Origin of the sequence: Allohoeflea poritis, from assembly GCF_027889715.1 — a bacterium.
Taxonomy (GTDB): domain Bacteria; phylum Pseudomonadota; class Alphaproteobacteria; order Rhizobiales; family Rhizobiaceae; genus Hoeflea_A; species Hoeflea_A poritis.
Window position 1 is genome coordinate 1 of the sequence record NZ_JAPJZH010000016.1, and the last position, 57,671, is coordinate 57,671.

A 57,671-nucleotide genomic window follows, 5' to 3' on the forward strand; every position below is an offset into this window, starting at 1 on the left:
CATACGCGTTCCGCCGTAGGCGCCCAGGGCGTTGCGGTTGAGCGAGTCGAACAGGACGAACAGGACTTTCATGGGAACCTCGAGACTATTTGAGACTGCCGGAGAGCAAACCGCGAATGATGTATTTCTGGCCGACCAGAACGAAGATGAGCGCCGGGATGATCGACAAAACCGAGCCAGCGGCCATTTCCCCGAAGCGGATATCGTACTCTTGCGCGTAGCTTGAAATCGTCACCGGTACCGTTTGGGTGTTACTGGAGGTCAGGTTGGCAGCGACAATGAAATCGTTCCAGATGAAGATGAAGACCAAGACGCCAGCAGCAATCATTGCCGGGCGCATAAGTGGCAGAACGATCTGGCGAAACAGGTCGGCGTCTCGGCAGCCGTCGAGGCGTCCGGACTCAAGCAGCTCTTCCGGTATTTCGTGGATGAAACTGTACATCAGCCAAAGCGCCAATGGCAGGTGCAATACCGTTTCGGCCAGGATCAGGCCCGCCAATGTGTCGAACAAGCCCATGGACAATAGCTGGACGAACCAGATCCCGATGAACGTGATCGGCGGCAGGATGTGAAAGATCATCGCCCAGGTGAACAAGAAGAACTGCACCCAGCGACCGACCCGCAACCGGAACAATGTGAAGACGGCCATCGAGGAGATGGCAAGGACGAACCCTGTTGAAATCACCGAAACGACAATCGAATTTTTCAGGCTCGGGAGGAATTTCGAGGATTTGCCGAAAAGCAACTCCTCGAAATTGGTCCAAACCGGTGTGAAGATCACCTGACCCATTAGAATTGAAATCTGGGTCTTGAACGCGATCGACACGATCCAAGCGAAAGGTAATAGTACCAACGTGCCGTAAACGATCACGAGCACAATGCCGGCGGTGGACGCGTTGTTGGATCGTGCCATCGTTATGTCCCCGACCGCCCGATCATGTATCTCTGGAACCAGAGCGTGGCCAGCGCCAGACCGGCGACAACGCTTAGCGTAAAGAGCGACATCACCGAGCCCAACCCCACGTCGTCCTGACCGAAATAGGCCCGCTGGATCGAAAGGCTGACCACTTCGGTCGCGGTCCCGGGGCCGCCGGAGGTCAGCAGGTAGATTTCGTCAAAGACCTTGAACGACAGGATCATGCGCAGGATCAAAGTCGCGATGATGACCGGCATCATCAGTGGCAGTGTGATGTGGCGCAGGATTTGCCAGCGGTTTTGTGTATCCAGTTCCGCCGCTTCGTAGACCTCTTCCGGCAACCCCTCGCGCCCGGTCAGCAGCAACAGGAACACAAAAGGCGTCCAATGCCAGACATCGACAATGATGACTGCCCAAAGAGCTGTGTCAGGGCTGGAGATCCAGTTTTGTTTCGGCAGGCCGACCGAGGACAGGAAAAGGTTTATCGCCCCGAAATCAGCATTGTAGAGAAGGTTCCAGACCGCACCGATTACAATAGGCGGTGTCACGACGGGCAGGAGCATGACAAAGATCGCCACAACCCTGACCCAGCCTTTCATCCCCGCGACCGCCAGCGCAAGCGAAAGACCGATAATGAACTGGATGACCACGGCAAAGAACGCGAAGTAAATCGTGTTCCAAAGCCCCGGCCAATAGAACAGATCGGCGATAAACTTGCGGATGTTGCCCAGGCCTCCGAATGTTGTGACCGCCTGTCCGTCCGACCATTCCAGCTCGTGGAAGACCATCCAGAGAATCTGCAGCACCGGTAACATGGTGAAGACCACCAAAAGCGTCGCCAGCGGGCCAAGGGACACAATTTTCCAACTTCTATCGCCGATCATGTCATGCACTCTTTGGATGGGCGGTCCGATCAAGCCGCCCATGCTAGGACCATTGCGCGTTACTGCAAGGGTGGAAGGGCCCCGGTGTTGTATCCTTCGCGTACCATAACCGCGTGGATTTCCTCAGCCGCCTTGTTGAGGGCTTCGGCTGCCGTCATCTCACCCACGACGGCAAGGTTCAGGTGCAGGTCGATGATCGAGTTGATCTCGTTCCGCTCCGGAACGGCAGCATAGAACAGCGCGTTCCTGGCGTTCTGCGACGTGGCGTCGAGGAAACGATACTTTTCGGCATCGTCGAAATCAGACGCGCTGAGGCCTGTCGAGACGGGGACCGAGCCGTTTTCGACCATGGCGCGCTGACCGTCAGGGGTGTTCAGCCATTTCATGAAGGCCAAAGCAGCCTGTTTCTTTTCGTCCGGAATGTTCTTCGGTATTCCGCCGATGAAATGGCCGGTTGATGAGTAATGGTCGCCGCCCTCGACGGATGGGATCTCAGCCACGCCCACCTTTCCGGCGACAATGGATTTGGCAGGGTCCTCCAGACCTGCCCAGGCCGCGTTCACCATGATCGTGTGCGCCGAGCGGCCCGTTGCCATGAACTGGATCATTTCGGCCTGACCGGTTGTGCCTGGGTCGTCGGGGCCGACGTCATTGGCGAAGCTCAGGAAGGTTTCAAAGGCGCTGAGCGCCTCGGGGCTGTTGAACGTCACGGTATAGTCGCCCGCGGCCTCGTCGGCAAAGATCTTGCCGCCATGACTGTAGATGTACGGCATCGCGTTCCAGCCGATGTTCTGACGCGATCCACGCACGGTGAAGCCGACCCGTTCGGGCGGATTGTGAAGGGTCTTGGCATTGGCCATCAGCTCGTCCCAGGTCGTCGGCACTTCAAGGCCGGCTTCCTCGTAGAGGTCCGCACGGTAATAGAGCAGTTGGATCACGCCCGCCATCGGCAGGGCCATCAGTTTGCCCGATCCGATGGACCGGGTCTCTTCATCCCAATAGACAGACCCGCCAAAGTCGGAGATGTCGCCCCTCAGCTTATAGTCAGGGTCGATGTCGGACACGGCCTCGAGAAAGCCGCCAGCATACATTTCAATAATGCCCAGCGCGTTGATCGTCAGCAGGTCATAGACGCCTTCTTCGGCACGGACCGAGTTCCGCGATTTCTCGAGGAGCACGGGGAACGGCACAGCCTCGATATTGATCGTGTTGCCCGTTGCTTCTTCATAAGCTTCAACGGTGGCCTCAAATCCGGGGAACCAGGGGGACTGGTTGATGATTAGTTGAATATCCGCCTCTGCGAATGCCGCAGTCGGCATTCCCAACAGCAGCACAGCCGCCGCCGTGGATTTCAGAAAGTTGCGCATAATGTCCTCCTCCAAGGGTGTTAGTTCAGCCGTTTTCCGGTCTTTTCGCTGAACAGGTGAAACTGGCCCGCACGGGGCGTAACGGTGACGGCGGTGTCAATCGCAAGCGTGGTGTCCTGCGCACGATCGACAAGGGCGGCAACACGGCCCAAACTGCCGTCACAGTGAATGATTGCCTGGTGTCCGAGTGTCTCGGTCGCCACGACGGTTTCAGAGCCATCGCCGCCTGCTACAACATCCAGATGCTCCGGACGGATGCCGCAGACGACCGCTTCACCAGGAGCACCGGCAAGCGGCCCCAACTCGACCTGATCCCCACCGGGCAAGACGAGCCGGGCATCCCCGCCCTCATATTGCAAAGTGCCGGAAATCAGGTTCATCTGCGGTGCGCCGATAAACTCGGCGACGAAGAGATTATCGGGCCGGTCATAAAGATCGGTGGGTTTGCCGACCTGCTGAATGACACCCTCATTGAGCAGTACGATGCGGTCCGCCATTGTCATGGCTTCCACCTGGTCATGGGTCACGAAAATGGAGGTCGCGCCCAGCCTGCGGTGAAGCTGTTCGATTTCGACCCGCATTCGCGCGCGCAGTTTTGCGTCAAGGTTGGACAGGGGTTCGTCGAACAGAAAGACCTTCGGATCCCGGACAATGGCGCGGCCCATGGCAACCCTCTGGCGTTGGCCGCCAGACAAGGCGCGGGGCTTTCGATGAAGAAGCTCGCCAAGCCCCAGAATGTCCGCCGCTTCGTTGACGCGCCGATCGATCTCCTGCGTATCCGTGCCGCGCATCTTGAGCGCAAAGCCCATGTTCTCGGCCACGTTCATGTGCGGGTAAAGCGCGTAGTTCTGAAACACCATCGCAACGTCGCGATCGCGCGCAGGCACGTCGTTGACAACCGTGCCGTCAACGGCGATATCACCTCCGGATACCTCTTCAAGACCCGCGATCATCCGCAACAGCGTGGACTTGCCACAGCCTGAAGGCCCCAGCAGAACGACGAATTCGCCTCTCTCAATCGAAAGCGACAGGCCGGAGATGACTTCGACCTCACCGTAACGCTTCACCACTTCCCGAATTTCTACCGAACTCACCCGTTCCTCCACAGCGGGCAGCCCGCGAAATTGTTGTTTAGACATAAACGCGTTGGGCAGCTAGAAATCAAATTCATAAAATTCAGAATGGTATGAATATGACGACTGCCCCTGCTCTTCTTTCGCGCAAGCTCCATGTGTTCGCCGCCGTCTACGATACGTGCAGCACCACGGCCGCGGCCGCGTTGATCGGACTCACTCAATCGGCGGTGTCTAAAAGCATCTCGCAACTGGAAGCCGACCTGGGTGTCAAACTGTTCGAACGCACGTTGCAGGGGCTGCGGCCGATGCCGACGGCGGACGCCCTTCGGCGGCGTTGCCGGTGGATTGAACGGGAGCTTGACCTTGCCGCGTCCGAATTGCATAGCGCTGCATCGCTTGAGAACGTCGTCTTGCACATCGGGTCGGGACCAGTGTGGAACGTGAGGCTTCTGCCGGCATTTCTTCCTGGGTATTGCGCCGATAACCCGCAAGTTCGGCTCGACATCGTAACGGGATCAGGTGACTACCTTGTGCCTCGAATGATCGATGGTACGTTGGATGTCTATTTCGGTGTCCTCTCTGACGAGCTCGACCGGCCCGGATTGCATTGTGAGCGACTGCTCAGCATGGAACTGCAGGTATACGCCCGTTTCGGCCATCCGATGCTGCAGGAACCGCAACCGCCCCTGGATAGCCTCGTCAATTACCCATGGATCGGATTCTCCAGCGACAACAAGCTACAGAAAAACGTCAGCGAATGGGGGCGGAAGCTTGGTATCCCGACCCAGCTGTTTTCGCTTAGACTGATGTCTTTGGCGGCGATGATGTCGGTCGCAAAAGAGAGCGACCACCTGATTTTTGCCGTGGACGCGCTCGAGCACGAGCTCACTCGAAATGGGCTTGCCAGGGTTCCCATTCCTTTCGGGCCAGGCCAAGTTATCAGTGGGATAGCCGTCCGTTCGAGTATCGCCGAATTGCCGCCAATTGAAGATCTAATGGAACGGGCCAGAAAAGTTCGCCAAACAAAAGACGGCATTCCTTCATAGCGACCAGTCAGGTGCCTTCCGCCCCACTTTGCTGCCTCGATAAAATGCTCAACCTAGCAATCGCCCGACATATCACCTGACCTGCTCCCCGCCAGGCCAAGGGCAGGTAATGAGACACCACCCAACGCTCTTGCGCCCATCAGACCGATGCCGTGCGATCGACCGCCTTCGCGGTACGCAAGATTTATGTGCGGTCTCCGGTAACGGCAAGTAACGTTATCTGGAGGCAGCAACCATGCGGAAGCTCGGCAATATGCGCATGACGCGCCGGACGCGCGGTTTCATCCGGATACATTGCGATCCAGTGCGGATTGACAAACCGGCGGTCCGCCTTGTCGTTAAAATACAGGTCCATCCTCACCACATCCTGCGGTGTGCAGCCGGCCGCATCGAGCACCGTTTCGACATAGCCGAATGCCAGCGCGACCTGGACAGCCTTGTCCTGCGGGTAAGCGCCCGTTTCGACGTCGAGCCCGGAAATGGCGGAGCTTGCGAGCAAACCGCCCTTTAATGCGGCCGCCGGAATGGGATTCTTGTGACGCGGAACGCCGGGCGGATCGATGGAGCGAACCATCACGCACCTCCCTTCTGATGCTTGATCGGGTTGCGCAACAGTCCAAGCGGCTCGATGGCGATGCCGATGGTGCCCTGCTCCTCGCCGATCAGAACGCTTTTGTGCCCGCGCGGGAAACGGCCGGCGCCCTTTCCCGTCGTGCCGAAGGAAATGAGATCGCCCGGCTCCAGGGTGAAGTAACGGCTGGCCTCGGCAATGCAGGCCTCGACGCTGAAACGGTAATTGCCGGTGTGGTCGCGCGTGAAGACCTCCTCGTCGAGGGTTCCCACCACCGTCAGGTCATTCGGATCGGCAACCTCGTCCCGCGTCGTGATCCAGGGCCCCATGGGGCCGAACGTGTCCGTGCCCTTCGACCGGGTGTGATAGACATAATAGGCATCGGTATCGTCTGGACCGGAGCGGTTGCGCCAGCCGTAGAATTCCGGGCGCGCCATGTCCGGGTCATAGGTTACGGCGATGCTGTCTTTCTGGAACTTCAGCCCGTGCGACGTGACATCATTGTGAATGAGGTAGCCGAACACATAATCAAGCGCTTCGGCCTCGCCGATACGCTTGGCGCGCCTGCCGATCACGGCACAGACCTCTGGTTCCGGAATGACCGCTCCCCATTGCGGATCGACCACAATCGGCTTGCCGTGTCCCTGCAGCGCTGACGGCGGCTTGAGGAAAAAATTCGGCACACCGGGGTCACGGTGGGCCTTCTTCATCAGCTCCCGGTTGTTGAAGGCGACACCGAGGATCTTCGACGGGTTGGGCAGCGGCGGCGCCCAGTCGAGGTCAGCCGTTTCAAAGCCGCGAACGGCATCGACCGCTGCGGTTAGGGCAGCAAGGAGTAGCCCATCGGTTCCGCTTCGGGTGACCAGGTCCAGCATGCCGGCCGGACACGCAACACCCGCGGCCGAAGCGACGTCGGCAAGCCTTCGCGCCTTGCCATCCTTGCCTTGCAGGATGGTTACGCTGGCGCCGTGTTCATAAATGGTTCCGAACTTCATCGCCGCTCACCAGCTTTCAAGGAATGCTTCAAGCGTAACGGGCGTCGCGTCCATCAGAGGCTTTTCGACCGGAACGCCTTCGAACGCGCTAGCCTCGAAAAACCACTTCTTTGGCGCCGGGAAGCCCCAAAGCTGCGACCGGCGGGTATCGCTCAGATCCCACCGCTTCGGCGTGTGATCAACATCGATCACATTGTAGTGGCTGGTGAAGATCTCGACACGGTGACCGTCCGGATCGCGGAAATAGATGAAGAAGGCATTGCCGATCCCGTGGCGGCCGGGCGCGCGATCCATCGTGTCTGCCAGCCCGAGAGACGCCATGACGTCAGCGGCATGGATCACATTGCCGACCTCCGGCGTATGAAAGGCGAAATGGTGCAGGCGCGGACCGGCCCCATTGCCGAAAACCACGTCCTGCGTGTTGTTCTTGCGTTTCAGCCACACGCCCCACATCTCGTCTGTTCCGTCCCTGGCGGTGTATTCGGAAAGACGGAAGCCGAGGTCGGAATACCAGGCATAGGCGCCTGCCACGTCATGGCAGGCGATCTGTACATGGTCCATGAAGGCCAGCTTTCCGCCCGCATGCATGTGGAACCGCTGCATTCGCGATTCCGCCTGCTCCATGGTCGCGCAGAACTCGATCGGCACGCCGACGCCATCGGAAAGCTGCAGTGTCGGGCCCTGATAGGGCCGTTCCACGAACTCTGCCGTCTTACCGCGCGACTGGAAATAGTCCCGCGCACGTTTGAGATCGTCATTCGTGTAGGCGCGGTAGCCGATGCGACGGCACAGGCCAGGGCCTTCCGCATCCGTCTTCTCGAAAAGCAAGGAGTGGTGGCCGGTCTCCTCAAGCGCGCGCAGGCACAGGCGATCGGCGTCATGGGCGGTCACTTCGAGGCCGAGGCCCGTCTCGTAGAAATGCCGGGTCCTGTCGAGATCGCGGCTTGTCAGAACGACATGGCTGACCCGTGTCGTGTTGAATGGAGGGCTCGGATTTGGCGTCAATACGGACATCATGTGCTCCGGAACAACTGCGTTGCCGGAAATCCTAGCCGGGAATGCCGGATCGATTGACGCGCACGGTCTGTTATTTCAATCTATGAAATTAACGTATATGCGGAATCATCATGGCTTCATTCGAGAACATCAGGGCCGTCGAGCGCACCATGCTGGTTCTGCGTGAGCTCAACCGGCGCTCGATCAGCACAGTGAAGCTCTTGCACCACGAAACCGGACTGCCCTCCCCGACGCTTGTTAGGATCCTCGAAACGCTCGAGAGCTTGGGTTACGTCAAAAATGTCGGCCGGCGCGTCGGCTATACATTGACCGAAAAGATCGTCGAACTGAGCGGCGGCTTCCACGGTTTTCCGGTGATCTACAAGCGTGCCGAAAAGATCCTTTCGGACCTCACAGACCGCGTTTTATGGCCGGCGGCGCTGGCGACCCTCGATGGCGACGCCATGGTGGTTCGGCTGAGCACGATCCCACGAAGTCCGCTGTCGCACACCCATTCGACGCTGCAAAAACGACTGGAACTGCTGTCGCGGGCGCACGGACGCGCCTATCTGGCGTTTTGCCCGAAGGAGGAACGGGACCGATTGATGAAGCTGCTTGTCAAAAACGGCTACAGCCGCATGGATGCATCCGCTCTTGAGGAGCGGATGCGACCGATCCTGAACAATGTACGGCAGCGCGGCTTTGCCGTGCGCGACCATGAGATCGACCCCCAGACGGCGACCGTCGCCATGCCCGTCATGGTCGGGAAAAGGGTCGTCTCGACGGTCGGCCTGACATTCTTTCGCAGCGTCAGGTCAAGCCGCGACGAACTGGTGAAACAACTCGCCATCGCCACCCGGCAGATTGCGGCACTGGACAGTTCCGGCCACAAAGGGTCTGTGGGCGGCTGACCTGCGTCCGAAGCGGCGCGATGTTGCGCCGCCACCAAACCCGTTCACCCTTCCCGAGGCGTGACCTGGACAGTCATCTCGATCTCGATGGGCGCATCGATCGTGAGCTGATCCTGGTAAAGCGCCGCACGTGCGTGGGTGCCCTTTTCTTCGCCCAGAAGCTCCACCCAGAAATCCGAAGCGCCGTTGAGGATCTGCGGTGCGTCCTTGAAGCCCGGCTTGGCGTTGATGTAACCGATCATCTTGACAACCCGCACCAGCCGGTCGAGATCGCCGATGACGTGCTTGATCATCGAAAGGTGATTGATGGCCGTCAGGCGTGCGGACTGATAGGCATCCTCGACGGAAATTTCGCCGGCCTGTCCAGGATACGGATTGTAATCCTCGCCGTCTTCACCGACCTTGGTGCCGACGGTACCGGAGATATAGGCGATATCCCCGACCTCGACGCCGCACAGATAGTTCGCCACCGGCTTGGGTGGACGCGGAAGTTCAATTCCCATTTCGGCGAGACGTGCTTCGATCTTGGACATGCAGCCATTCCTTCTTTTTATCGAATGTTGAACGTGATGGTCTTGGCCTCGGTGACGGCGCGCAGCGTATGTTTGCCGCCCAGCCGGCCGATGCCGCTGGCTTTCCCCGGCGCTCCGCCGAACGGCAGGTGCAGTTCCCAGTAACAGCTCGGATTGTTGATATTGACGAGACCGGCTTCGATCTCCTCGCCGAACCGGAAAGCGCGCGACAGGTCGCGGGTAAAGACACCGGCGGCGAGTCCGTGCCCGGCCGAATTGGCAACGCGGATCAGGTCGTCGTCGTCCTCGCAGACAATAATCGGCGCGACCGGCCCGAAGGTTTCGGCGTTGTTCAACAATGCGTCGGCCGGCACATTGTCGATAACGGTCGGCTCGAAGAAAAGATCCGATCCGAGCTCGGGCAAGCCCTCTCCGCCGGCAACCAGCGTGCCGCCGCGGCGGACACCATCGGCCACGTGTTCGGCAATCTTCTCGACAACGGAAGGATTGTTCAGCGGCCCCATCGTCGTTGTTTCCTCAAGCGGATTGCCGACCTTGATCGCCTTGGCGCAGGCGGCGAGTTTTTCCGCCAGCGCCTCATGGATGTTGCGCGTTGTCAGGATGCGGCCCGTTGCGGCACAGACCTGGCCCGCATTGAAGAAACATCCGAAGGCCGCCGCCTCGGCGGCTCCGTCGAGATCGGCATCGTCCAGAACGATCACCGGTCCGTTGCCGCCCAGCTCCAGGAGCATCGGTTTTCCCGCGCCGCGCCGGGCGATGATTTCACCGGTGCGCGGACTGCCGGTAAAGCCGATTCCGTCGGTTCCCGGATTTGCGACGATCTCGTCACCGACCACATCGCCCGGCCCGTGGACGAGATTGACCGCGCCTTCCGGCAGCCCGGCGGCGGCGATGCACTCCATCAGCACCGAGGCACAAGCCGATGTGGTTGGCGCCGGCACCCATACGACTCCATTGCCCGCGGCAAGGCAGGGCGCCAGATACTCGACCGGAATGTTGACCGGGAAGTTCCAGGGCGTGACGACCGCGTAGACGCCACGCGCCTTGCGGAAACTGATGGCGCGAACCCCGGGGGTCTCCACCGGAATATACTCCCCTTCCATCCATTTGATCAGTTCGCCCGCTTCGCGAAACCCTGTGATGGCGGCGTCGACTTCCCCGAATGCTTCCGTCACCAGCGGCTTGCCCTGCTCGCGGGCCAGAATATCGGCGAGATCCGAGCGGCGGCGTGTCATCTCGTCTGCGACCGCGTTGCACAGGGCCGCGCGCTCCCAGGCGGTGGTGCCGGCAAGTGCCCGATGCCCCTTGCGGGCCGCTTCGATGGCCGCCTGGGCATCGACCCGGTCGCTTTTCGCCACCTGACCCAGCGTCGAATTGTCGGCCGGATTGAAAGTCTCGAACGTCTCCTGCGAGCGCGCGTCGCACCAGGCGCCGTCGATGAAGTTGCGGTAGGTCTCAATTCCCATGGTCTGTTGCCTCGGATCGGGTCTGTTGCGGATGGTCGGTGTCGTGCGGCGCTTGCGGGACACCGCGGGAAATCAGGTGACGGCAGCTCAGCGCCTGCGAAAAGGTGACTTCCTCTCCGGTCACGTCGACCATGGGAAAGCGCCCGCCATCCCGCACAAGCACCGCGATGTTCGCAACATCTCCAACGGCGATGCGGCCGAGCTCCGGACGCCCGATAATTTGTGCCGGCCTGGACGTCGTCGCCGCCAGGGCGGCGCCGAATTCGACCCCAAGCGCCAGCAGCTTGTTCATGGTCGTCAGGGCATCGTAGGCGGGACCGTCGACCGACATGCAATGGATGTCGGAACTGACAAGGTCGGGCACGAAACCGGCCTCGACCATCGTGCGACAGGTCGCGAAGCTGAAACCGCCCATGCCGTGACCGATGTCGAACAAGACGCCACGCTCCTTGGCTTTCCAGGCCGCGTCGCGAACACGTCCATCGTCAACGGGCGCGTTGGGTTCCGGACGGCAGCAATGCGTGACGATATCGCCGGGACGCAGACTGTTCAGAATGTCGACAATATGCGGCGGATCCAGGTCGACGTGACACATGAGAGGCAGACCCGCCTGTTCGGCCGCTTCCAGCCCCAGCCTGAGGGCTTCGGTGCCGTTATCGCCGGCCGCCAGCCGGCCCGCCCGCACTTTTACTCCTACGATGATGTCGGCAAACTCCCGAACCGCCTTGACACATGCCTCGACGTTGAGAAGCTTCGGATTCTCGCCCTCGCCCACCATGAGCCTGGACGAAAAACCATAGATGCCCGGGTACGAGATGTTCAGATATGCCAGGATATTGTAGGGGCTCGGGTGCTGAATGAACTCCTTGAACCCCAGGATGTTGGCGGCGCCAGCCGAGCCCGCATCGACAAAGGTCGCCGTTCCCGATCTGTGCGCCGCGATTTCAGGCCGCACACCGAGTGATGTCGCGCCCCAATAGACATGGGCGTGAATGTCCGTCAGCGCCGGAACCACGACACACCCGGAAGCATCGATCACTTCGTCGGCGGCAGGCATGTCACCGGTCGAGATTTGCGCGACGACGCCGTCCCTTATCAGGACATCGCCTCGCGATCCCTTGCCGTTTCCGTCAGCGAAAATCTCGCCGCCTGAAATCAATATGTTCCTGGCCATCTCCGGTATGTGCTCCCAGCTGCTGCGAATTGGGGTGATCCTAATTTATCGCGGCGCTGTTATCGAGGCCTTCCCTTCGTTAAAATCCGACTAGTCAGTCAATTACTAGTTACTGACTAGTCAGTCAATATTGACATCGAAATAACTTTGACCTAGGAATCGCCTCGTCTTGTGACGGCTGGCGGGCCGTCGAAACCAACAGGAGACGACACCAATGCCTAAAAGAAACATAAGAGGATTATGGGCCGGCATTCTTGTGGCTGCGGGAGCAGCCACGCTCGCTGCCTCCGTACCGCAGGCCGCACTCGCCAAGGATACTGTCCGGGTTCGTTTTGCCGAGTACAGCACGAAGACCGGGCCGTTTTTCAAGGACCTGGCCGCACAGTTCAACGCAAGCCAGGATGAAATCGAAGTGGTGGTGGAACATCTGCCCTGGCCGGAAATGCAGCAGCAGCTGATCACCGATATCTCGGCCGGCACGGCGCCGGATATCTCGCATATGGCGACCCGGTGGATGGCCGGCTTCGCTGTTGACGGGGCGCTGGCTCCGATCGACGATCTGATGTCCGAAGGCTTCGCGGAAACCTTCGTGCCCACTTTCCTGGATCTGCAGAAGATCGACGGACAGACCTGGGGCCTGCCGATCGCCGCGTCGGCCCGCGGCATGTTCTACAACAAGAAACTGCTGGAACAGGCCGGTGTCGACGTTCCCACGACATGGGAAGAGACGCTTGAGGCCGCAAAGAAGATTTCGGCGCTGAACGATGAAGTCTACGGCATCGGCGTTCAGGGTTCGGGCCTCGATACCGAGGGCTACTGGTTCTACTCCCTGTGGACCCATGGCGGCGACATCACGGACGAGAACGGACGAAGCGGATTTGCCTCGCCGGCCGCCGTCGCAGCGACGCAGAACTATATCGACCTGATCGAGGCCGGCGTGACCCAGCCGGGTGTCCTTGGTTCGAACAGGGAGGACCTTCAGAACCTCTTTACAGCCGGCAAGCTCGGTATCGTGCTTTCCGGTCCCTGGCTGAACGCGCAGCTGGCCGAAGAAGCGCCGGACCTTGAATACGGCATTGCCGAAATTCCGGTCGCCACGGACCGCGCAACCTATGGCGTGACCGACACGATCTCGATCCTGGCCGATTCCGAGGTCAAGGATTCTGCGATGAAGGTGCTGGAGTTCTTCTTCAACGACGAAAACCGGTTGGCCTTCGGCAAGAATGAGGGTTTCGTTCCGGTGCTGAAATCCATGGCGAACGAGCCATACTTCACCGAAGACCCGAACATGGCCGTCTTCCTCGACATGTCGCCGGTCGCTAAATTCGCACCGCTCGTCCCGCAATGGGAAGAGATGGCCGAGAGCCTGAAATCGGCGCTTGCCAAATCCTATTCGGGTGATGAAGATCCGGCCGCGGCACTGACATCCGCTGCGGACAAGATGAACGCCCTGCTGGACGAATAGTCCTCCGCACCACCTTCGCCCGGCAACTTGACGAGCTCAAATTGCCGGGCGGTTTTTGCAGGCGATCGAGCCTGTGTCTAAAGTTGACCGCTTCACCACCGGTCCAACGGGTCCGAAAACCAGACGACACAAATGGAAATGACCCAGACGACACCAGCGCAAGCTTCCAGACCGCAATCCGGTGCCCGCATCGGGCGTAACCTGACAAATCTGGTCTTCATCCTGCCGAGCGTCCTGCTGTCGCTGACAATCATCGGCTACCCGATCTTCGAGGTCATGCGCATGGCCGTCAGCGACGTCAATCGCTTCGGAAAGATCCGCGGCTTCGAAGGGCTTGGCAATTTCCTCAAAGTCTTCCAGGACCCCATTTTCATCCAGTCCAGCTACCAGACACTGATCTGGACCGTCGCTGTCGTCGGCGGCACCGTTCTGATCGCCATTCCCGTCGCCATTATCCTGAACGAGGATTTTCACGGACGCTCCATCGCGCGCACGATCGTACTCCTGCCCTGGGCTGTTTCCCTTGCCATGACGGCGCTTGTCTGGCGGTTTGTCGTCAATGGCGATTTCGGAACGCTCAACCTCGCACTGACGCAGCTTGGCCTGCCGTTCAACAACCACCCGTGGCTCGCCACGGCGGCCAGCGCCTTCACCATTGAGATTCTCGTGGGAATTCTGGTGTCGATCCCCTTTACCGTCACCATCTTCCTCGGCGGGCTGACATCGATCCCCGTGACGTTATACGAAGCGGCCGCGATGGACGGCGCGACACGGTGGCAAAGCCTCACCCGCATCACCTTGCCGATGTTGCGGCCCTTCCTCCAGATCGCGATCGTCCTCAACGTGATCTATGTCTTCAATTCTTTTCCCATCATCTGGATCATGACCAATGGCGGCCCCGCGAACGGTACAGACATTCTGATCACCTATGTCTACAAACAGGCCTTCGCCTTCGGAAAGCTGGATGTCGCAGCAGCCGCGTCGGTGCTGATGTTCCTTGTCCTTCTCGGGTTTTCGGTGCTTTACCTGTTCATGACCCGCCAGCGCGGGGCGGCTGGCCAATGACACGCAAAGCAAAACGTTCCGCCTTGTGCTGGCTCGGCCTGTCGCCGCTTCTGATCGTGGTTCTGTTCCCCTACGCGACCATGCTGTCGACGGCGCTCAAGCGCAAGGACGAGATCTTCCAGTTCGAGACGACATGGCTGCCGGACAGCCTTTATTTCGGAAACTTTATCGAACTTTTCGCAAACCGCGGCTTCGGCCGTGCACTGTTGAACTCGCTCTATATCAGCTTTGGCGCGACGCTGGTCTCGCTGGCGGTGGCGCTGCCCGCGGCCTATGCGCTCTCGCGCCTGCGAGTACCCGGGAAAGGCACGTTCAGGACCTATCTTCTGGTAACGCAGCTGATCTCCCCGATCGTGCTGATCGTCGGCCTGTTCCGTCTCTTCGCTTATCTGGGAATGATCAACGATCTCAACGCGCTGGTCTTCGCCCACAGCGCCTTCTACATGGCTTTCGCCGTCTGGATGCTGCAGAGCTATTTCGACACCATCCCGAAGGACCTGGAAGAAGCTGCCTGGATGGACGGCGCCAGCCGCCTGAAATCCTTCCGCCGGGTGTTCCTGCCGCTGTGCCTGCCCGGCATTGCCGTGACATCGCTGTTCACCTTCGTCAACAGCTGGAACGAATATGCCATGTCGCTGACGATCCTTCGGGAAGGGTCCCTGCAGACAGCACCGGTGAAAATCGCGTTCCTCACGGGAACCCTCTATGAGACGGAATGGAACATCATCATGGCGGCGACCCTGGTCGCCACCGTGCCGGTGGCGATCGTCTTCGCATCGATCCAGAGCTATTTGATCCGCGGTCTCTCGCTTGGAGGAGTAAAGTAAATGTCGTCCATAGCGATCAGGAATCTCACCAAGTCATACGGCAGCGTCCAAGTATTGCACGGGATCGATCTCGATATCGCGGATGAGGAATTCGTGGTGCTTGTCGGGCCCTCGGGCTGCGGAAAATCGACACTGCTGCGGATGATCGCAGGCCTTGAGGATATCACCGCCGGCGATCTGCACATCGACGGAACCCGCATGAACGACGTCAGCCCGCAAAAGCGCGACCTTGCGATGGTCTTTCAGTCCTACGCGCTCTACCCGCACATGACCGTCGCGGAAAACATGGCCTTCTCCCTGTCGCTGCGCGGCAAGCAGAAATCGGCAATAGAGCGGGAGGTCGGGGACGCCGCCAGAATTCTTCATCTGGAGGACTATCTCGACCGTTTGCCCAAAAGCCTGTCCGGCGGACAGCGGCAGCGCGTCGCCATGGGCCGCGCCATCGTCAGACATCCGAAGGCCTTCCTGTTCGACGAACCCCTGTCCAATCTGGACGCGAAGTTGCGAACCCATATGCGCGCCGAGATCAAGCAACTGCACCAGTCGCTGGGCGCGACCTCGGTCTATGTGACCCATGACCAGATCGAGGCCATGACGCTTGCCGACCGCATCGTCGTCATGAATGCGGGCCGCGTCGAACAGGTCGGGACGCCTCTGGAACTGTTCGACCGGCCCCGGACGCGATTCGTTGCAGGCTTCATCGGGGCGCCGGCGATGAATTTCTTCGAAGGCAAAGTCGAACTGAATGAGCAGGGAAAACCACATACGCATATCGGCCCCTCCCCGGTCGCACTCCCGGAGGGTATGGAGAGCCAGGCGGGCGCCATCGTCACCGTGGGGCTGCGGCCCCAGCACATTCCGGTTTCGGCGGCATCAACTGACGGCAACGCCAGGGTCGAGCTGGTCGAACAGACCGGATGCGAGACCAACCTGCTGTTGAAACTGGCCGGGATCGACTTTACCGTCCAGACCCGGGACCGGCTCGAGGTCAATGCGGGTGATGCGGTCAACCTTGAGTTCGATAGCCGGAACATGCACGTTTTCGACAGCAATAGCGGCCAGAGACTGAACTAGAAGCGAGCACGATATGCCAAAACCCGCGGCGCGTCCTGTCACGAGAGACCCGGAAAAAAAATCGAAGATCATACTGAAGGCCGCCCGGAAGGAATTCGCGTCCGCCGGATTCGACGGCGCGCGGGTCGACAGGATCGCGGCCAAGTCGAAACATTCCAAGGGATTGATTTATCATCATTTTCAATCCAAGGACGAACTCTTCCGCTCGGTTCTTGTGCAAATGTACCAGGAGCTCAGCGAGGAGAACAAGGAGCTCTTTCTCGAGGAGTTCGAGCCGCAGGCGGGCGTGATCCGGCTTATCGAGCACACATTCGACTACTTCGCCAACAATCCGGATTTCATCATCCTGATCAATGCGGAAAACCTGATGAAGGCGCAGCACCTGCGGAAATCCGAGGATGTCCGCAAATCCTTCGAGCCTCTCAGAGCCAGCCTCGACGCGCTGCTGAAAAAAGGAGCGCAGCAAGGCATATTCCGGCCCAATGTGGATTCCACCGAACTCTATATCTCGATTGTCGCGCTGGGCTATTTCTACCTGTCCAACATGCACACGCTGAGCGTGGTTTTCGACAAGGCGCTCGGCGACGAGAAGGCGATCGCGGCGCGCAAGCAGCACATAAAGGAACTCGTACTGGGCTTTTTGCGCAACAAGGAACCGGACACTTGACCGGTTCCGTCCTGGCCGGTTTTCCGGCGACGACGATCCGCTGGCGCGACCAGCTCGACACGCCGGCGGTGGTCGTCGACCTCGACATCGTCGAACGCAATCTGCGGCGCGGCGCCGAATTCGCGGCATCGGCCAGTGTCGATTTCCGCCCGCATATCAAGACGCACAAGATTCCCGCCCTGGCCCGGGCACAGCTTGAACTCGGCGCTTGCGGCATCACCGCCCAGAAGGTGTCGGAAGCCGAAATCATGGCGGATGCCGGTCTCGACGACATACTGATTTCCTTCAACATTCTGGGCCGCACGAAGCTGCAGCGGCTGCGCGCCCTGGCCGAGCGCGTGCGGCTGAGAACGGTCGCCGACAACGCTACCGTCATCGACGGCCTGAGCTCCGCATTCTCGGGCACCCCCGACCGGTTGGGCGTGCTGGTCGAACTCGACGGCGCCTTGAAGCGCTGCGGCGTACCCACGGTCGAACATGCCATGGACCATGCGCGCAAGGTGGACCGCGCCGCCGGCCTCCGGTTTGACGGTTTCATGATCTATCCGGCGCCGGATCATTGGCAGGACGCGCTGACCTTTCTTGCCGCCTGCAAGGATGCCGCGCTGCAGGCCGGGCTTGACCCACGCGTGCTGTCGACCGGCGGCTCGCCCGACATGGTCAAATTCGCACCTGACGCAAACGTGACCGAATACCGCGCGGGAAGCTACATCTACAACGACCGCGCGCTGGTTTCGATGGGCGGCGCTTCGGTGTCCGATTGCGCGCTGACGGTCCATGCGACCGTCGTCAGCACGCCGACGCCGACACGCGCCATCATCGATGCCGGCAGCAAATCACTGTCTTCGGACCTGTTCGGCCTGTCGGGCTTTGGAATGGTCAGGAACCGGTCGGACGCCGACATCTTCGCGTTGAGCGAAGAGCACGGGCACATTGAATTTGCCGATGGCGCACCGGCCGTCGGCGATCATATCGCGATCATCCCCAACCATGCCTGCGTCGTTTCAAACCTGACAGATCATGTGCAGTTCGTGCGAGGCGATTACTGGGTCGGCGAGCAGCGTGTGGAGGCGCGTGGCACGGTTCAGTAGTCCCAGCCGGTTTTCATCCTCAAGCTGTTTCAGTCGCTTCATCTCCAACGGCATCAGACCGACGTACTGTTGCTTTGCATTTAATTGGGTTCTTCTTCAAAGTGTGTGATTGAGCGGCATCATTCTCGCCCGCATCAATTCTGGCCCGGCGCGTCCGTACATGGCCCGTTTTAGCGTTTTGAGGCGGTTGATCTGCCCTTCGGCTTGTCCGTTGCTCCAGGGAAGTTCGATGGCATTCTTCACGGCCTCGAGATCCCGGTGCAAAATCCGGGCAAACCGTACGACTTCGACAAGCTGTGTTTCGATTGCATCGTCGATCCATTCTTCCACAAAACGCGCATTACTGCTGCGCAAGATGCCGTTGAAACGCATGGCTAAACTCCGCATCGTGGCAAAGGCTGCGGAGCCTTGTTTAAGCGCTTCGACCTTTCTCGCCTGGCTTTCTGTCAACTTGCCCCGCGGTTTGATGCACAAAGCCGCTGCGATAACGGACGAGATCATGCGGCCGGTATCAGGATCGCGGACAGGCTCTGACACTCGGACTTTGAGGGCCGCCTCATTGGATTGAGAGTTCTGAGCGCTACGCCATTCCTTCAACAGCCGTTCCAGATTGGAGCGACTGCCTGTGTAGCCACGGTTCTTGACATCATGAAAGAGATGACGCCCGTTGCGGTTTCCGTTCCTCCAACAGTCCGTAAGAAATTCTTCAAAATATAGAGGAGAGGTGGTTTTCAACGCGGCTCGTTTTCGGTCCCAAGGTGCACTTGAGGTAAGCCAATTCGTCACGCTGCGACGACCATACCCTGTCCTTCTCGCGATTTCGCTGTATGAGAGGCCCCGTTGGCGCATAGAGTGTAGCGTATCGAATATTTCCTGACGCGATTGTCTGTGTGCTAGACGGGCACGTTGGAAACAAGCTCTGGTGCTGGCGATAGAGTCTTCCGATAAGACCGGTCTCACGTTGGCGTGCCCATAAAGGCTCATTTGCGCCTTGATCGCCGCCCGAAGGTTTTGGACCAGATGGAAACGATCAGCTACCTGTTTAGCCTGTGGTGCACCCTCTCTAGCAACCTGAGAATAAAGACCGCAGCAATCTCTGCTGGCGACTTCGATGAAAGGCCGTTCTTGCAGCCACGCTTTCACGCCTTTGACACTGCGATCATCCAGAACATCGACGACAGATCGTTTCTCGAGATCGACCATGATCGTTCCGTAATGCGAGCACCTTCGCCAGTTCCAATCATCAATTCCGAGGACGCGAACGTCGTTGTTTTGCACAGAGTTCGGCGCGTTCTGTTTCAATTAGCGCAGGATCGTATTGTCACTGACAGGCATCCCCAGCCGATGCAACAGGCTTTCGGCCGGACGACCACCCATGCCATGGCCCACGAGACCTACGATTTCAGCCATCCTCGACGTTCGGTGCGCATATGGTGGCGCAATCGCTGGAAGCTGATCCGAGAAAGTGCGCCGCCTGCATTTGCGGTTCCTGCACTGCCAACGCAAAATCGTCAGCGTCACCTTCACCGGGCACCCCTGGATTGGCAAATATGCAAATCGACGGTTGCGCTGACCGTGACGATGACGACTTCGGCAGCCGCAATCCGGGCAGATACCAACCGGTTTTGCTTCGACCGAAACAATCCAGTTTTCTTCATCTTGGAAGGTCATGCCCTGAACTTTGACCCTTGGGCCGGGCGACCATTTTGATTTTGTTCGCATGACTTCAAGTCATACGACGGAAGCGTCCCACAATCACACACTTTGAAGAAGAACCACAAGAATTGTACACGTGACCGTTTAAGTGATTGAAAAATATGAATGGACTTTCCAGTCCATCACCGGACCTCCGAACGAAATCTGGTCGGTCGGCAATTAGCCCAAATTTGATTTCAGTTGGTACCCATATGGTACCCAATCCCGAATAGAGCATGTGAGCAAGAAACAAAAAAACCGCTATCCTATCGGGATAGCGGGTTAATTTTGGTTGCGGGGACACGCAACCATCGACAGCAGCAGGGACTTTTCCATACAGCAGCGTGACGATCCAAGTTAATCCAATAGAACATCCAAGTCACTGGCTTAATGTGTATCTATCGTTACTGGCAACCACATGCTGAATTGACTATGATGGATAGTTGTCATTCAATATTCAAACATTTATGGAATTTAAATAGATTTATAAATTTGTAATCATTTTCTAAAAATTTCCCTCACCTCATTATATTGTGCCTTTGATTGATTTTGAGAAATTCTTACTCCGAAATCGAATTTATCAAACAACAATTAATTATACCGGAGAACAAGCTGTGGCCGGTTCATTTGTACGGCCGAGTCTAACGATAAAACTAAGCGTTGATCGCTTCGATTTTGACATTGGATATCTTGAGGGGCCCAGCTATTTTGATGAGCCAGTCTTCAGGGTTCTCATCCATGAGTTGACCCACTTTTGGCAGACAGTTTCTATGAATTTTCTCGTAAAAGCTGCCCTATCTGAGTGGCGGCAGCTCATTGATTATGAAACTTCTGGAAACACGCAGTCTCAAAATAGATTTGAGGACAAACTTGAGCAGCGCGACAAAACCTCTGGTCTGAAACCCAATGATCTGTTGGAAGCTCACGCCCTTTATTGGGACGTCAGTATCCTCGGTGTTTTCAACGTAAAGAATTGGCGAAACATCAATCGCAGTATGGTTGATGTTGGAGACAGAAAAATTCAACGGTCACCATCAAGTCCTATCACCAGTCAGTCGGGGGGCTCATTTGATGAAGTCATGTTATCGGATTCATTCTATTCCGATCCCTACAGAATGCTGCACAACAGGACGGACAGCTTTTTTGCAGCTCTGACGTTCCCAATTGTGGTTTATTTTGCGTTTCAAACAGACGATCCAGTCATCGCTTATACGGAAGCTGTCAAAACAATCCGCCCTCTTGTAGATGGCATTTATGGCTCGCCAGATCTTGAAAAACGGCAAGAAGTTTATTTCCTTGCGATCCAATCTCACGTCATGCGGGCGGCTGAAACGAAAGGGTTGAGCTTTACAGAACCGAGAGCAGTTTTGACCGATTTGTTGAACGAAACAAATCAAAGCCAAATCAATCCTTTACTTCTCCATTACGCCGCAAAAATGCACACCTTGGAAGAGCAGGCCAAGCAGTATGGAGCCGATTTGAACCGCTATTTTGCACTCTGCGGGAATGTACAATACCGGAAGGAACTTATGGGCGGAGGCCCAATGCCTCCATTGGTTCAGTTTGCGGATGGAGAATGGCCACTACAGGCAATGATAAATCAGTTCATGCGAACAGGAGCATATGATGAAACGGAAAATGACGAACTGGCAACTATCGCGAAGGATATTGGTCGCCGGTGGAGCAGCTACCGTATCGCTGCCTTTGTGGCTAATTAACTCAAAACTGGTTTTTGCACAATCCCACGATAAACAAGTCAGTGTCGCTCTAATTGTCGGGCAAAATGAAGTCGATGGATTGCGGAAGATTGATCCAGGAGTTGAGCTTGGCCCGGCCAATAAATATGAAAATCCGGATGGTGACAGTCCTGATCCCGGATTTGCGCCGTTGGTAATTATGGTGGCGGCTGTAACAATCGGGTACCTGGCCAAGACGGCATTTGAGTTGTGGGAAAACTACAAATACTGCGGATTAATTGTTGATCTGCGAAAAGACCCGGTTCAAGTGATTGAAAATACCAACCTCGCACGCGGCACTTTGCTGGTTGTAAATGCTGATGGTTCAACCAAGCTACATACGCCTGAAAATGAAAGCGCATTGCAGCAAATACTGACTCAAGTTCTCGCGAAATGAGCGGATTAACCGACTGATTTTGGTGAAAAACCGTTGCGTGTTGCTTGAGGAGAATTTTGTAGATTGCCACTTCCAGAGCCGCAACCTGCTAGGGCTTTTTCTTCTTGCCAAGTTTCTGGGCTGGTCTCGACATCCTCGAGTAGAATATCCGGAACCGGCAGCATACACGGATGTTTTTCTTGCAATGTTTGATCCGCAGAGCCTTCGGGATTTGCCGGAGCTCCAGACAACCAACCTATGAATTGTGACTTCGCCACACTGTCCTTTACTAATTTTGAAGCCCTATCGCCCGATTTGCGCGGCCGTGAACTCGGCATTCGGTTGGAAGCTTTTGCCACCCATGAAGACAGCTTCGATCAACAGTTCGGCGGATCGAAGTCGCCCTTGAAGGTCTTTTGTCATTAACATTACGCCACCTTCAGATCGGCAGCGCGCGCATTTTCGAGGGTCCCATCGAACATCGTAAGTGGTGGATAGGCGGCGGGGTCGGTCTGAATGTCAATCAGCGTCGGTCCATTCGAGGCCAGTGCGGATTGAATGGTACCTTCCAAATCTTCTGGGTTCTTGACGATTGCGCTTGGACAGGCGCAGGCGGCGGCGACGGCCGCGTGATCGACGGTGCCAAAATAACACGCACCGGTATGGCGGCCAAATTTAACATGCTCGGCGTCTTTCTGATAGCCCAGTGTCCCGTTGTTCAGCACAAGTATCGTGACGGCGATGTCCTCTCGCACAAGGGTTTCAAGCTCCGACCAGACATGGCCGAAACCACCATCCCCGACGAGACAGACAACCGGTTGATCCGGAGCGGCGAGCTTGGCCCCCATTGCCAGCGGCAGCCCCCATCCGAGCCCCGCCAAGCCGCGCGGTGTCAGAAATCTCATGCCCGGCCTTTGAGCCGTCAGATAGCTGTTTACCCACACTGAAGAGTAGCTGGCATCCGCGCAGACAATCGCATTGTCAGGAAGCAGGCGATCAAGCTCGGCCATGATCCGTTCCGGCCGGATCGGTATGGCGTTGGATGTGATCAAGGGCTGCGAGGTCGACGCTCGGCTCACCCTTGCGACCGCAATCATGCGCTCGAGGGCCACCCTTTGCTCCGAGCGCTTCGCCAAGTCGAAATTATTTAGCGTTTCGATTAGGGCGCCGAGCGTGCACTTTGCATCGCCTTGAAGCCTGAGGGCATGGTAGTTTCGGCCGATCTCCTGACCATCTATGTCGAGATGAATGAAGGGCGTGGTTTTGGGAAAAACCTGCCAGCTGTCGGTTCCGTTCTGGTTGGTGCGGTTGCCAATGAGAAAGACGACATCCGCTTTGTCGACAATGGCGCGTGTGTGCTTGCCAATCGATCCCTTCCCCATGACATTGCCAATAAGTCCAAGGCTCAATGGGTGTGTTTCATTAATAGCTCCCTTGCCCATCATCGTCGTTGCCACCGGCAGATGCGCCAGTTCCTGTAGTAGCGCCAACTCCTGGCACGCTTGAGCCCCGTGGACGCCGCCGCCGGCAACAACAAGTGGCAGCTCCGCTTCGGCCAAAAGCTTAGCCGCTTCTTCGATCCTCAATGTGTCGGCACAAGGGCGATCAAGCGGATACCTTCCGAGCAAACTGCAGCTCTCAATGTCGGTCGCATCGATCTTTTCCAGAAGCAAATCGGCCGGAAGCATAAGCGCGACCGGCCCCGGCCTGCCGCTTGTCGCCGCGGTGAAGGCCTGGCGCATATAGTCATCGATGCGGCCTGCGCAGCGAACTGTTCGTGCCCATTTGGTACAAGATGCAAAAAGCGATTGATGGTCGAACTCCTGGAAGGCGTTTTTGTCTGTCTGATCGCGCGGCACTTCCTGAACGAGCGCAATAACCGGAATACTCGCTTTCAAGGCTTCGGCCAGGGGAGGCACCAGCAATGTTGCGGCGGGCCCGTTCTGCGCGCAGACAACGCCAACCTTGCCCGAGATGCGCGCGAAGCCGTCTGCCATCGTGCCGGCGGCGTTTTCGGTTCGATAAGTGATCTGTCTGATTCCGGCGTCTTCTGCAGCCAGAACCACCATGCTCGGCAGGCTTTGGCTGAACATCTCTGTTACACCGTAGGCGCTCAAAAGATGCGCGATCCGCTCGGCGACGATAATCGATTTTAGTTGAGTCATGATTGGTACGTCTTTCGTTGGTGGCCGACACGCTGAAACATTGCCATTGGCCCTCACCATTTCATTGCTTGTTGTTCGATGTCGTCATGCCCATTGGCAGAAAAATTACCCGGGTCTACGGGAGCTGAAAAATCCCGCCGCACGATGCTTGACCGCCGCTGTTACCGAAAAAGTCCCTCCGAAACGATTGCGTCTTCCAACTTCGCGGTCAATGCATCGATGTGGCTTTCATTCATTGGCGTGGACAATGCGATCAGCCCGGTGTTGGAGATGAGTATGCCGCGCTCCAACAGGGCAAAGTGAAGGTCCTGCATGAACTGCTTTTCAGCCGGCGACTGGAAGTATTGAGCATAGGTGGAGGGCGGACGGGCTTTGGGATGAAGCCTGATAAGAGAACCCAGGCCCGTTGCACTGAGCGTGCATCCGAGATCGCGGGAGAGCCTTTCAACAGATCTTCGCGCGTAATCGCCAAGCACCTCCAGCCGCTCGAAAGCCGGTCGATCGAGTGCAATAAGCGACGCGTGTCCAGCCACCATTGAGACAGGGTTTGCCGCAAAAGTTCCACCTTGAGGCACAACGGAGCCGCGAGAGCTATCAAAGACCCACACGATCTCTTCTCGCCCGCCGATCGCACCAATAGGCATTCCACCTCCGATCACCTTGCCGAGCGTTGTCAAGTCCGCTCTCAACCCAAATCGTTGCGCGGCCCCGTGATAACCCAGGCGAAAATTGAGGACTTCGTCAGAGATAATGAGCGTATCATTCTTCTGCGCGTACTCATTCAGTAGTTCGACATATTCTGACTTAAGCGGAATCAAGCCGGGACGGCTCGGCATTGTGTCGACCACAATTGCGGCCAATGAGCATTCCTGCTCGGACAGAATGGATCGGGTCCGCTCAAGATCGTTGAACGGCAGAACGACGACCTCCGACGTCACGGAGGGCGGCATCCCGATATAGTTGGCACGGGCTGGCGGGTTAAGATTGTTCCCATCGGGTGTGGTCGTTTCGGAAACCTCTGCCCAGTCGTATGCGCCGTGATAGGCGCCCTCGAACTTTGCTATCTTGTGGCGACCGGTGAACGCCCGGGCCGCCTTTATGGCAAACATGACGGCTTCGGTCCCGGTGTTCACAAATCTGATCTGATCGATAGAAGGAACCCGGCTAACAATCAGTTCCGCCAGATCAATCTCCGATGAAGTCGGATTGGCGAAACAGGATCCCAAATTGAGCTGTGCGATTGCCGCTTCTGTCACCGGGCCAAAACAATGGCCATGAATGAGTGTTGTGAAGTTGTTTGCAAAATCGATGTAGGAATGACCGTCTTCGTCAAAAACTCGCGCACCATCTCCCCTGTTCAGGTAAATCGGGTGATCACGGAACATAATTGTCGTACGCGTCGTTCCGCCGGGAAAGACGCGTTTGGCCCTTTCAAACAGTTTCCTTGACGATCTCGACACTTCAGTTGCAACGACCAACGCACTAACCCTCTTTTGACGTATGAAATATGATACATCAAAATTATAGAAATAAAAGCACCAATCGGGGCCTTCATCAAGCGATGAGTTCGGACAGCCGTGCGTATCCGGCTTCAATGTCGGATGTGATCCAGTTGGAAGCCTCGAATGGCTTCTCTGCTTCAAGCGCTGCCAGCAGGGCGTTGTGATTGCTGATACCTGCCCTGCTAATCGAGAATTCCGGATAAAGAAGGTTGAGAGACGGCCCTATGCGCATCCAACACGACTCGATCATTTGAACCGCGTACATGAAGCCGCTGCAACGGTAGATCAAAAAGTGAAACTCCTCGTTTTGTCTCAACACTTCTCGAAAGTTTCCCCGGTTCATTGATTTCTCGAGACGGTTTTGGATCCTGTGCAGTTGCGAGACCTGAGGTTTTGATAACCTTTGCGCACCGAGATCTGTAACCAGAGGCTCCAAGCGTTTACGTATGGCGGTGACCTCCTCCAGCGCATGGCGATTCAGAACCGGCACCACGACGGTTTTTGGTCCCTCATATTCGAGAGCTCCTTCAATAATCAGTCTGCCGACCGCTTCCCGGGCCGGAGTGAAGCTTACCTGCGCAGCGTCGGCGATCGCGCGGATCGTGACCTTTTCGCCGGGTTTGTAGACACCGGTCATCAAAGCGCGTCGTAGCTCCAGATAAACTCGAGCACTGAGGCTGTTTTCGCGCTTTACCGGTCTAATTGTGGACATCTCTGAGTTTCTTGTCGTTGCTTTCAACAGCCATGATCACCGCGTGGAACGGTAAACTATGATTTTTGATACATCAACACACTTGCGACCGGCCCGCGCTCAAAAACCAATCCCACGCAAGTGCCTCTCTTGACAATTTTCGATGTATAATATTTGATACATCAAAATTGAATGGGAGGATAAATGACATGATCTGGATTGGCAAACATCAGCTTGTCGGCATAAGCGCTGCCGCGTTTTCCTTGGCGCTGGGAACGGCCTTTGCGCCAACCGATGTGCGCGCCGAGGACGACGTTCTGGTGATGGCGGCTACGGGCGGCAGCTATCAAAATCTTATGAAGGAACACATTTTTGATCCCTTCACGGAAGAAACGGGAATCAAGGTGGTGTTCGTATCGGGCTCAATTGGCGAGCGTTGGGCCAAGATCGAGGCAATGACCAATGCCGGCAATTTTGAATGGGACCTGATGGAATCCGGCGCGGGTGACATCTTCAATCCCGCACGCACCAAGTTCCTGGAAAATCTAGGCGAAAACTGTGCGAAGGTACCCAAGGCCTACACGGATGGATTGCCCACGACCTGCGCCGAATACGGCGTGCTCGTTGGCGTCGGCTCAACGCAGCTGACTGTCAACACCGATGCCTTCGGAGCTTCATATCCTACGACATGGAAGGATTTCTGGGATGTCGAGACATATCCCGGGCCCCGCGCGCTTCAGAACTTCGGATCGCCCTGGAGGGTCCTGGTCGGCGCTCTGACAGCGGATGGCGTGAGCAAAGAAGATCTCTTTCCGTTGGATCTCGATCGTGCTTTTGCAAAGCTCGATGAAATCAAACCCCAGATACAACTGTGGTGGAACTCCGGAGACCAAATTCAGCGTGCTTTCCGCGAGGAAGAAGTCACGTTCGGCATGATCTGGGGAACGAGACTAGCTTTCCTGAAGCAGGAGGGAGTGCCGCTGAAACCTCTGTGGGATGGTGCAACGCTCAATGAGGCGCACTGGGTTGTCTTCAAGGACGGGCCGCACAAGGACGTCGCGCTCAAGTTCTTAAACTGGCTCTATGACAACCCACAAGCGCAGTACAACTTCACCGTCGCAGGCTCAATCTCGCCGGCAACCAAGTCGGCAGTCGAATTTTTCAAACCGGAAGAACAGGTGGACCAGCCCGGCCATCCGGACAATGTAGGCGGAATCCTCCCGGTCGACTACAAGTACCTTGCAGATAACCACGAGGCGATCCTAGAGCGCTGGAATACCTGGTTGGCTAACTGACGGGTATTGTCGTCACAACTGATGGGCCCGAAGGATGATCTCCTTCGGGCCTTTTTCGTGGTGTGTCCGCACCATTCGACTGGTTGTGTTAGCCTAATGGCAACCCGGAGGGTATGGGCTCTGCAGTCTCGATTCCCTACGGGCCGCGATGCAGGGAGACGACGGCTCAACCCAAACAAAGAGCACCGATATGAGATGGAAGCACAGGCCCGAGGGTTCAAACTGGGGCGAATTCGGCGCCGATGACCAGCTTGGGAGACTGAACCTTATCGACGATGCTTGCAGGCTGCGGGCTGCAAGGGAGATCAGGTCCGGAAAGAGTTTCTGCCTGAGCCTGCCTTTGGACGTTCCCGAAACAGGTTTCTCCGAGTTGAGAAAAAGACCTGTGCAACATTTTGCGCAACGGGCAAACGGCCAGGTTAACGTGAATTATCCGCTGCGAAACGAAGACCCCAGATACACGGACATCGTCTCGGACGACCAGTTCACGATCTCGACGCAATACTCCACTCAATGGGACGCGCTTGCCCATGTCGGCAGCGCTTTTGATGTCGAAGGGGACGGGATCCCGAGGCCGGTTTATTACAACGGGTATCGCGCGGGCACCGACGTGGTGAGCCCGCGTGACGATTCCGGACTAGCTGGCGCACATGCACTGTCGGTTGATGTCATGGCTCAACACACAATGCAGGGAAGAGGGATCATGATTGACCTGGCCGGACGCGTGGGAAATCGCGAATTGCTTGTCGGCTTTGCGCAGGTAGCAGCCATTGTCGACGAGGAAAAAATTACGGTAGGATCCGGCGACATCCTCTGTTTCCATACCGGGTTTGGCGACGCGCTCGCCAGAAGCACGCATGACAAATCGGTGGATGTGGACCCAAGGCGGTATCCAAGCCTTGACGGCAGAGATGCTCGACTTTGCGATTGGATCGACAAATCCGGCGTTGCTGCGATCGCAGCCGACAACGTTGCCGTGGAAGCCTATCCCAATATAGGTCCGGCGCAGTCCAAACCCTGCGCGGGGTTGCCGCTCCACGAGCATTGTCTTTTCAAGCTCGGCATCCCCTTGGGAGAGCTGTGGTATCTGACCGAGCTGAGAAACTGGCTGAAGGAAAATTCACGCAACAGATTCTTTCTGACATGCCCCCCGCTGCGCCTGCCGCGCGCGTTCGGGTCGCCGGTCACGCCTGTCGCGACGGTTTGAACCTACGCGGTGCTTTTGCGCCAATATCGAATGTCTCGCGCGCCGATCTCGTCGTTCTCGGGATACACATCCGTTCTCTTGCGGAAGGGTAGCGTGCCGGCGACGTAGTTCGAGACGCCGGGCGTGTCGGCGACGATGCACGGTCCGACATCGGCGAACGACAGTTTGAAGTGATAGCCCGATTTCGTTACGACCAGATCGAAGTCGTTGAGCCGGACCCCTTGGCTCTCGAAAGCCGCCGGATCTTGCGTGAAACCCGGCTTCGATGTCGCCAAGACCGTCAGGTTGTTAGACTGCAACACAGCGGTCGGCCCCAGGCTGGATGGCTCGTTCGCCATGAACGGTCCTTTGTTTATGAACTCACCGTCCCCGAGTCTGTTTACCGCCCACGCCGCCTCCAACGATTGCGTCCCCCGTGACAGCCCCCCACCGATCGCTCTTTCGAGAATGGCACCCTCCCCGGCGACCCGCGCGGCATCGACGGTGTCGGGGTCGGTCATCGGTATGACGGCGCGCACATCGCGAGCCTGCTCAACCATCACCCGCGCGATGTAGGTGCCGTCGCCGGGGGCGCCCGCCAGAACGCGATCGCCTTGATCGCCGACGATGACGGGCTCGTTGGCCGATGACTGTCGTATTCTTCGCAGGATCTCCGGCAGAGCCACGAAGTTCGGCGAGAAGTCGTGCCTTGATTCCCAGATGAGGCCGGAAAGTTGCTCAAGCGCGTGGGACACCGCGCGTTTTTGTTCTGGCGCATGCATGATGGTCACGCATTGGCCGGTATGCGCGGCGTCCACCAGGGAGGTCGTGTTGAAGATCGAGATGTCGTGGATCCGCGCGTTTTCGCTTTCCAACTTACGAGCCCGAGCGTGAATTTTCCTGAGGGGGTCCGATGCGGTCTCAAGGCCGGCGCCCACAAGCAGCGGAACCCAAGCCGCGGATGAAACGATCGCGGCTCGCGAGGTCAGCATATCGTGCAGCAAACCGCTCGCCTTGGCGCCGGCCAAGTCATAATCGGTATGCGGGTTTTCCTTGCAAGCAATCAGGATGTCCGCTTTTTCGAGCATCCTGGGCGTAACGTGGCCGTGCAGGTCCAGGTCGGCGGCAATGGGAATGTCTGCTCCAACCGTCGCACGAATCGCCGACAAAAGATCACCCTCCATGTCGTCAAGTGACGTCGACATCATCGCACCATGCAGATCAAGGTAGACGGCGTCCGGTTCGCAAACGCCTATTTCCATGAGAAAGCGGCGCTTCAGTTCCTGGTATGCATTATCCGTGATCGGGCCGCCCGGCGCTGCAACGGCGGAAAACCCATGCACCAATTCATGGCCTCGGCTCCACAGAAGTTGTGCCGCAGCGGCCAATCCCGTGTTGGAACTTGCAAGCTTCGCCGCCAGATCATCGCCGGCGACAATGGTGAAATTGTCCAATTCCGTGGCAAGAGTGCTGAAGCTGTTTGCTTCATGAAACATCCCGCCCAGATAAACGCGTGCCATTGATTTAGCCGCGCTGCCGGTTTTGCAAAAAATGTACGGCCGTCATCAGAAGCAGAGAAGCGCCGACAATCACCGTCGACACCGCTGCGATGATCGGCGTCAGGTTGAAATCAATGTCTTCGAACATCTTTCGGGTGATGGTCTTGCCCTCCAGTCCGGAAATGAAGAAAGCGACAGTCGCTTCATCGAACGATGTCAGGAAGGCGAACACCGCGCCAGCAGCGACGCCTGGTACGATTCCAGGAAGCATCACATGATAGAATGTCTGAATGCTGTTTGCGCCGCAGCTTTGCGCGGCAAGTTCCAGCATCGGGTCAAATCTCTGGAGCGCGGCCGAGACGGTCAGCACCACGAACGGAACCGCCAGAAGCGTGTGCGCGATCAGAAAACCATAGAAGTTTCCCGTCAGACGCAAAGGCGCGAAGAAAAGATAGAGTGCAACGGCAATTACAATATGCGGAATGATCATCGGGCTGAGCGTTAGCGCATAGATCAGCGACTTGCCGGGCAGTCGGCCTCGAACCAGGGCGATCGACGCCATTGTTCCGATCGCGGTCGCTGCCAGGGTGGTCGCGCACGCAACTTTGAGACTGAACCAGGTCGCGCCCATCCACTCTTCGTCGCCGAAATAGGCCACAAACCAGTCCAGCGTGAACCCTTTGGGTGGAAATTCCAAATAGTTGGACGTCCCGACCGACATCGGAAAAACAATCAATGTGGGAAGGACCATTAGAAACAGAGCCAACGCAATGAAGCTCGCGAAAAGGATCTTTGCTGCAATACTAGTACGCACAACCTTGGTCCCGCTTAGTCGTGTTCCCTCGCGCCTTGTGCCAATCAGATGCCACTGCTGAATCCTCTATTCTTTGCCAACAGAGTGCGGAACATCACCGCCAAAACCACCGTCGTGATCAAGAGTATTGTTGCCAGCGCCCCAGCAAACGGCCAATTCAATACTTGCGTGGTTTGCTGCCCGATGAGTGTCGCCATCATGAGAGAATTCGGACCGCCCACCAAAGCCGGGGTGATATAGAATCCCAAAGCCAGAATGAATGTGATCAGGCAGCCAGCGAACACCCCGGGCAAGCTGAGTGGGAAAACGACTTTCCAGAACACCTTGATGGGCGTAGCGCCCAAATTGTACGCGGCCATCGGCAAGTCGGCCGGTATGGTCTTGAGGGCACCGTAGACTGGCAGGATGAGGAACGGCAGCAGGACATGTGTCATGGCGAGTATGACCGCAAACTCTGTATAAAGCAGACGCAACGGCTCCGAGGTCACTCCGAGGTCAATCAAGAGTGTGTTGATCAGGCCCTTACGCTGCAACAGGACAATCCAGGCATACGATCTCACCAGGATACTCGTCCAAAACGGGATGAGGACACAGGCCGCAACAACCATTGACCAAGGCCGGACCAGCTTGGATATTGCATATGCGATTGGGTATCCGACAAGGAGCGCGCAAACCGTCACGATGAGCGCAATACGGAGGGTTCTTAGCAACACCGCGGTGTAAAGCGGCTCCGTTACCGCGCGCTGGTAGTGTACCAGTGTGAAGCCGTCATCGAAAAAGCTGCCAGACAGCAACTTGAATACAGGATAGGCAAACCCGACAACCAAAAGCCCGAGCCAAGGCAATATCAAAGACCATGACATACCCGCGCCGTATAGAATCCGACTATCTGAACGACCGGCATTGTGTGGTTCCTTGATCGACATGTCTCTTAATTCTCATCCGGGCCATGCGCAAAGAGCGAAGTCCTTGAACCATCGAATTCGAGGTAAGCGACCTCGCCGGGTTTGTAGGACGCATCTGCTTCGGTCTGCACATAAACAACCTCGTCTTCGGGCCCTACAATGACCTGAACCATGGTCATCGAGCCCATGAAAACACATTGATGTATGGTGCCTTCGAGCAGGGTCCCGCTCGTCTCGTTGCGCCTCGACAATGCGATTGTCTCCGGCCTCGCAGCTATTTTCATCGGACGTTCGGGGTCGGGTGTCGACACCGCCAGATTTTGGATGGAAAACCTGTTTCCCCCGGCTGTCTTGAGAAGCGCTCCCGATGCCGTCTGGTCGACATACGTCACCTCGATCAGGTTCATTTTGCCAACAAAGTCTGCCACAAAAGGAGAACCGGGCTCCCTATACAGGGTTTTGGGGTCTGCTATTTGCTGCATTTCACCATGATTCATAACCGCGACACGGTCGGACATGGTGAGTGCTTCTTCTTGATCATGGGTGACGTACACCATTGTAACACCAAGTGATTGCTGGAGATTCTTGATCTCGAATTGCATCTCTTCGCGAAGTTTTTTATCCAAAGCACCCAGCGGCTCATCCATGAGCAAGACCGGCGGCTCGAACACCAACGCACGGGCGACAGCCACCCTTTGTTGCTGTCCGCCTGAGAGTTGGATTGGCAATCTCGAGCCCAAATCCCTCAACTTCACAAGGTCGAGCGCTTGCCCTACGCGAGATTCGATCTCAGACCGGCGAAGTTTTCGCATTTTCAATGGAAAAGCGATGTTTTCGAACACGGTCATATGCGGAAAAAGGGCGTATTTCTGAAACACCATACCAATGCCGCGCCTGTTTGCCGGCACGGCCGTTACATCTTCATCGCCGATCAGGATCTTGCCGGACGTCGGCTGCAAGAAGCCGGCGACCATCATCAGGAGGGTCGATTTGCCGGAGCCCGACGGCCCCAACAGAGACAGAAATTCGCCAGCTTGAATTTTCACGGTGGCGCTGCGCACCGCGTCAAAACCACCAAATGACTTCCAGACGTCTTTGATCTCAACAGATTGACCCAACGCTTGATGACTCCATTGACTCAGGACATGTTCTCCAAAAAGAAGCCATCTCCATATTTTGATACATCAAACATCATAATTCCTTCACTTGTCAACCATGAACGCTCTTTTGCTTTGACTGGGGCTGCCTGAAGCAACGGCCAGTACCAGGAAGACCTGCACAAACAGTGCGCCGGCGTTAAAATGACCCGTCGCAAAACCGAATCTTACCTGGCAACAGAAGGGGCTGAACCCGAGCACCTTGGGTCCAGCCGCCAAACGAGCCGTAAAGGTTGCAGACAATACGGTTCGCCGGTTTTCGAAGGGCGCAACGGCACGTCAGCTTGGTATCGCGTATCGCAAACAAATTGCCGAATTGGAGAACCCAAGATCCGGCAAGGCGTTCCTCAAGAACAAAAAGCGGTCGGGACCGTTTTCAGAAGGTCTTCAAACCGGTCGATCACGATCGGCGCGCCTGCATGCTGAAGTCGTTCGGTATGATTGTCGTCGCAGTGAGCTCCGCCAACGAAGCCAATCGGCTGCATGCCGGCTGCAACGGCGGCCTCCACGCCGGCGGTGCTATCTTCGATGACGATGCATCGCTCCGGTGCCGTTTTCATTTTGCTGGCCGCATGCCTGTAAGATTACGCAGAGCCTCAATGAGCCGATCAATATCGGAGGTTCTGTTGAAGTAGCTCGGAGAAATTCTAAACCGCCCGTCACGGATTGCGAGATCAACACCAGCATCTCTCAGACCGTTCTCCACTCTTGCCAAATCGATACCCGAACGGGAGAAACACAGAAGGCCAGATCGTTCTGAGCGAACCGGGGACCTGAGAGTGTCAAAGCCCAATTCCTGTAGACGCTCGGCCGCGTCATCTACAAGACCGAGGATGTGCTGCTCGATGCGTTCGCTACCGATTGACAACTGGAGCTTTACGGCTGCATCCAATCCCCAAATGCCTGGGAAGTTGGCGAGCGCCTCCTCAAATCGAGCGGCGCCATCGCGATAGACGAGGCCATAGTCCAGATGCGCTTCGCCCTTATCCGTGCTGTGATAGCCAACATTGGGAGGCCTCAGCTGATCCAGTGCAGATTGGTTGCAGTAGAAAATACCAGTGCCGATTGGTGCGAGCAGCCATTTGTGTCCTCCGGCTGACATGAAGTCGACGTGATACTGGCTCAGGTCCAATGCCATCGATCCAACCCATTGAATGGCATCGAGATTAAGCAGAACGCCTTTTTGACGGCAAAGCTCACTGGTCAAAGCAAGATCGTGGCGGAACCCAGTGGAGAATTGAACCGGGCTTATGGAAACAATCCGGGTTCGCTCGTTGATTGCATCACGAACGGCATCGACGGGATAGCGGCCGTCTTGAGACCTGGCCCACCTGACCTCAACCCCGTGGCGCTCAAGATGCGTCCAGCAATAGACGTTGGAAGGGTATTCGCGATCAGGCAGGACAACGTTGTCACCGCTTCTCCAGGACAGCCCGTTCGCAACATTGCATAAGCCTTCGGTCGTGTTCTTTACGAATGCGATTTCTGATCGATGGCATCCTATCAGTCGCGCAATCCGCGATTTAATCTGTGTCTCCGCATAGTCGCACCAGTGCGGGTAATTGTTTCTTCCATGGTCCCGCACATCTTCCAAGAACCCATTGACCGCCTCGATTACGGGAGTGGACATCGGCCCTATGGACGCGTTGTTCAGATAGCTGCGAAGCCCCGCTATGGGAAAGAGTTCAGCGACCTCCTCAAAGGTGCCCAATGCAGAGTGGTCCTCAACCGATGCCACTTCCATAGTATTCGCACCCTCTAATCCTGTTTTCTCCTTCCCAAAACGTGTCACGCCATATCTCATCCGCCTAATTCATAGTTTGGGGCGCCTTATGCATAAATCTTCATTTCTGCACTGAAACTGACGGCGAAAGATGAGCCAGGGCAGAGGTCAGGGATCACCCTCATGCACGAACCGCATTTAGCGCCCCGCAATTCTCATTTGGGAGAGGCTTTGCTCCGATGTAGTTTGGGAGGTTAAGGGCGCGCCGCAGATCAGGGTGTGCACAAGACCTGCGTAGATGGGGTGATGATGCAAGATCAATTGAGAGTGTCGGTGGACGTTGGAGGAACGTTTACAGACATTGTTGTTGAGTCGACGGACGGGATCAGTGGCTACAAGCTGCTCACCGATCACGCTGCACCGGAACAGGGAATTGTCGAAGGGGTGGCTCGTTTGCTTTCAAAATTGGGCAAGTCCTTCGCCGACATTGATCTGTTCTTGCATGGAACAACCCTTGCGACAAATGCCGTTCTGGAGAGAAAGGGGGCAAAAATCGGGTTTCTGACAACGGCCGGCTTTCGGGATGTGCTCGAAATCGGATACGAGAATCGCCACAACCCGATGGACCTCAATCTCACCAAGCCTGTGCCTATCGCAACACGCGAACGCCGTTTCACGCTGACCGAGCGTATTGCGGCTGATGGGACAATATTAAAGCCGTTAGACACGGATGAACTCGAGGCGCTCGTTCCACAAATAGCGGCTGGGGCGATCGAAAGTTTAGCCATTGGCTTTCTGCACTCCTATCTCAACCCCGTTCACGAGCGTTTCGCTCAAAACTTTTTTGCATCTCGGCTCCCGGACCTTCCTGTGTCGTTGTCGAGTGAGATATGCCCGGAGATCCGTGAGTACGAGCGGTTCTCCACGGTTTGCTTAAACGCCTATGTGAAACCGGTCATCACAAATTACTTGTCTCGCCTGGGCAGGCATCTGGCCGGACTTGGTCTTCGGTGCCCGATTCTAATTATGGCGTCTTCCGGAGGTCTGATCCCGGTATCCCACGCGATCGATGCGCCCATCCAATTGATCGAATCCGGGCCGGCCGGTGGCGCGGTTCTCGCCTCTAAGATTTCCGCGGAAATAGGAGCAAGCCACGTCATGTCCTTCGACATGGGCGGGACAACAGCGAAGATCTGCTTTCTTGAGGACGGGCAGCCTAACGTGACGCGGCTGTTTGAGGTTGATCGCACCGAACGGTTCATGCCGGGCAGCGGTCTACCGCTCCGCGCACCCGTCGTCGAACTCGTCGAGATCGGAGCCGGTGGCGGTTCGATCGCTCGTGTGGATGCGATGAAGCGGATCATCGTTGGACCCGAGAGTGCCGGGTCCTCGCCGGGACCAGCTTGCTACGGGCTGGGTGGCGTTGCGCCGACAATCACAGACGCAGACCTACTTCTTGGAAAGATCGATGGCGAACGATTTGCGGGAGGCGAGATTCAATTGAGCAGGTCACATTCGTCGGATGCCGTTCAAGAGCACATCGCTACGAAACAAGGCGTGTCCAACATTGAGGCCGCATTCGGTATCACTGAGATTGTGGATGAAACGATGTCAAACGCCGCACGCGCGCATGCGGCGGAGCTCGGCCGGGATTTATCCAGCCACACGATGATTGCCTTCGGCGGGGCCGCCCCCCTGCACGCGGCCCGTATAGCGCAAAAGCTTGGCATAAAGCGTTTGGTCATCCCGACGGCAGCCGGGGTCGGATCGGCTGTCGGATTTTTGCACGCGCCTGTCGCCTTTGATGTTGCCGTAAGTACGCCCGGATTATTGAGTGCGTTTGATCCATCTCGCGTGTCCGAGGCGGAGGACATAGCGGAAGACCGTATTCGATCTGCGCTGCTGGAAGTCGGTGTCAACGAGGAGGCAAATAAACGCGCTTTCATGGATCTGCGATATATCGGCCAGGGGCATGAGGTCGAAATCGAACTCCCCGAAACCCTGAATCGTCAAGAGCTCAAACGCGCGTTTGAGAAGCGATACAAAGACCTGTTTGGTAGGCTTCTTCCAAATACGGAAATCGAGGTCGTATCAGTCCGTGTACGAGTTTCCGTCGATATCTCAAGCCGAAAGAAGCAGGGTTTCAAATCAAGCTCAGGGAGCGCGGAACCAGAGATATCTGAATTGTTCGACGCGAACTCGGAAACCTTCCAGCCTGCCAAAGTGCTCGAAAGGTCGGCAATCAAAGTGGGCGACGTCGCCGCGGGCCCGGCCCTGGTGCGAGAGGATCAGACTACCACTGTGGCTCCACGCGGATTTGATCTGTCCATTTTGGCAGGTGGTCACTTGATGCTCACCGCGAGGGAGGAAAAATGATGGAACTATCGCCGCTGAAAAAGCAGGTGGTCTGGGAGCGATTGATCGCCATTGTTGAGGATCAGGCGCGCGCGCTTATGAAAACGGCGTTCAGCCCCATCGTTCGCGAATCTGGCGATCTTTCGGCGGGAGTTTTCGACGCCTCGGGTTGTATGCTCGCGCAAGCCAGAACCGGAACGCCAGGACACATCAACACAATGGCAGAATCTGTAGGAAAGTTCCTGACATTCTTTCCCATTGATGAATTGTCAGATGGCGATGTCTTGGCGACAAACGATCCCTGGATCGGAACCGGCCACCTGAATGACTATGTCGTTGTAACCCCGATTTTTGCCAACCAGAACCTGATCGGTTTTTTTGCCTGCACTGGTCATATGACTGACGTCGGCGGAATCGGTCTTAGCCCGGACGGTTTGGACATCTTCATGGAAGGCACGCGCATTCCTCCAGTAAAGATTGTCGAACAAGGAAAACTCAACGAAGCCATCGTGCAGATTGCAAGGCAAAACTCGCGCCTTCCCGACGAGATCGAGGGTGACATCCATGCGCTGATCGCCTGCAACGCGTGGGGCGATCGCCGACTCAAAGAGATGTTTGAGGAAGTCGGCCTGTCCGATCTGGAACTGATCGGAGAGCACATCATCGAACACACGGACAAAGCGTTCCAGGAAGCTATCCGTCCGCATGCCGGCACGACCTCAACCCATCAAATGACGATCGATGGATATGATGAGAAGCTGGATCTAGTTGCGACCGTTTCCATTCACATAGACCATGTCGAGGTGAAGTGGGATGGGACATCATCGGCCTCAAAGTTTGGAATCAATGTGCCTCTCGGATACGCCGCAGCGTACTCGAGCTATGCGGTCTTGTGTGCGTTGGCGTCGGACGTTCCGAACAATCACGGGACGCTTCAGAATATTCGGGTCTCCGCACCTAAGGACACGGTCGTGAATGCTGTTTTCCCGCAACCGGTGTCATGCCGGCACATCGTTGGCGGCTTACTGCCAGACGTCGTGCTCGGCGCTATCGACAAGATCATTCCGGGGAAACTGCCGGCAGAAAGCGCATCTGCCCTCTGGACATTGACGTTCAAGGGTGGCGGGTCAAACCCGTTCACGACATCAATTGTTACAAATGGCGGCACTGGTGCCAGGCCGCACAGAGACGGACTGTCGGCAACGGCCTTCCCGAGCGCGGTGCGCGGCACTCCGGTGGAGATGGTGGAAACAAAAACGCCGCTCATCTTTTGGAGGCGAGAGCTTCGGATCGGATCCAGTGGCGAGGGATGCCATCGGGGTGGCTTGGGGCAAGAGATCGAGATTGGGACGTGCGATGGCAACCCGCTAACGCTCGTTGCGGCGTTCGACCGCATAGAGAATGCCGCGCGTGGCAGGGAAGGTGGCCAACCTGGCGCAAACGGGGCACTGTGTACGTCCGATGGTCTGCCCTTGGCTGGCAAAGGAACCCATACGCTCCCGCCTGACAAAACATTTGTTTTCAGGTCTCCCGGCGGAGGCGGATATGGCAGCCCCGAAAGGAGGGATCCCAAAGCCAAAGAGGAGGATCAAAGATTTGGGCTCATATAAGCGTGGAATTTTCCGATGAATCTCCTTTGGCTCCAGGCATTCCGGGCAGTTATGAAGACCGGCAGCGCGTCCGGGGCCGAAGAGATCATGCTGCGCACACAGCCACAGATAAGCAGGATGATCGGCCAACTCGAGAAGGAGTTGGAGATGAAACTGTTCGAGCGTGTCGGGCGACGTCTTGTCCCCACGGAACAAGCGGTCGAATTTCTCAAAGGCATTGAGCCCCCTCTTCAGGGCATCGATGCGATACCGGCGATCGCCGAAGATATTCGAAACAAGCGAGCGCGTGGCTTGACAATGGCGGTCGAGCCATTTCTCGCCCAAGCGCTGTTGCCGACAGCCCTTGAAACAATCATCAAAGGGAGCGGAACCAGGATCGCGGTCGACCTTTGTTTGCGCAGTGTCGGATTTTGGAGCACGAACAAATCGGCTGATGTGGGTGTTGTCGCCCTTCCCTTCGCCCAGACGGATCTGAAGTCATTGCCATTCGTAGAAGCCCGAGTGGTCGCTGTCGTCCCGAAAGATCATGAGCTCGCACAAAAGAGCCTCATCACGCTTCGCGACTTCCGAAAGGAGCAACTGATCTCGTTTCGCTCCTCGACCCTTCTGCGCTCCCAAATCGACAGCGCTGCCGCGACCAGCGGTGTTGCCTTGCTCCCTCAAATCGAAGTTAGCACCGGACCGTTGGCGTGCGAATTGGTTGCACGAGGGCTTGGGGTCTGTATCGCTGATCCTATTCTCGCTTTGTCGACCGACAGGGACAGCGTGACCGTACGCCCTCTGGCCGAACGGATTGATCTGACTTACGGATTTCTTGTTTCAGACCCCAAACTTAAAGACCTCCATCTCAGAAAAACGCTCTCCGCGATCGCTGACACGGCCGTGCAGATCGGAGGCGCCTATGTCGACATCCACCCCATTTGGGAACGTTTGATCAAAGAGGAATGACAGAACATGGAACTTATCAACTCAGACAGTGCTCCAACGGCCGTTGGCCCTTACTCGCACGCATCGGTCGACGCCCAAGGCAACATATATGTTTCGGGATGCCTGCCCATGAAAGCGGATGGCAGTCTGGTGGAGGGATCAATTGCACAAAAGACCGATGCAGCACTTTCCAACCTCGAAAGTGTCCTCAAAATGGCCGGTAGCGACAAGTCGAAGGTTTTGAAAACCACGATCTTCCTGGTGGATCTTGGCCAGTTCGCCGAGGTGAATGAGGCCTATGCGGACTTCTTTGCCGGCCACAAACCGGCCCGATCCTGTGTTCAGGTATCGGCGCTACCCAAGGGGGTGGATATCGAGATCGAGGCGATAGCGCAGGCCTAACAAACAACGACTAACGAGCGCATATCCTGGTCTGAACGGACCTTGAACCTGTCGATATGAGAACAGGTTTGCTTTGGGCCAGCAGACATAAGGGTTCTAATGATCCGATCCATCTTAGTCGACATGATCATGATCTTGGTTGGCCTGCCGGGTTCACCGTCGGGCAGCCACGAATCGACCTCGCGCTGTGCTGGCGGACGTCTTTACCCTGTTGGTCAGCCAAACTGGAACAGCCGCTGTTCTTGCACCCAATCAAAGATAGAGATCGAGTTGCCGGGACGATGATCTGGTTCCAGGTTCTTCAATGTTTGCCAAAGTGTGACCTGGTTGCTTGTGAGTATCTGCTTGCCAAATTGCTTCTCCCATCTGCCGACATGGCGGAATGAATCCAGATCTGTGCAGCTAACGAAAATCACTTCGGCTGCGGTATGTGATGCTTCTTCGACCAGATTTTCCACGTCCGAGACGGGCGTCGGCCTGACGTCTTTGCCGGACCTCCCAAGACCCTTGGAATAGACGACATCCAATCCGTTGTCGCGCAGAAACGCTTCTTCACTGTTTGTCACCTCGTCCAGATAAGGTGTGACCAAAGCCACTTCCGTTGCACCACACTGAGAGAGAGCAGCCAGCATGGCGTGAGACGTGGCCACAGCGGGACAACCCGTTGCAGTATTGATCTTAGTGATCAAGGCGTTCAGCCCGTCAGTGCCGGCAACAAAACTCCCACTGGTGCAGGCATAAACAACAAGGTCGGGTGTCGTCGAGGAGAGAAGTTTACAGGCTTCACCGACGGATCTGTTCATGGTCTCAAGATCATCAATCGATGTCTCAGCCATGAAAATGCGGGCACTGTGAAACGTTACACCGGAGACAACAGCTCGATAGAATTCCGGTTCGGTGAGGGTGTTTATCGACGGAAGAATCAACCCGACGCGGTAGGGACCAGAAGTGATCTTTTTCTGTTCGCTCATTCTTGGCCTCCGACACAACTAATTTATCACAAAGCGGGTCACAAGAACGACGGAAGCCACAGCGCAATACCGGGAAATGCGATGAGAACGCCAATGACCAGGAGCAATGCCACGACAAAGGGTAGACTGCCATAGGCAACGTCGCTGATGGCCCCCTTTTGGCGTACGCTCTGAATGACAAAGAGATTGAAGCCAAACGGCGGCGTTATCATCCCGGTTTCCGTCAGCAGCATCATGATCACGCCAAACCAGATGGGATCGTAACCGATAGCGACAACAATCGGGACGATTACGGGTGCCGTGACCACCATGACCGAGAATGCGTCCATGAAGCATCCCAGTATGATGTAGAAGACGCAAATGGCGAGGATGGTTCCGAGCGGAGACCATCCCAGTTGCTGAATGAACTGCACAAGTTGTCCGGTCAGTCCGATGCTTGATAGAACAAAATTCAGGAAGAATGCGCCGACCACGATGAGCATCGTCATGCCCGTTATTCTAAACGTGCCTTCGACGGCCGCCTGAAGCACGTTCAAATTCAACCTCTTCTTATATGCGGTCAGACCGAGCGCCGCGATGACACCCAGGGCAGCCGACTCTGATGCTGTCGCCCAACCGGCATAGATGGAACCGATAACAAGTATGAAAATACCAAGTGGTGGGACGAGATCCGGGAGGGCGCTAATCTTCTCGCGCCAGGTGAATGAAGCCCCGCGCGCGCCCCAGCTTGGCTTGATGATACAGGCGATGGCGATAGCGCCCATAAATGTCAGAGCCAAGACCAGACCGGGAATAAACGCCGCTAGATAGAGTTTCGGGATCGAGGCTTCTGCCAGGACGCCATAGACGATCATGTTGATGGAAGGCGGTATCAGAATGCCAAGGGTTCCGCCGGCCGCCAGCGATCCAAGGAAGAGCCGCTCGTTGTAGCCATATTTTTTCTGCTCCGGCATGGCGAGCGTGCCAATTGTGGCCGCGGTCGCGACGCTTGATCCGGATGTCGCAGCGAACATCGCACTTGATGCGACATTCGAATGCATCAAGCCACCGGGCAACCAGCCCAACCACTTGATGATTGCTGCGTACATACGCTCGGCGACGCCGCTGCGCATCAGCAGTTCGCCCATGAAAACATAGAGCGGCACTGCGACCAGCAGGAACTCTTGCGAGGCTGACCATGAGATCTCGCCGATCGCCCTGTGGAGCGGAAACGAGCTGAAAATCGCGGACAGGGAGACGCCGAGCAATCCCAAGGCCGCAGCGACCGGAATACTCAGGGCAAACAGGACAAGAAGGAGGATGAGCGTCGTTGCGAGCATGGATCAGTCTTTTGATTGGTTGAGGTCTTGCGCTCGGGATCGGCTTTCGGAAAGCTGCTCCTGAACCTCCTCGTCCGTGGATGCAACGCCGATGAAGTGCTCAAGTTCAGGTAGCTTGAGGCCCACCATGGCGGAGACTGTTGTGACGATCGCCGCCAAGGTCGTGATTAAGAACACGACCAATCCCAACAGCCAAAGTCCTTGCGGGATCCAAAGTGGTGTCAGCAGCGGCGTGTTGGCGCGTGAGCCAAGTGAGAAAGACTTCAGGAACATCGCGTTGGCGTACCATGCGACCAGCGCGACGAAGGCAAGAAGGGCGACAAGCGACAGGACATCGAGGACGTAGCGGCCTCGCTCAGTGAGGCGCGAGTAGGCCACGTCCATGCGAATGTGGCTGCGTTTGAACAGCGTAAAGGAGGCAGCCCAGGCCGAGGAAATAGCCAGGAAGTAGCCACCGATCTCGTGTGCGCCGCCCAGGCTAAAGTCCAGCAACTTTCTGGAGAGAACATCGAAGCCAATTAAAAAGGCAACTCCGACTAGCAGTACACCATTGAACCAAACGCCGACTTGGACTATGCGCTCGAGCCCTCGAACCGTAGCAACGAGTGATTGGCTGATTGTTGTGCCGCTCATAGGCCCCTCCCCCTAAGGAACTTGGCGCCAAGTTTGATCTCAGCGCCAAGTCTCCAGTGCCAGATTACTGGTCTGGTTTGTTCGTTCAGTTGACGGAAAGTTCCATCCCAACAACTTTTCCGACCGTTTCGTTCCACGTGCGGGTACAGTCCGCACCACATCTTTCCGCCCAGCTCGGTATGACGGAGTCAAGCAGAAGGGCGTTCAGCTTTTCCTTGTCCTCAGAGGTCAGATCGATCAGCTTCATGTCTGCCTTTTCGCCAAATTTGCATGGATCTTGGCCGGTGTTGCAGGCGACACCAAACTGGTTTTCTTCAGCGGTGAATGTCCAGATGTCGTCTTCCATCTGCGTGATCGCTTTGGTGAGATAGTCCTGCGCAGCGGGATCCATAGCGTTCCAGCTATCGGCGTTGGCCGCATAAAAGTTGATGGCCCATCCCGTCGGCAGATTGTAGAGATGCTTGGCAACTTCGTACCACTTTGCCGTATTGCCGGCCGTGATACCGGTGACCGCACAATCCACAACGCCGGTTTGCAGCGCAGGAACCACTTCATTGAAGGGGATCGTCACAGCGGTCGCACCCGCGGCTTCGGCCATTTCCGCTAAGCTGCGGCCATAAACGCGGATCTTCTTTCCCTCAAAGTCTTCCAAACCGTTTATGGGCGTGGAACAGAAGAAAACCTGGCTGGTGAAGGGAAGCACGGCCAAGAGCTTCAAGCCGTGCTTTTCTTCCAATGACTTGGAAACCACCGGCCGGTAGGCCTCAGAAATGGCGCGGGCGGTTTCGATGGTGTGCGCCAGGCCAGGGAGGTCGATTCCGTTGAAGACCTCATCATCGGCCGCGACGGTCGTAAATGTGCCGTGAGCAATCCCAAGGGCTCCAGTGCCAAGCAATCTGATGATCTCTGGCCCCTTTAGCCCGCTTGTCTGCAAGCCCTTGAAGTCGACTTTGATCGCATCGCCCGATCCGCCCGGCACGGTTTCGGTCCAGAATGGCTTCTCAACAAATTTGTGCATGTTGGTGGATTCTGAAGACCCAATCACGGATATCTCGGTCGGAGGTATTTCCTCTGCTCCAACGGTTGATGCTATAGACACCCCTGCAACACAGGCTGTCATTGCCATCAAAGACCTGAGTGGTCGTTTTCTCATTTCACTTCTCCCTTTCTGGATTCTGTTCAAGTGCGATGCCCCGTCGAGCTGACCGCCTATCGGCCAACGCACTTGTCGTCTGGGAAAAGCTATCAGGTCGACTATGTCCCCAAGGTCTTTTTCGACAGTGTACAATGTCGACCATCTTGCCTGTGATCGCTCCTTCCCAACAAGAACCTAAGGAAGGTTCCTTATACATCAAAATGCGAAAGGCTCTGCGGCATATGCGTGCAGCGCATATGAAATGCCGAAAGTCCAGGTGCGCTTGCCGCGCAACTCCGCGCGACTGTTAGCTCATTGATTGTTGTGGCTCGCCTATACGCTTATCGAAACGGCCAAGCTGAATGATGTTGATCCGCAGACTTGGCTCACAGATACGCTCGCTCGCATGTCGGACTACAAGATCAACAGGATCGATAAACTATTCAATAGCTTAGCAAGCTACGTGGTGCTCTCACTGCGCCTATGTCGTGGATAGTTGACAACGAAACCACCATGTGGAATCGTATAAGGAACACTGTTACGATTATAGGAACACATGTCAAACTCAAACCAATCCCTCATGCGCGGTCTGGCCATCCTCGAACTGCTCGATAAGACGCCTGACACGCTTGGCATACGAGATATCGCCAGAACCTTGGACCTTAGCCCGACGATCGTTCAGCGATTGGTACACTCGTTGGTAGACGCGAATTTTGCCCGGCAGGACCCCCAGACACAAAAATACACAATTGGCTACCGTGCTTTGGCGCTTGGCCGCTCGTTGATGACCGAAGAGCGCCTCGTACAAAATGCGCTCCCGGAACTCACAGCGTTGGCCAACGACCACCATTTGAACGCCTATCTAAGCGTTATCTCGGACGGTGAGCTCACCTACGTTCTTGCAGAGCAAAGTGCAGGACCAATTGCGATCAAGATCAGGCCAGGCTCGAAGGCGCTCTATCACACCACCGCGATGGGCAAGGCGCTGTTGGCAGGCAAACCGCGCAAAGAGGTCGATGGCTTGCTGGCAAACGAACCGCTTACAGCCGTCACTAAAAACACCATTACCGATCCTGATTTGTTTTTTGCGACCCTGGAGCGGGCGGATGCTCAAGGCTATGCGCTTGCCGAAGGGGAAAACCTCGATGGTGTGACATCCGTTGGCGCCCGTATTCGGGATGTTCACGGGAATGTTGTCGCGGCGATTAGCGTTGCCTATGCCCCCAGCCTTCAACCTGCGACCCAGATGGAGACGGTTGTCAACCTGGTCACGAGTGCTGCTTGTCGTATCTCTCTCGCGCTTGGCTGCCCAGAAGAGAAATTGGACCAAGTGACACCGGTCGTGGAGGCTTCTGGTGCTGCTTAATCATGGTCGATTGGAAGACATCGCAGTCGAAGAAGGCATTGATGCGCTGATTGCGACATCGCCTGAAAATGTAACTTACTCGAGCAATTACTGGGCTCTGTCACAGTGGATCCGGAGAGGGCCCCAGACTTATGTTGTGCTGCCTGTCGCCGACATGAAGCAGTCGCGGATCATCGCTGCAACGTCCTTGATCGACTTGCTGGCGGATCAGGATGTTTGGATCGACACGGTCCAAAGGTTTGGTTTTTTTCAGGCAGATCGAGCACCGGATTTGACAGACGATTTGGATAAGCGTCAGGCCGCACTTTATGATTTGCAAGCCGATCCCAGTGCACTGGAAGCCCTGAAGCGCGCAATCGGTGAGTTGAAGCTTGAGGCCTCCGTCATTGGTCTGGATGAACTGGGCCTCCTCCCGGGCGCGTGGGAAGAGCTTCAAGCAGCCTTTCCACGCGCCACTTTCAAAAAATCCTCTGAAACCTTCCGAAGAATCCGCGCGATCAAAACGGAAGCTGAGATTGATCGGCTGCGCAGCGCGGCGCAAATCACCGAGCGTTCTATCGCGGCCGCTCTGTCAAAGGCGAAAGAGGGTGCTACCGAACGAGAGCTTGCGAGAGCCTTTCATACCCAGGGCATTCTTGAAGACGCCATGCCGGTTCTCGGATGCATCGGGTTTGGGGGCCGTGGCGCCATGCCGAATGTGCAACCTAGCGATCGCAGGTTGGAAAACGGCGATGTGATCCGGTTCGATGTGGGCGGGCGGTACCAGCACTATCGAGCCGATATCGCGCGCAACGCGGTCCTCGGTACACCCTGTGAACGAACCCAAAAATATCATTCTGCGCTGCATACCGGCGTTGCCGAAGCGCTGGCGTTGATCAAGCCTGGCGTTGCGGCAAAAGACATATTTTTAACCGCGGTGGCGGCGACGAGGGACGCTGGAATTGCGGATTATCAACGTAGTCACGTGGGTCATGGGATCGGCATCGATGGCTATGATCTGCCAATTCTGTCTGCCGATAGCACCGACATCATCGAAGAAGGCATGGTGCTATGTGTTGAGACCCCTTACTACGAGCTAGGCTGGTGCGGCCTGCAGGTCGAAGACACAGTTGTCGTGCGCGCCAATGGTGTCGAGACATTTATGAACACTGACGGTCGTTTGCAGGTGCTGCAATGACCCGATCAGACCCGAACAGTTTCGACCGCTCATCGCTCATTCGTGCACATGCGCGCGAGACCCGGTCTGCGGCCAGAAACGGCTCGCTTTCCTATGTCACGCACGGACTATCGCGCGGACATGTGCAAGCCAATCTCGCAATTGTCCCTCAGGACTATGCGTTTGAGTTTCTGACGTTCTGCCAGCGCAATCCCAAGCCCTGTCCAATCATTGAAGTGCTGGACCCCGGTGAGGTCGAATTCAAGATATCTGCGCCGGGCTCAGATGTGCGCACAGACTTGCCGAGCTATCGGGTTTACCGCGACGGAGCCCTTTCCGAAGAACGCGTCGATATCACTGAAATATGGCGTGATGACCATGTCGCCTTTCTTCTGGGATGCAGCAACTCATTCGATGAGGTGCTTGAGCGCAATGGGATACCACAGCGTCACCTTGAAAAACCCGACGGCCGCATTTCTGTCTACCGATCCAACATTGCCTGTTTGCCAGCCGGGAGGCTTCACGGAAATGTCGTCGTGACGATGCGTCCAATTCCGCATCAAGAAGTCGTGCGCGTGACTGAATTGTCATCGCGGTTTCCAATCGCTCATGGCGGGCCGGTTCACATCGGTGATGCTGAACAAATCGGAATCGCCGATTTGTCCAAGGTGGATTGGGGCGGCGTCAACCCGCTGCGCGCGGGTGATGTCCCGGTCTACTGGGCTTGTGGTGTGACGCCGCAAGATGTGGCGCTCGCCAGCGGCATTCCCGAAATGATCACACATGCGCCCGGGCACATGTTCGTCACGGATCTTTACATCGACGATCAGCGAAAAGGCTGACGGACAGCTCTACAACAAGGAGGAAATCATGAACCTGAAGCTTACGGCACTTGCGCTTATTGCGATGACCACCTCGGTCAGCGCAAAAGACGTGAACTTACCCCAAGACCTGTCATGGACAGCGTTTGGAACGACATCGTCAGGCTACGCGCAATCAGTCGGTATCGGCCAGATGCTTGATGCCAAATACAATGTGAGCCTGCGCATTATTCCGGGCGAGAACGACGTCGCACGAATGATCCCCCTACAGCGTGGGCAATCGGATATCTGCGCTTGCGGTATCGCCTCTTACTTCGCTCAGGAAGGCGTACTCATGTTCGCGGACAAAGACTGGGGGCCGCAACGGCTCTACACATTGTTCAACAATGTGGGCGTCAACGGTCAAACCGCGGCCATAGCTGGCGACATCGGTGTGGAGTCCATCTCGGATCTGCGCGGCAAGCGCGTGACCTGGATCAAAGGCTCACCAGCCAACAATACAAACATGACGGCGTTGCTGGCCTTTGGCGGACTGACCTGGGATGATGTCGAGCGTGTCGAGGTTCCAGGCTGGAAGCAGTCTATCGAAGCATTGCTTAACGGGCAGACAGACGCCTCATGGGCGTCAACCACAACCGGTACCTTGAGCCGGATCGCCGCATCACCGCGCGGGCTCATGTTCCCCAACCTGCCGCATGATGACGCCGAAGGATGGGCGCGGGCACAAAAAGTCGCCCCGTGGTTTGCCCCAAGCGTTGTTGAAGCCTATGTCGCTGACGCGGGGGTGGATGGCCCCTATGAAGGCATGAACTACCCCTATCCGTTGTTTGTTTCCACGCCGAACATTCCCGAGGACACCGCCTATGGCCTCACAAAGGCGATTATGGAAAACTTTGATGCGATCAAGGACGCGGGACCAAGCATGGCGGGCTATGCGTCTGACCGTCAAATCCTGGATTACATCTTCCCGGTACACCCTGCGGCCGTGGCCTATTACAAAGATGCCGGCATTTGGACCGATGCTCATCAGGCCCATAATGACATGCTGAACAAACGCCAGGACGTGCTCGAAGAAGCGTGGCAGCAAATGGAAGGCTCCACTCTCGATGGAGATGCATTTGCGGCCGAGTGGATGAAAGTCCGCGCCGCCGAGCTGACCAAGGCCGGCCTGCCGGTGGTCTTCAACTGATCATCCTCTAATGCGCCAAACGACGAGAGGCAGTCCTTGCCTCTCGTGCCTACCCTTTGCACGAAAGCCTCCACAAGATGAGTCCGCCCGATATACCAACCAAACACCAAGACCCGCCTGCTCAAAAACCGACTAAACTGTTGACGGTCATTATCTCAGGTGCGGCGGTTCTCAGCTGTTTCGCCGCCGCATGGATCATGTTCGGGCTAGGCCATGTGACCGGCTTGTTCGTGCCGCTCGAAACGCAATATCTTTATGTCCTGATCGCACTCTTGCTGCCGGTCGTTTTCCTCTGTCACAGCGCATCGGGAAATGCTCGCGTTAACGGCGTTCCAAGTTACGACTGGCTCCTGGCCCTTGTGGCATTCGCGATCCCGTTCTCATTCGCTTTGAGCGCGGATACGATGCTGGTTGAGGGTTGGGAGTATGCCGCGCCGGATTATGCCCGCTGGATGTCCTATGTGTTCTGGGCACTTATTTTGGAGGCACTTCGACGCTCTGCTGGGTTTGCAATTTTTGCGATCTGTCTGATTTTTTCATTTTATCCGGTCTACTCTGAGGCCCTGCCGGGCATTTTGCGCGCGCAATCTACAGATCTTGCGACCACCGCCGGGTTCCACATCTTTGGCAGCGAGAGCATTCTCGGCGTGCCCATGAGCGCTTTCGCAACCCTGGTGATCGGATTTCTGATCTTTGGAGTGGCGCTGCAATACACCGGCGGTGGTGCGTTCTTTCTCAATCTGGCATTTGCGCTCCTTGGCACCAAAAGAGGTGGTCCCGCGAAAGTCGCGATATTTTCTTCAGGCCTCATGGGATCAATGAGCGGATCAGTGATCACCAATGTGCTGACAACGGGTGTCATGTCGATCCCTGCCATGAAACGTGTTGGCTTCAGCGGGCGGTACGCCGGCGGCGTTGAGGCCTGTGCCTCAACCGGCGGCGTTTTGATGCCGCCAGTCATGGGCGCTACTGCCTTCATCATGGCGACATTTATCGAGGTGCCTTATTCGGAAATTGTCATTGCCGCGGCGATCCCGTCGATCCTCTACTACGCGGCGCTCTTTCTCCAGATCGACGCTTATGCGGCTCGCAATGGTATCCAAGGTCTGCCAAGGGGCGAACTCCCGAAAGTCAGGGATGTCATTCGAGATGGATGGTACTTTATCTTTGTCCTGACGCTGCTGGTATTTATGCTGCTCTATCTGCAGCGTGAGGCACAGGCTCCCTTTTATGCCACCGCGCTTTTGATCGGTATCAATCAAATATCGAAACAGCATCGCTGGAACGCCCAGAAGCTCCTTGAATTTGTCATGGCAGTGGGAAAAATGCTGGCTGATCTGGCGGCTCTTTTGGCAGGTGTCGGGCTTATCATCGGTGCCCTTACTTTGTCTGGAAAGGTCGGGAGCATCGCCTATGAGCTCGTCAAACTTGCAGGCGACAATGTGTTTGTCCTGCTGCTCATGGGTGCCTTGACCAGTTTCGTTCTGGGGATGGGGATGACTGTCACCGCAGCCTATTTGTTCCTCGCTGTAACCCTGGCACCGGCTTTGACATCTTCCGGCCTCGACAAAGTCGCGGTCCATCTTTTCATGCTCTACTGGGGAATGGTTTCCTTTATCACACCGCCGGTCTCACTTGGGGCATTTGCAGCGGCCTCCATCGCAAAATCCAATCCTATGAAAACAGGACTTGAGGCCATGAGGCTGGGATCAATCATCTATTTCCTACCCTTTTTCTTCGTCCTCAATCCGGCGTTAATTGCGCGCGGATCATGGGGAGAGGTTGCTCTTGTCACAGCCACAGCGTTTGGCGGCATTGTCGCGATCGCGGGAGGGCTACAAGGATATCTGCCAGGCTATGGCAGGGTCACAAATCATCCTATGGTCTCCATCGTCATTCGATGTGCACTTCTGATTGGCGGTGTGGCTCTGGCTCTGCCTGGTGGTGAGCTGACCGGATTGTCGCACAGCACTTTGCTGCTCGGCGGCGTTGCTTCGATTGTTGCGGCGCTAGGCCTCAATTCCATGCAATTGAGAAGCTCTTTGGCCGCTAAGAGAGATGGCGTGTGATGGACCAATTGTCTCCCAACTCAAGCAATGGGCAGGTTGAGACTGCCGGCTGGCGGAGCCTGTCGCCGGCAACCTATCGTGGCTCGACTATCGTATATCCGGACTATGAGAGCTTTCTCAAACGTGGTGAGGGTGGGCGCAAGGCGTTCACCTATGGACTGGCCGGTACGCCGACAAGCCGGTTACTGCAGGCACGGCTGACCGAGATGGAAGAAGCCGTCGACACTTTCCTGGTGCCGTCGGGATTGCTGGCGATCACTGTTTCGATGCTGGCGCTGCTTAAGCCCGGCGATACGGTTTTGATCCCAGAGACGGTGTACGGGCCGGTGCGTCGCTTTGCGAGCGAAACGCTTGCTGTGATGCGCATCAACGCCCAATACTATGACCCGCGCTCCACGAATAACATCGCGTTCGACGATCCCAAGCTCCGTCTTGTCTGGGTTGAATCGCCGGGGTCCATCACCATGGAACTCCAGGATATTGCCGATATCAGTAGGCGCGCCAGGGCTCGCGGGATCCTTGTTGGCTGCGACAACTCCTGGGCCTCGCCCTATCTCTGCAAACCGATTGCGCTTGGCGCTGATATTGTTGTCGAAGCCGTTTCCAAGACCCTGTCCGGTCATTCGGATTTGCTGATGGGTTCGATCAGCGTTGCGTCAGAGGCTATCGCAGATCCCATTCATAGAACGATACGTTCGCTCGGCATCGGCGTTTCTCCGGATGACTGTTTTCTGGCGCTGCGCGGTCTGGAGACCGCTGAACTTCGGATCAAACATGCGGGGCAATCAGGGCTCCAATTGGCCAGGCATTTGTGCGACACGAAGCGCTTTCCACTCATTGAGGCGGTGCTGCATCCAGGGCTGTCAAACGACGCCAATCATGCGCTTTGGACATCGCAGTTTACCGGATCCAATGGGGTGTTCAGCCTCGCATTGGCCAAGGAGAATGGCGAAGCTCATGGGCGACGTTATCAACGGCTGAAGACATTCTCGCTTGGTGCCTCATGGGGCGGAACACATAGTCTTCTTGCACCGTCGGTCATTGTCGATGGGCGCTGTGCCGGCAAGTATGACGGAAAGCGGTTTCTACGCTTAAGCATCGGATTGGAGCCGGTATCGGTGCTTTTGTCCGACTTGGATGCGTTTTTCTCCGAGGCGGATGGATGACGGATGATGTTAATCTGTCCATTGCCGAATTACGCACCATCGCCGCTACGGCATTGGTGCGTTTTGGCGCCGAAAAGACCAATGCCGAATACGTTGCGGAGGCAATATGTCATGCCGAATCCCGCGGTATTCGAGAATGCGGTGTGCCCCACCTGATCGATTTTTGCGGGCATCTTCAATCCGGACGCGTCGATGGAACCGTCCGTCCGTCTGTCCAACAAGTGGCTCCTGCCGTGGTTCATGCGCATGCAAATGGTGGTTTTGCTCAACCGGCCTTTGCCGCCGGGTTTCCTATAGCGAGCGCCAAGGCCTTTGAACTGGGGTGCGCCGTCCTTGTTGTGTCAAATTCCCATACATGTGGCGAGTTAGGGTTTTTCACAAAACAATTCGCCAGTGCCGGCCTTGTTAGTCTGGGTTTCACAAACGGAACTGCGCTTGTGGCGCCTCCTGAGGGAGCGCGCCCCGTGCTGGGAACCAATCCAATTGCCTTCACGGTCCCCGGACGAGACGGAGAGCCAAGAATTCACATTGACCAAAGCACCAGCATTGTAAACCGGGCCATCATTGCGCGGACTGAACAGATGGAGTCTGTTCTTATGCCCGGCTGGGCCAAAGATCGTTTCGGGCAACCAACGCAAGATCCGCGAGAGGCACTGAACGGGAGTATTCTCTCAGCCGGCGGCGCGCGCGGCTTCTGTCTGGCGATCGTTGCTGAAGTTCTGTCTGCAATGGTGACCGGTTCCAGGCTGTCGATCAATACACAATTGCTGAAGGCGCCAGAAGGCAAGCCGCACCACCTGGGTCAGTTTTTCCTTGTTTTGGACCCGGGAATCATCGGTCAGTCTGAGTTCTGGACCTCTCTTGAGGTGTTTTGTGACGCCGTTGAAAGCCAAGCCAAATGTCGGCTCCCCGGTTCGGGAAAGGCCGATATCGCTGAAATCACACTGCCGGACAAGCTTTGGCAAACTTGTTTAGGGCTTCTGTCTGGGTGAATTTCACTCAGTGACTCCCATAAATGACTCTACCACGACACCACCAAACGGACCCTGGGCAGTGGGCCGTGGTCATCGAGGACAAGACACTCCCCAAAACCACGAATTGGTTCAGGAGATAAAAACCACCCTTAACTCAGCGGGTTCCGCCGACTGTCACCGCATGGTAAACGGCCGGGCGCTGACCGGCTTATTTGCCGTGTCTTGCGAACTCATGGACCAGGAAGTCCTTCAGTGCTTCCTGCATACCGTCGGCATCCGCATTGCCTGCAGGGACGATGGGCAACATCGCGCTGCCGCGCAAATAGTTGAGCGCGAAATGAAGGGCTTTCACGCGAGGATCGTCGCGCGCGCGCGGCAAGTCGAACGCACGGCACCACACATCTTCGCATTTTTCCACGGACGCGTGGCGATGCATCGCCACACGCGGATGAAGATCAGATTCGCCCCGGCTTCCAATCACGATCTCCCAAACCGCCATGTAGCGCCGGTCCGCGTAGAATTCGGACCACAGTAGGTCGACGAAGGCATCGATCTTTTGTCGGGTCGTGCCCTCGACATGCTCGGCGCGATCGAGCACCAGCGACATCTCAGCCATGAGCGTGTCGAGTGCGGCGAGGATCAATTCATCCTTCTTGCCGAAATGGTGCTGAAGTGCGCCCGCCGTGATTTTGGCGCGCCGGGAAATCTCATGCGTCGTCGTCCTCGAATAACCGATCTCGCACAGACATTCGATGGTCGCCTCGATCAGCGCCTTGCGCGTTTCGGCGGTGCGTAGGGCGTTCGGGCGACGCCCCTGTTTGGCGGGCCTGTTGTCTTTCAAAACACTGTCACCCATCGCGAGCCTCCCTTGGCTGCCGTCATGATACCCGCTTTAGGACATGCGCGTCCGCGAGGAAAAGGGGTAGAGCTTGACAAATACATTTTACATGTAATGTATGTTTCTAACATGGTAAAGGTCCTGCGGATGTTAGATGACGTCATAGACAGATTAAAGATGCTGGTGAGCTTCGCCACGGTCGGCACTGACGGCAATGGCGACATTGTCGACTGGATCACCGAGGAAATGCGCAATATCGCCGCCGATATGCGGATTGTCGTCGACGGCGATCCGCCGTTGCGGTCGATCTGGATGCGGTTCGGCCCGGCCGCGCCTGGTGGCATCCTGCTTTCCGGACATCTTGATGTGGTGCCACCCACCGACGGCTGGTCCGGCGACCCCTGGCGGCTCGATGCTCGAGGCGAGCGGCTCCATGGCCGGGGAGCCTGCGACATGAAGGGTTTCGTTGCCTGCCTGCTTGCCGCCGCACATGCCTGGAAGGCCCGTGACCTGAGCGTACCGATCCATGTCGCCCTGTCATGCGATGAAGAGACGGGTTCAAGACGCCTGCCGTCGCTCATCGCCGACATGAAACGTCACAATGTCGAACCGGAAGCGGTCGTTGTCGGCGAACCGACGGAGATGCGAATCATTCGCGGGCACAAGGGAACCTTCGGCGCCCGAACCCGCATCCTTGGTCGGGGAGCCCATTCCTCAGATCCGCGGCACGGTGTGAACGCGAACTTTGCGGCTGCGCGATTGCTTGTGTTCCTCGAAGAGCTGCAGTGCGAATTCGCAACCGCCCCACAAGCCGGTTCCGATTTCGACCCACCTTTTACAACCATCAATCCCGGCATTGTCCATGGCGGTCGCGCGCGCAATATCGTCGCCGATTGCTGCGAAGTGCAATGGGATTGCCGACTGATGCCCGGGCAACGGCCCGCTGATATTCGCGCGCGCATCGACAATTTCTGTTCAGCCACTTTGTTGCAACACGGCCGTGCCATTTCGAGCATGACCGAGCAATTGACCTTTATGCCGCCGCTGGAACCAAGGGCGCCCTGCCCGGCCACCGAACTGCTTGCCGGTCTGCGGCAGTCGGCGGTCAATGCCAGTACGAATGCGAATGATTGCGTGTCCTATGCGACTGAAGCCGGCTTCTTCCAACAGGCCGGCTGGCCGACGGTCGTCTGCGGACCGGGATCGATCGACCAGGCGCATCGACCCGACGAATATGTCGAGACGACGCAACTCCGACAATGCCTCGACATGCTGTGTGCCCTGCCCTCGGCGCTCGAGCGCCATCGGGAACGGCAACACGCCGGCAGGTTCGCTTCGTGATGTTTCAGTCATCGACATGGTCGCCGCAGCGCTCCGCATGGCTGCGCACGGCGGCGCCTCAACCGGCAACATCAACACTCGACCGTCCCACCACAACCGAGGTGCTGATCATCGGCGCCGGCTATGCCGGCCTGAACGCGGCATTGCGGTTGCTGGAGCGCTCGATCGACGTGGCTGTCGTCGACGCACATGAGCCGGGCTTCGGAGGTTCGGGCCGGAATGGCGGTCAGGTCATCGCCGGTCTCAAGCATGATCCGGGCGAACTTCTGTCGATCTTCGGGGAAAGCCGCGGACAGCACCTGGTGAAATTCGCCGGCAAAGCGGCCGACGCAACCTTCGAAATCATCAAATCCTATGGCCTGCGATGCGACGCCGAGCAATGCGGCTGGCTTCAGCCGGCAACCGATGAGAAAACCCTGGCGCTGGTCACGCGGCGGGCGCACGCATGGTCCGAGATAGCCGGAACGACGCCCCGTCTGGTCGACCGGGTCGAGATCGAGCGACTGACCGGAAGCGCATTCTATTGCGGCGGCTGGATCGACCCGCGCGGCGGCCAGTTGCAACCGCTGAGCTACGCGCGCGAGTTGGCCCGCGTCGTCGGCGACGGTGGCGGACGGGTATACTCACGGTCCCGCGCAGGCCGCCCGCGAGGCCGAAACGGACGATGGGAGACCGAAGTCAACGGGCATGTCGTCCAATCAAAGGCGGTCCTCCTTTGCGCGAACGGCTATGCAAGCGACGTGGTCGACGGCCTCGACCGCAGCCTCATCCCGGCATCGAGCGTCATGGCCTCGACAAAACCGCTCCCCAAAACGTTGCGGTCACAGGTGATGCCGTCGAAACTGCCCATCTCGGATGCGCGTCGCATCATGAACTACATCCGCTTCGATCCGTCGGGACGGCTGCTGATCGGCGCAAGGGGCTCGTTCGGCCTGCATGAGCCGCCGGGCGATTTCGCACAGTTGCGTCAGGCGGCCGAACGTCTCTTTCCGCAGATTGAAGGTGTCGAGTGGGAAGATGCCTGGGGCGGTCTGTTCTGCCTGACCGCTGATTTTCTGCCACACCTGCACCGTCCCGCACCGGGCCTGTATGCCGTTGCCGGCTGCAACGGGCGCGGCGTCGCGCTGATGTCGCAACTCGGCCGGCTGCTCGGTGACCTTGTCGGCCGCGACGGCGACGTCGAAACGCCGCTGGCGTTGACCGATATCCGCCCCATTCCATTGCATGCGGCGCGCCGCCTTGGCCTGGAAACCGTCCTCATCTGGTACCGCATCCTGGATCGCCTTCATGTCTAGCCCGATCGATGCCGACAACGGCCTGCCTGCGGCGGACCCCGCCGCCCAAGACGCTCAAGGCGAGCGGTTCGGAATATTCGATTTCGGACTGTCGCACGTCGAGGAAGAGCGCGCCGGCCGTCTGCACGCCGAGGCCGTCATTGTGGACACGCTGTGCCAGGGCCCCTGCGGCCGACGATCCTTCACGCCGGCGATGATCGCGCGACTTCAGGGCGAATATGAGCAGCATCGCAACGCCCAAAGAGCGGTGCTCGACACCTGGAGCCTTCCCAACCGCCTCGCGCTTGCGGACTCCTTCCCGGATCTGCGGCGCGTCTGGGAGGCATCGGGCCTCACCGGCGCCTCCCGTCAGACAATCGGCTTCCAGAGCACGCCGGATGCCGATGCCTATGTCGAAACGATGCCTTGGTTCGCACTACACCAAGCGCAGTTCGACCGTTTCGACTGGCTGGACAAGGCTCTGAACGCCGATGATTTCTTCCGCGCCAAGCGCTCCGGTAAAAGGGTCGGCTTCCTGAACACGCAGAACACGCTCGATCTCGGCACTAATGTCGATCGGATCGATCAGTTCCACATGTTCGGCATGCGCATGATCCAGCTCACCTACAATACGGTCAACTTTGTCGGCGGCGGCTGCATGGACCGGGCCGATTGCGGTGTTACAAGCTTCGGCGCCGAGGTGATCGGCCGCATGAACGCATGCGGCATTATCATCGATGTCAGCCATTGCGGCGACGCCACGACATTCGATGCGTGCAAGCTCTCGCGCGACCCGGTCGTGATCTCCCACACGGGCGCACGCGCTTTGCTGGAAAATCCACGCAACAACTCCGACGATACCCTCAAGGCCGTCGCGGATACCGGCGGATATGTCGGCATCTTCTGCGTACCGCAATTTCTAACCGATGACGCCGAGCCGACCATCCGGCACTTCCTCGATCATGTCGAACATGTTGCCAACCTGATCGGCGTCGAGCATGTCGGCATCGGAACGGACTGGCCGCTGCAATCGCCCGACTGGGGCATGGCCCGCTTGCGCGATTGGCTATACGGCCTTGGCTTCTCATCGTCGGACGGTTTCGATGCACCGTCCACCCTGCGCGGCTTCGACGACTACCGCGACTTGCCCAATATCACACGCGGTCTGGTGGCCCGTGGTTTTTCGGACCGGGCCGTAAAGGGCATTCTTGGAGAAAACTTTCTCAGGGTCTTTCGACAGGTTTGCGGATAGTGCAA

50 protein-coding genes and 2 pseudogenes are annotated in these 57,671 nt (G+C 56.9%); 27 read left to right on the plus strand and 25 right to left on the minus strand.

Features of this window, described 5'->3' with window-relative positions:
* Positions 1 to 85: 85 nt before the first annotated feature.
* From OOZ53_RS20760 to OOZ53_RS20775, 4 genes are read right to left on the minus strand one after another with little or no spacing between them, the layout of a single operon-like run.
* Complete coding sequence (locus OOZ53_RS20760) at positions 86 to 913, minus strand: carbohydrate ABC transporter permease (protein WP_271091650.1); 828 nt, start codon at positions 911 to 913, stop codon at positions 86 to 88.
* Positions 914 to 915: 2 nt separating this feature from the next.
* Complete coding sequence (locus tag OOZ53_RS20765) at positions 916 to 1,800, minus strand: carbohydrate ABC transporter permease (protein WP_271091651.1); 885 nt, start codon at positions 1,798 to 1,800, stop codon at positions 916 to 918.
* A gap of 59 nt (positions 1,801 to 1,859) precedes the next feature.
* A complete protein-coding gene (locus tag OOZ53_RS20770; protein ID WP_271091652.1) occupies positions 1,860 to 3,167 on the minus strand; it encodes an extracellular solute-binding protein in 1,308 nt (435 codons plus the stop codon).
* 20 nt (positions 3,168 to 3,187) lie between these two features.
* The gene (locus OOZ53_RS20775) at positions 3,188 to 4,261 is read right to left on the minus strand and encodes an ABC transporter ATP-binding protein (RefSeq protein WP_271091653.1); all 1,074 of its coding nucleotides are present in this window, start codon (positions 4,259 to 4,261) and stop codon (positions 3,188 to 3,190) included.
* A 98-nt stretch (positions 4,262 to 4,359) separates the two neighbouring features.
* Between OOZ53_RS20775 and OOZ53_RS20780 the strand changes: the two genes are divergently transcribed.
* Entirely contained in the window at positions 4,360 to 5,289 is a 930-nt protein-coding gene (locus tag OOZ53_RS20780) for a LysR family transcriptional regulator (RefSeq protein ID WP_271091654.1), read from the plus strand.
* A gap of 184 nt (positions 5,290 to 5,473) precedes the next feature.
* Here OOZ53_RS20780 and OOZ53_RS20785 read toward each other — a convergent pair whose 3' ends face one another.
* From OOZ53_RS20785 to OOZ53_RS20795, 3 genes are read right to left on the minus strand one after another with little or no spacing between them, the layout of a single operon-like run.
* The gene (locus OOZ53_RS20785) at positions 5,474 to 5,863 is read right to left on the minus strand and encodes a RidA family protein (RefSeq protein ID WP_271091655.1); all 390 of its coding nucleotides are present in this window, start codon (positions 5,861 to 5,863) and stop codon (positions 5,474 to 5,476) included.
* Positions 5,863 to 6,855 (minus strand): fumarylacetoacetate hydrolase family protein, encoded by a 993-nt coding sequence (locus tag OOZ53_RS20790; RefSeq protein ID WP_271091656.1) that lies wholly within the window; start codon positions 6,853 to 6,855, stop codon positions 5,863 to 5,865. Before OOZ53_RS20790 ends, OOZ53_RS20785 begins: the two co-directional genes overlap by 1 nt.
* Before the next feature lie 6 nt (positions 6,856 to 6,861).
* Complete coding sequence (locus OOZ53_RS20795) at positions 6,862 to 7,869, minus strand: VOC family protein (RefSeq protein ID WP_271091657.1); 1,008 nt, start codon at positions 7,867 to 7,869, stop codon at positions 6,862 to 6,864.
* Positions 7,870 to 7,982: 113 nt separating this feature from the next.
* Here OOZ53_RS20795 and OOZ53_RS20800 point away from each other — a divergent pair, with 113 nt between their 5' ends.
* Positions 7,983 to 8,762: a DNA-binding transcriptional regulator gene (locus OOZ53_RS20800; protein WP_271091658.1), complete on the plus strand. Its 780-nt coding sequence runs from the start codon at positions 7,983 to 7,985 to the stop codon at positions 8,760 to 8,762.
* Positions 8,763 to 8,806: 44 nt separating this feature from the next.
* Here the strand turns inward: OOZ53_RS20800 and OOZ53_RS20805 are convergent, their stop codons facing one another.
* From OOZ53_RS20805 to OOZ53_RS20815, 3 genes are read right to left on the minus strand one after another with little or no spacing between them, the layout of a single operon-like run.
* Positions 8,807 to 9,295 (minus strand): RidA family protein, encoded by a 489-nt coding sequence (locus OOZ53_RS20805; RefSeq protein ID WP_271091659.1) that lies wholly within the window; start codon positions 9,293 to 9,295, stop codon positions 8,807 to 8,809.
* A gap of 17 nt (positions 9,296 to 9,312) precedes the next feature.
* Positions 9,313 to 10,761, minus strand: a complete 1,449-nt coding sequence (locus OOZ53_RS20810; protein ID WP_271091660.1) for an aldehyde dehydrogenase family protein — start codon at positions 10,759 to 10,761, stop codon at positions 9,313 to 9,315.
* The gene (locus tag OOZ53_RS20815) at positions 10,751 to 11,935 is read right to left on the minus strand and encodes an amidohydrolase/deacetylase family metallohydrolase (RefSeq protein WP_271091661.1); all 1,185 of its coding nucleotides are present in this window, start codon (positions 11,933 to 11,935) and stop codon (positions 10,751 to 10,753) included. The genes OOZ53_RS20810 and OOZ53_RS20815 overlap by 11 nt, the downstream gene beginning before the upstream one ends.
* A gap of 214 nt (positions 11,936 to 12,149) precedes the next feature.
* On the opposite strand from OOZ53_RS20815, the gene OOZ53_RS20820 reads away from it, so the two are divergent.
* The 6 genes from OOZ53_RS20820 (at position 12,150) to OOZ53_RS20845 (ending at position 18,124) form a co-directional block, all read left to right on the plus strand.
* A complete protein-coding gene (locus OOZ53_RS20820; protein WP_271091662.1) occupies positions 12,150 to 13,400 on the plus strand; it encodes an ABC transporter substrate-binding protein in 1,251 nt (416 codons plus the stop codon).
* Positions 13,401 to 13,532: 132 nt separating this feature from the next.
* A complete protein-coding gene (locus tag OOZ53_RS20825; protein WP_271091663.1) occupies positions 13,533 to 14,465 on the plus strand; it encodes a carbohydrate ABC transporter permease in 933 nt (310 codons plus the stop codon).
* Positions 14,462 to 15,292 carry a carbohydrate ABC transporter permease gene (locus OOZ53_RS20830; RefSeq protein ID WP_271091664.1) on the plus strand — a complete coding sequence of 277 codons (831 nt, stop codon included), beginning with the start codon at positions 14,462 to 14,464 and terminating at the stop codon, positions 15,290 to 15,292. Before OOZ53_RS20825 ends, OOZ53_RS20830 begins: the two co-directional genes overlap by 4 nt.
* The gene (locus OOZ53_RS20835) at positions 15,293 to 16,366 is read left to right on the plus strand and encodes an ABC transporter ATP-binding protein (protein ID WP_271091665.1); all 1,074 of its coding nucleotides are present in this window, start codon (positions 15,293 to 15,295) and stop codon (positions 16,364 to 16,366) included. It abuts the gene before it with no gap.
* Positions 16,367 to 16,379: 13 nt separating this feature from the next.
* Entirely contained in the window at positions 16,380 to 17,033 is a 654-nt protein-coding gene (locus OOZ53_RS20840) for a TetR/AcrR family transcriptional regulator (RefSeq protein ID WP_271091666.1), read from the plus strand.
* Positions 17,030 to 18,124, plus strand: a complete 1,095-nt coding sequence (locus OOZ53_RS20845) for an alanine racemase (protein WP_271091667.1) — start codon at positions 17,030 to 17,032, stop codon at positions 18,122 to 18,124. Before OOZ53_RS20840 ends, OOZ53_RS20845 begins: the two co-directional genes overlap by 4 nt.
* 96 nt (positions 18,125 to 18,220) lie before the next feature.
* On the opposite strand, the pseudogene OOZ53_RS20850 reads toward OOZ53_RS20845, so the two are convergent.
* A pseudogene (locus tag OOZ53_RS20850) lies at positions 18,221 to 19,846 on the minus strand (ISL3 family transposase).
* Between the two features lie 587 nt (positions 19,847 to 20,433).
* Between OOZ53_RS20850 and OOZ53_RS20855 the strand changes: the two are divergent.
* The gene (locus OOZ53_RS20855) at positions 20,434 to 21,537 is read left to right on the plus strand and encodes a hypothetical protein (protein WP_271091668.1); all 1,104 of its coding nucleotides are present in this window, start codon (positions 20,434 to 20,436) and stop codon (positions 21,535 to 21,537) included.
* Positions 21,488 to 21,952 carry a hypothetical protein gene (locus tag OOZ53_RS20860; RefSeq protein WP_271091669.1) on the plus strand — a complete coding sequence of 155 codons (465 nt, stop codon included), beginning with the start codon at positions 21,488 to 21,490 and terminating at the stop codon, positions 21,950 to 21,952. The genes OOZ53_RS20855 and OOZ53_RS20860 overlap by 50 nt, the downstream gene beginning before the upstream one ends.
* A 407-nt stretch (positions 21,953 to 22,359) precedes the next feature.
* On the opposite strand, the gene OOZ53_RS20865 is transcribed toward OOZ53_RS20860, so the two are convergent.
* From OOZ53_RS20865 to OOZ53_RS20875, 3 genes are all read right to left on the minus strand, one after another.
* Positions 22,360 to 24,096 carry an acetolactate synthase catalytic subunit gene (locus OOZ53_RS20865; RefSeq protein ID WP_271091670.1) on the minus strand — a complete coding sequence of 579 codons (1,737 nt, stop codon included), beginning with the start codon at positions 24,094 to 24,096 and terminating at the stop codon, positions 22,360 to 22,362.
* Positions 24,097 to 24,257: 161 nt separating this feature from the next.
* Entirely contained in the window at positions 24,258 to 25,574 is a 1,317-nt protein-coding gene (locus OOZ53_RS20870) for an aspartate aminotransferase family protein (RefSeq protein WP_271091671.1), read from the minus strand.
* A gap of 76 nt (positions 25,575 to 25,650) precedes the next feature.
* On the minus strand, positions 25,651 to 26,310 hold the full coding sequence (locus tag OOZ53_RS20875) for a GntR family transcriptional regulator (protein ID WP_271091672.1): 660 nt from the start codon (positions 26,308 to 26,310) through the stop codon (positions 25,651 to 25,653).
* A gap of 188 nt (positions 26,311 to 26,498) precedes the next feature.
* On the opposite strand from OOZ53_RS20875, the gene OOZ53_RS20880 reads away from it, so the two are divergent.
* Entirely contained in the window at positions 26,499 to 27,584 is a 1,086-nt protein-coding gene (locus OOZ53_RS20880) for an ABC transporter substrate-binding protein (protein ID WP_271091673.1), read from the plus strand.
* Positions 27,585 to 27,732: 148 nt separating this feature from the next.
* Positions 27,733 to 28,791, plus strand: coding sequence for a cyclase family protein (locus OOZ53_RS20885; RefSeq protein ID WP_271091674.1), 1,059 nt, complete (start codon positions 27,733 to 27,735; stop codon positions 28,789 to 28,791).
* A gap of 2 nt (positions 28,792 to 28,793) precedes the next feature.
* On the opposite strand, the gene OOZ53_RS20890 is transcribed toward OOZ53_RS20885, so the two are convergent.
* From OOZ53_RS20890 to OOZ53_RS20915, 6 genes are all read right to left on the minus strand, one after another.
* Positions 28,794 to 30,290 (minus strand): M81 family metallopeptidase, encoded by a 1,497-nt coding sequence (locus OOZ53_RS20890; RefSeq protein WP_271091675.1) that lies wholly within the window; start codon positions 30,288 to 30,290, stop codon positions 28,794 to 28,796.
* A gap of 4 nt (positions 30,291 to 30,294) precedes the next feature.
* Positions 30,295 to 31,071, minus strand: coding sequence for an ABC transporter permease (locus OOZ53_RS20895; RefSeq protein WP_271091750.1), 777 nt, complete (start codon positions 31,069 to 31,071; stop codon positions 30,295 to 30,297).
* 56 nt (positions 31,072 to 31,127) lie between these two features.
* Positions 31,128 to 32,009, minus strand: a complete 882-nt coding sequence (locus OOZ53_RS20900) for an ABC transporter permease (RefSeq protein WP_271091676.1) — start codon at positions 32,007 to 32,009, stop codon at positions 31,128 to 31,130.
* Positions 32,010 to 32,014: 5 nt separating this feature from the next.
* Positions 32,015 to 33,106 (minus strand): ABC transporter ATP-binding protein, encoded by a 1,092-nt coding sequence (locus OOZ53_RS20905; protein WP_271091677.1) that lies wholly within the window; start codon positions 33,104 to 33,106, stop codon positions 32,015 to 32,017.
* 386 nt (positions 33,107 to 33,492) lie between these two features.
* Complete coding sequence (locus tag OOZ53_RS20910) at positions 33,493 to 33,705, minus strand: HAD family hydrolase (RefSeq protein ID WP_271091679.1); 213 nt, start codon at positions 33,703 to 33,705, stop codon at positions 33,493 to 33,495.
* The gene (locus OOZ53_RS20915) at positions 33,702 to 34,889 is read right to left on the minus strand and encodes an aminotransferase class V-fold PLP-dependent enzyme (RefSeq protein WP_271091680.1); all 1,188 of its coding nucleotides are present in this window, start codon (positions 34,887 to 34,889) and stop codon (positions 33,702 to 33,704) included. Before OOZ53_RS20915 ends, OOZ53_RS20910 begins: the two co-directional genes overlap by 4 nt.
* Before the next feature lie 285 nt (positions 34,890 to 35,174).
* Between OOZ53_RS20915 and OOZ53_RS20920 the strand changes: the two genes are divergently transcribed.
* From OOZ53_RS20920 to OOZ53_RS20935, 4 genes are read left to right on the plus strand one after another with little or no spacing between them, the layout of a single operon-like run.
* Positions 35,175 to 37,244 carry a hydantoinase/oxoprolinase family protein gene (locus OOZ53_RS20920; RefSeq protein WP_271091682.1) on the plus strand — a complete coding sequence of 690 codons (2,070 nt, stop codon included), beginning with the start codon at positions 35,175 to 35,177 and terminating at the stop codon, positions 37,242 to 37,244.
* Positions 37,241 to 38,833, plus strand: a complete 1,593-nt coding sequence (locus tag OOZ53_RS20925; protein WP_271091683.1) for a hydantoinase B/oxoprolinase family protein — start codon at positions 37,241 to 37,243, stop codon at positions 38,831 to 38,833. Before OOZ53_RS20920 ends, OOZ53_RS20925 begins: the two co-directional genes overlap by 4 nt.
* A gap of 15 nt (positions 38,834 to 38,848) precedes the next feature.
* Positions 38,849 to 39,781, plus strand: a complete 933-nt coding sequence (locus tag OOZ53_RS20930; RefSeq protein ID WP_271091684.1) for a LysR substrate-binding domain-containing protein — start codon at positions 38,849 to 38,851, stop codon at positions 39,779 to 39,781.
* Positions 39,782 to 39,787: 6 nt separating this feature from the next.
* Positions 39,788 to 40,162, plus strand: coding sequence for a Rid family detoxifying hydrolase (locus OOZ53_RS20935; RefSeq protein WP_271091685.1), 375 nt, complete (start codon positions 39,788 to 39,790; stop codon positions 40,160 to 40,162).
* Between the two features lie 215 nt (positions 40,163 to 40,377).
* On the opposite strand, the gene OOZ53_RS20940 is transcribed toward OOZ53_RS20935, so the two are convergent.
* From OOZ53_RS20940 to OOZ53_RS20955, 4 genes are all read right to left on the minus strand, one after another.
* Complete coding sequence (locus tag OOZ53_RS20940; protein ID WP_271091686.1) at positions 40,378 to 41,133, minus strand: maleate cis-trans isomerase family protein; 756 nt, start codon at positions 41,131 to 41,133, stop codon at positions 40,378 to 40,380.
* Positions 41,134 to 41,171: 38 nt separating this feature from the next.
* Complete coding sequence (locus OOZ53_RS20945; RefSeq protein ID WP_271091687.1) at positions 41,172 to 42,452, minus strand: TRAP transporter large permease; 1,281 nt, start codon at positions 42,450 to 42,452, stop codon at positions 41,172 to 41,174.
* 3 nt (positions 42,453 to 42,455) lie between these two features.
* Positions 42,456 to 43,085 (minus strand): TRAP transporter small permease subunit, encoded by a 630-nt coding sequence (locus OOZ53_RS20950; protein ID WP_271091688.1) that lies wholly within the window; start codon positions 43,083 to 43,085, stop codon positions 42,456 to 42,458.
* An 85-nt stretch (positions 43,086 to 43,170) separates the two neighbouring features.
* Positions 43,171 to 44,103, minus strand: a complete 933-nt coding sequence (locus tag OOZ53_RS20955; protein WP_271091689.1) for a TRAP transporter substrate-binding protein — start codon at positions 44,101 to 44,103, stop codon at positions 43,171 to 43,173.
* Between the two features lie 451 nt (positions 44,104 to 44,554).
* Between OOZ53_RS20955 and OOZ53_RS20960 the strand changes: the two are divergent.
* From OOZ53_RS20960 to OOZ53_RS20995, 8 genes and pseudogenes are all read left to right on the plus strand, one after another.
* Positions 44,555 to 44,716 (plus strand): annotated as a pseudogene (locus OOZ53_RS20960) (transposase domain-containing protein); the annotation flags it as partial.
* Between the two features lie 60 nt (positions 44,717 to 44,776).
* Positions 44,777 to 45,586, plus strand: a complete 810-nt coding sequence (locus tag OOZ53_RS20965; RefSeq protein ID WP_271091690.1) for an IclR family transcriptional regulator — start codon at positions 44,777 to 44,779, stop codon at positions 45,584 to 45,586.
* Positions 45,576 to 46,763 carry a M24 family metallopeptidase gene (locus OOZ53_RS20970; RefSeq protein ID WP_271091691.1) on the plus strand — a complete coding sequence of 396 codons (1,188 nt, stop codon included), beginning with the start codon at positions 45,576 to 45,578 and terminating at the stop codon, positions 46,761 to 46,763. The genes OOZ53_RS20965 and OOZ53_RS20970 overlap by 11 nt, the downstream gene beginning before the upstream one ends.
* A complete protein-coding gene (locus OOZ53_RS20975) occupies positions 46,760 to 47,584 on the plus strand; it encodes a putative hydro-lyase (protein WP_271091692.1) in 825 nt (274 codons plus the stop codon). The genes OOZ53_RS20970 and OOZ53_RS20975 overlap by 4 nt, the downstream gene beginning before the upstream one ends.
* 28 nt (positions 47,585 to 47,612) lie before the next feature.
* Positions 47,613 to 48,752 carry a TAXI family TRAP transporter solute-binding subunit gene (locus OOZ53_RS20980; protein WP_271091693.1) on the plus strand — a complete coding sequence of 380 codons (1,140 nt, stop codon included), beginning with the start codon at positions 47,613 to 47,615 and terminating at the stop codon, positions 48,750 to 48,752.
* Positions 48,753 to 48,829: 77 nt separating this feature from the next.
* A complete protein-coding gene (locus tag OOZ53_RS20985) occupies positions 48,830 to 50,821 on the plus strand; it encodes a TRAP transporter permease (protein WP_271091694.1) in 1,992 nt (663 codons plus the stop codon).
* Positions 50,821 to 51,987 (plus strand): trans-sulfuration enzyme family protein, encoded by a 1,167-nt coding sequence (locus OOZ53_RS20990; protein WP_271091695.1) that lies wholly within the window; start codon positions 50,821 to 50,823, stop codon positions 51,985 to 51,987. Before OOZ53_RS20985 ends, OOZ53_RS20990 begins: the two co-directional genes overlap by 1 nt.
* Entirely contained in the window at positions 51,984 to 52,979 is a 996-nt protein-coding gene (locus OOZ53_RS20995) for an Ldh family oxidoreductase (protein WP_271091696.1), read from the plus strand. The genes OOZ53_RS20990 and OOZ53_RS20995 overlap by 4 nt, the downstream gene beginning before the upstream one ends.
* Before the next feature lie 190 nt (positions 52,980 to 53,169).
* On the opposite strand, the gene OOZ53_RS21000 is transcribed toward OOZ53_RS20995, so the two are convergent.
* Positions 53,170 to 53,817: a TetR/AcrR family transcriptional regulator gene (locus OOZ53_RS21000; protein WP_271091697.1), complete on the minus strand. Its 648-nt coding sequence runs from the start codon at positions 53,815 to 53,817 to the stop codon at positions 53,170 to 53,172.
* A 129-nt stretch (positions 53,818 to 53,946) separates the two neighbouring features.
* On the opposite strand from OOZ53_RS21000, the gene argE reads away from it, so the two are divergent.
* Genes argE through OOZ53_RS21015 form a run of 3 tightly spaced genes read left to right on the plus strand, consistent with a single transcriptional unit; the run spans position 53,947 to position 57,666 of the window.
* Complete coding sequence (argE, locus tag OOZ53_RS21005; protein ID WP_271091698.1) at positions 53,947 to 55,140, plus strand: acetylornithine deacetylase; 1,194 nt, start codon at positions 53,947 to 53,949, stop codon at positions 55,138 to 55,140.
* Complete coding sequence (locus OOZ53_RS21010) at positions 55,140 to 56,435, plus strand: NAD(P)/FAD-dependent oxidoreductase (protein WP_271091699.1); 1,296 nt, start codon at positions 55,140 to 55,142, stop codon at positions 56,433 to 56,435. The genes argE and OOZ53_RS21010 overlap by 1 nt, the downstream gene beginning before the upstream one ends.
* Entirely contained in the window at positions 56,428 to 57,666 is a 1,239-nt protein-coding gene (locus OOZ53_RS21015; protein ID WP_271091700.1) for a dipeptidase, read from the plus strand. Before OOZ53_RS21010 ends, OOZ53_RS21015 begins: the two co-directional genes overlap by 8 nt.
* Positions 57,667 to 57,671 lie beyond the last annotated feature (5 nt).

What these genes read in the sequence shown, in the direction of transcription:
- OOZ53_RS20765 (WP_271091651.1), bottom strand. Translation starts at nt 1,800, where the DNA reads ATGATCGGCGATAGAAGTTGGAAAATTGTGTCCCTTGGCCCGCTGGCG.
- OOZ53_RS21010 (WP_271091699.1), top strand. Translation starts at nt 55,140, where the DNA reads ATGTTTCAGTCATCGACATGGTCGCCGCAGCGCTCCGCATGGCTGCGC.
- OOZ53_RS20925 (WP_271091683.1), top strand. Translation starts at nt 37,241, where the DNA reads ATGATGGAACTATCGCCGCTGAAAAAGCAGGTGGTCTGGGAGCGATTG.
- OOZ53_RS20980 (WP_271091693.1), top strand. Translation starts at nt 47,613, where the DNA reads ATGAACCTGAAGCTTACGGCACTTGCGCTTATTGCGATGACCACCTCG.
- OOZ53_RS20890 (WP_271091675.1), bottom strand. Translation starts at nt 30,290, where the DNA reads ATGGCACGCGTTTATCTGGGCGGGATGTTTCATGAAGCAAACAGCTTC.
- OOZ53_RS20920 (WP_271091682.1), top strand. Translation starts at nt 35,175, where the DNA reads ATGATGCAAGATCAATTGAGAGTGTCGGTGGACGTTGGAGGAACGTTT.
- OOZ53_RS20950 (WP_271091688.1), bottom strand. Translation starts at nt 43,085, where the DNA reads ATGAGCGGCACAACAATCAGCCAATCACTCGTTGCTACGGTTCGAGGG.
- OOZ53_RS20910 (WP_271091679.1), bottom strand. Translation starts at nt 33,705, where the DNA reads ATGAAAACGGCACCGGAGCGATGCATCGTCATCGAAGATAGCACCGCC.
- OOZ53_RS20990 (WP_271091695.1), top strand. Translation starts at nt 50,821, where the DNA reads ATGGACCAATTGTCTCCCAACTCAAGCAATGGGCAGGTTGAGACTGCC.
- OOZ53_RS20965 (WP_271091690.1), top strand. Translation starts at nt 44,777, where the DNA reads ATGTCAAACTCAAACCAATCCCTCATGCGCGGTCTGGCCATCCTCGAA.
- OOZ53_RS20930 (WP_271091684.1), top strand. Translation starts at nt 38,849, where the DNA reads ATGAATCTCCTTTGGCTCCAGGCATTCCGGGCAGTTATGAAGACCGGC.
- OOZ53_RS20840 (WP_271091666.1), top strand. Translation starts at nt 16,380, where the DNA reads ATGCCAAAACCCGCGGCGCGTCCTGTCACGAGAGACCCGGAAAAAAAA.
- OOZ53_RS20940 (WP_271091686.1), bottom strand. Translation starts at nt 41,133, where the DNA reads ATGAGCGAACAGAAAAAGATCACTTCTGGTCCCTACCGCGTCGGGTTG.
- OOZ53_RS20770 (WP_271091652.1), bottom strand. Translation starts at nt 3,167, where the DNA reads ATGCGCAACTTTCTGAAATCCACGGCGGCGGCTGTGCTGCTGTTGGGA.
- OOZ53_RS20975 (WP_271091692.1), top strand. Translation starts at nt 46,760, where the DNA reads ATGACCCGATCAGACCCGAACAGTTTCGACCGCTCATCGCTCATTCGT.
- OOZ53_RS20885 (WP_271091674.1), top strand. Translation starts at nt 27,733, where the DNA reads ATGCAGGGAGACGACGGCTCAACCCAAACAAAGAGCACCGATATGAGA.
- OOZ53_RS20795 (WP_271091657.1), bottom strand. Translation starts at nt 7,869, where the DNA reads ATGTCCGTATTGACGCCAAATCCGAGCCCTCCATTCAACACGACACGG.
- OOZ53_RS20785 (WP_271091655.1), bottom strand. Translation starts at nt 5,863, where the DNA reads ATGGTTCGCTCCATCGATCCGCCCGGCGTTCCGCGTCACAAGAATCCC.
- argE (WP_271091698.1), top strand. Translation starts at nt 53,947, where the DNA reads ATGTTAGATGACGTCATAGACAGATTAAAGATGCTGGTGAGCTTCGCC.
- OOZ53_RS20945 (WP_271091687.1), bottom strand. Translation starts at nt 42,452, where the DNA reads ATGCTCGCAACGACGCTCATCCTCCTTCTTGTCCTGTTTGCCCTGAGT.
- OOZ53_RS20805 (WP_271091659.1), bottom strand. Translation starts at nt 9,295, where the DNA reads ATGTCCAAGATCGAAGCACGTCTCGCCGAAATGGGAATTGAACTTCCG.
- OOZ53_RS20880 (WP_271091673.1), top strand. Translation starts at nt 26,499, where the DNA reads ATGATCTGGATTGGCAAACATCAGCTTGTCGGCATAAGCGCTGCCGCG.
- OOZ53_RS20915 (WP_271091680.1), bottom strand. Translation starts at nt 34,889, where the DNA reads ATGGAAGTGGCATCGGTTGAGGACCACTCTGCATTGGGCACCTTTGAG.
- OOZ53_RS20900 (WP_271091676.1), bottom strand. Translation starts at nt 32,009, where the DNA reads ATGTCGATCAAGGAACCACACAATGCCGGTCGTTCAGATAGTCGGATT.
- OOZ53_RS20760 (WP_271091650.1), bottom strand. Translation starts at nt 913, where the DNA reads ATGGCACGATCCAACAACGCGTCCACCGCCGGCATTGTGCTCGTGATC.
- OOZ53_RS20835 (WP_271091665.1), top strand. Translation starts at nt 15,293, where the DNA reads ATGTCGTCCATAGCGATCAGGAATCTCACCAAGTCATACGGCAGCGTC.
- OOZ53_RS20935 (WP_271091685.1), top strand. Translation starts at nt 39,788, where the DNA reads ATGGAACTTATCAACTCAGACAGTGCTCCAACGGCCGTTGGCCCTTAC.
- OOZ53_RS20985 (WP_271091694.1), top strand. Translation starts at nt 48,830, where the DNA reads ATGAGTCCGCCCGATATACCAACCAAACACCAAGACCCGCCTGCTCAA.
- OOZ53_RS20955 (WP_271091689.1), bottom strand. Translation starts at nt 44,103, where the DNA reads ATGCACAAATTTGTTGAGAAGCCATTCTGGACCGAAACCGTGCCGGGC.
- OOZ53_RS20790 (WP_271091656.1), bottom strand. Translation starts at nt 6,855, where the DNA reads ATGAAGTTCGGAACCATTTATGAACACGGCGCCAGCGTAACCATCCTG.
- OOZ53_RS21015 (WP_271091700.1), top strand. Translation starts at nt 56,428, where the DNA reads ATGTCTAGCCCGATCGATGCCGACAACGGCCTGCCTGCGGCGGACCCC.
- OOZ53_RS21000 (WP_271091697.1), bottom strand. Translation starts at nt 53,817, where the DNA reads ATGGGTGACAGTGTTTTGAAAGACAACAGGCCCGCCAAACAGGGGCGT.
- OOZ53_RS20820 (WP_271091662.1), top strand. Translation starts at nt 12,150, where the DNA reads ATGCCTAAAAGAAACATAAGAGGATTATGGGCCGGCATTCTTGTGGCT.
- OOZ53_RS20810 (WP_271091660.1), bottom strand. Translation starts at nt 10,761, where the DNA reads ATGGGAATTGAGACCTACCGCAACTTCATCGACGGCGCCTGGTGCGAC.
- OOZ53_RS20865 (WP_271091670.1), bottom strand. Translation starts at nt 24,096, where the DNA reads ATGACTCAACTAAAATCGATTATCGTCGCCGAGCGGATCGCGCATCTT.
- OOZ53_RS20815 (WP_271091661.1), bottom strand. Translation starts at nt 11,935, where the DNA reads ATGGCCAGGAACATATTGATTTCAGGCGGCGAGATTTTCGCTGACGGA.
- OOZ53_RS20995 (WP_271091696.1), top strand. Translation starts at nt 51,984, where the DNA reads ATGACGGATGATGTTAATCTGTCCATTGCCGAATTACGCACCATCGCC.
- OOZ53_RS20800 (WP_271091658.1), top strand. Translation starts at nt 7,983, where the DNA reads ATGGCTTCATTCGAGAACATCAGGGCCGTCGAGCGCACCATGCTGGTT.
- OOZ53_RS20830 (WP_271091664.1), top strand. Translation starts at nt 14,462, where the DNA reads ATGACACGCAAAGCAAAACGTTCCGCCTTGTGCTGGCTCGGCCTGTCG.
- OOZ53_RS20825 (WP_271091663.1), top strand. Translation starts at nt 13,533, where the DNA reads ATGGAAATGACCCAGACGACACCAGCGCAAGCTTCCAGACCGCAATCC.
- OOZ53_RS20875 (WP_271091672.1), bottom strand. Translation starts at nt 26,310, where the DNA reads ATGTCCACAATTAGACCGGTAAAGCGCGAAAACAGCCTCAGTGCTCGA.
- OOZ53_RS20780 (WP_271091654.1), top strand. Translation starts at nt 4,360, where the DNA reads ATGACGACTGCCCCTGCTCTTCTTTCGCGCAAGCTCCATGTGTTCGCC.